This window comes from Marinobacterium ramblicola (assembly GCF_019084545.1).
GTDB lineage: Bacteria > Pseudomonadota > Gammaproteobacteria > Pseudomonadales > Balneatricaceae > Marinobacterium_D > Marinobacterium_D ramblicola.
Window position 1 is genome coordinate 55,755 of the sequence record NZ_JAHREP010000020.1, and the last position, 44,604, is coordinate 100,358.

Here is a 44,604-nt window from a genome sequence, read left to right on the forward strand (position 1 = left end):
CCGGCAGTACCAACGGGTAACCGAGCTCTACCCCAACTACGCCCCGGCGCTGAACAACCTGGCTCAGACACTGATCGATGCCGGCCAGGCCACCGAGGCAGTGCGTTATGCCAAGCGCGCAGTAGAACAGGCGGGTGAGCAGGAAGCGGCGATCTATCGAGAAACGTTGGAGCAGGCAGAGAAAGCGAGGGAATGAGCTTTCCCCGGACGTCTGAGTTCCATTGAGGAGAGGGCTTCGCTGAACCTATTCAGGGTGCAACTTACTCCAGATTCAGCGCTTCCAGCAGTTCAATTTCAAATATCAGATTCGAATCTGGCGGAATCTTGTCACCAAAGCCCCGCTCGCCATACCCCAGATCCGACGGCACCAGCAGCTTCCGTTTGCCACCCACCTTCATGCCAATCAGGCCATCGACCCAGGCGGCGATCACTTTCTTGCGGCTGAGTACCGTCTGAAACGGCTCACCTCTGTCGTAGGATGAATCAAACTCGGTTCCATCTTCCAGATAGCCACGATAGTGGGTCGTGACCAGGGCACCACCCTTTTTCACCTCAATACCCGTGCCTTCAATCAGATCTTCAACGACCAGCTGTACAGATTCAGTCATGACTTTTCCTTTGCTTTTCAATAGCTTTTACATCAGGGTATTCAATAACGCCAGGCTAGCGATATCAATGAACAATTGTTCCGCCTCCCCGATTTATCGCCAGTATTAGGTTATTCTGATATACATAAAGTAACAGCCCAGTTCTGATTACAGGATCGAAAAATGACGAAACAACTGATCGCCCTGATAACCCTGCTGCCCGCCCTGTTGCTGAGTCTGGTGGCCCAGGCAGGACCTCGTGAGGATACCGGCTGGGAAAAGATTGCCAACGGCGCCCTGCTGGTGGATGTGCGTACCGAGCAGGAATATGCCGGCGGCCATCTCGATGGTGCTCTACTGATCCCCTACCAGCAGATCGTCGAGCAGTTTGCAGCCCGTGATATCCCCAAAGACCAGCCGGTGGTGCTCTACTGCCGTAGTGGTAACCGCGCCGGTATTGCAGAACGCGCATTGCGTGAGTCTGGGTATACCCAGCTGTTCAACGCCGGGGGGTTCACGGCTATGGCGGAAAGCAAACCGGCCAACCTGACCATCAGCGACAAAACCGCCTGTACACCGAAAACCGGTGAGTCCGACTGCTGAGCGCAGTGCAGGCATTCAGATCTGCCGCAGGGCATTTCGCTATCCGTTAGTGATTCACTGATCACATGACAACCAATAAGAAAAGCACACTCGCGATATTTAAGGTCACAAAAAAGGCGACGCCGCTTTCACGGTATCGCCAAGAGCACTCGACAAATTACCGAGTAACGAGATAGGTTCAGTGCATCATCAATGCCGGTATCCTGGCGTGGCCCACGACGTAGCTCGTCACCCCGCCAAATACTTGCTCATGTACCCGACGGTGGGTGTAGGCTCCCATCACCAGCAGGTCATACCCCTCGTCATGCAGCGTATCGACTATCGCTTCGCCCGCTGATTTATGGTGGCTATCGAACGTCTTATGTACCGCGTCGACATCATGTCGCTCCAGATATACCAGCAGATCCTGAACATCCGGCTTGAACGGTCGGGCATCACGCTCAGTCAAAACATGAACTTCCTGGGCCCGTTTTAAAATCGGCAGTGCCGCGCTAACCGCGCGCGAAACCTCTGTACTGCCATTCCACGCAATCGCAACCCGCTCAGCACGGAAATATGTCTGTTCGCGGGGCATCAGCATGACCGGTTTGCCGCTACGCATCAGCGCCGACTCAAAGGTGGAGCTCGGCACGCCCGAACGTGGCTGAGGAATCACCAGCATATCGCTGACCTTACCTCGCTCTGCAACCATCTCGCTGCGCAGACCGGTCACATCAAGCCAGGTTGCGGAGGGGCCGTCAACACGACCGCCGCTGACCAACTCGACAGATGCCGACTGGCATAGTTCTGCAAACATCGACCTCATGGCAACCGACTCATGCTCGGTGGACTTGGTGGCCAGCGTCTCCAACTGCTGCAGCAGCTCAGCCGGGACCGCCAGTGAGATGCGGTCATCCGGAAAGAAGCGGCGAGGACTCACCTGCGCATGCATGACATCCAAATGGGCTTCGAAATACTGTGCAATCGCGAGCGCACCCTGCAATCGCTCCTTTACCTGGCCACTGCTCGAGAGCGGCATCAGTAGCGTTTTGGGATTCATCATTTAAGCTCTCCTGTGCCTCAACCCAACGGCCAAGGCATGTTGACCGCGTCCTGAAGCAACCCGCGCGGCAACTCCAATACCATCACATGCGCCAGCGCCAGCATGAACACCAGGGCGCTGGCCGTCAGCACTCCGGTTTTTACAATGGAGGTACGGGCCTTCACCAGCAGGAACAGCATGAAAAAAAGAGCCGTGGAGATCACATAACCAAACAGGTAGCACGCCACGACCAGACCCAGCAGCCAGTACACATAGTGCAGCATACTCACGACACTGCGATCGAACGCGTAGCCTTCGCTTACATCACCATCAAAGTTGACCGCATCATGGATATCCCCCTTCACCAGTTTGAAGATGACCACGCTGGTCAGCACCAACATAAGCGCGCAGACACCGGCCGTGAAAACACCGCCCAGCAGGGTCCTTTGCATGGCATCGTATAATCCGTAGGCGAAGGTCAGCCAAATAGCCCCTGCAAACAGAATCTGCGGCATGCGATTCTGTGGTACCGACGCGGTATCCACTTCAGATTTTGATTCCGTCTCCTGCTGGTTTTTGGCGATATGACGCACGGCGAAGAAGATAGACAACGCAATCAGTGCACCGATGATCAAAACACCAGGTTTGGTGAGGAACCCGATGCCATCGAACTGGAGCGCCTGATAGAGGTAGGTTTCCATACCACTGGCAAGCACGAATCCGATCAGGAATGCGGGACGTGGCCAACCGAACCTTTTCATCAGCACACCGAGCACACCGATCCCAATCAGCGAGACCAAATCGTTCAGGTCGCGGGTTGCCTGAAACGCCGCAAAACAGATCACCGTGATCATGAACGGCGCCATCAGCGCATAGGGAATAGTGGTGAGCTTGGCTACCCACTTTGACAGCAGCAGACAGGCACCCGCACCCAGTACGTTAGCCAATGCCAGCGACCAAACGATGGTATAGGTAATATCCAGGTTATTACCGACCATCGACGGCCCCGGCTCAAGACCGATCAAGACCATACCGCCAAGGAAAACCGCCATACTGCCGGAACCGGGGATACCGAACAGCAGCGTCGGAATCAAGCCGCCACCCTCTTTGGCATTATTGGATGATTCCGGTGCCAATACCCCGCGGATATCACCAGAGCCGAAGTTCTCTCTATCCTTGGAGGTTTGAACCGCGTGACCGTAGGCGATCCAGTCGACCACACTGCCCCCCAGACCGGGAAGAGCACCGACGATGCAGCCGATAACCGCGCAGCGGAACGCAAGCCACTTATGGCGCACAAGATCTTTCACGCCGTCGAGCCAGCCGCGACCGAGTTCAGACGCCTCGGAGATGGCACGGTTCTGCCGCAGCAAGTCGATAATTTCAGGCAGTGCAAAGATACCCAGACCAACGACAACCAGAGGAATGCCATCCATCAGATAAAAGTTACCGAACGTCATACGGAACTCGCCGGTTGCCGGTGCGCCACCGACACTGCCGAGGAGCAGGCCAAGGCCACAGGCGCTCAGCCCCTTGACCAGGCTGTTACCGGCCAACACACCGACCATACTCAGGCCGAGCAGCGTCAACATGAACAGCTCGGCGGAGCCGAAGGCCAGGATCACCGGCCGCGCAATCAGCACGAATGCGGTCAACACCGCGGCACCGAACAGACCACCGAACAGCGACGCTGCAAAGGCTGCACCGAGCGCACGCGCGGCTTCACCCTTTTTCGCCAGCGGAAAGCCGTCGAGCACCGTCGCCTGCGAGCCGCTGGATCCCGGAATGCCCATCAGTACCGAGGTAAAGGTGTCGGAGGTCGGGATGACCGCGACCAAGCCGATCAACATCGCCAGCGCAGAGGTCGGCTCCATTCCGTACAGGAAGGGCAGAAGAAGTGAGAGACCGGCAATCCCGCCAAGCCCAGGAAATATACCAATTGCGAGACCGAGGGTGACACCACCTGCCAGATAGAGCAGGTGTACGCCAGAGAACACTGTCACCAGGGCTGTCAGGAATGCATCAATCATTTTTCCAAACCCTTGATTTGTTGTTATCGCGAGAGGGGGCCGAGCAGCCCCCTTCGGCTAATCGTTAGAACTGGGTGCCGTACTTTTCGGTCAGCCAGTTTCTGATCCACTCCTTATCCCCGTCGGTGATATCCAGCGCTATCGCAAAAGCCTTCTGCGCCTGTTTACCTACCGCCTGGGGATAGCTTCCCAGCATCTCTTCGCTACGCGCCTTGAACCCCTCGGATGCTACGGCCTTCTTGACCGCTTCTGTCCAGGCATCTACAACCTCGTCAGGCGTCTCTTTTGGCAGGAACAGCCCTTTCTGCGCAGCAAATCCAGCGGCAAAGAAGGTTTTCCAGACTTTGAACTCGATGCCAGAGGGCTTCTTGCCATGCATCATTTCATAGGCTTCGGCAAAATGAGGCAGATCGGGGAAGGTCGGGTCACGCTGCAGGTTGCCGTCCTCATCCAGCACCCCCCAGCTCATGATCGGAACCGCCTTACCCTCTTCCACCAACGGCAGGACCTTGGTCAGGTAAGCTGAGGAGGTCTGGTAATCGACGTTCACTTCACCACGTTCAAACGCCAGACGCCCGGCCCCGCGCCCCTTCATACCGAAGATCGCGTTGACATCCAGGCCCATGATGTCCATCGCCAACAGCGGGATCAGATCGAGTGAGGTCGCGCCCTGGCTGGCATACTTGACCTCTACGCCTTTGAGTTTGCGCAGATCCGCCGCCGATTTGATGCCAAGGTCAGCGCTCACGTAGAACACACCGCCGGTCGGTGAAGCCAGCACGGCTTTCCAGTCCTTGTACTCATAGTTGACGCGCGGATCGCCAAGCAAATAGGGAAACTGAGTGGAGCCGGAGGTACCGAGAACGGTCAGCCCGTCAGTACCGGCACGCTGCTGGAAGATGTTGGCGCCTTTGGTCGAGCCACCACCGGGTATGTTCTTGACCACGATAGCAGGTTGCCCCGGGAGCTGTTCGGAGATAAGCGGGGAGAAGAAGCGAGCCCAGGTGTCGGAACCGCCACCCTCTTTGAACGGCATGATGAACTCGACGCGCTCGCCTGAGAAATCAACTGCCTGCGCCATGGCCGACAGGCTCAGCCCGATGCCGCACGCCATGCCCAAAGCCGCGCCCTTGATCAGTTTCGAATAGGGGGATGTTTTGCTTTTCATTACATTACCTCGGAGTTTGTTATTATCTTTTTGCCGCGCGAAGCCCCATGTCGCGGGGCGGCGGCTTCACACACAATCGAATCTACCCAGCCAAGCTGTCAGTAACCTGTCACCCAAAAGCCGACATCAAACCTCAACGGGTTGCGTAGCATCAGGTGCCCATACACTGGCAGGGATATGGATTTGACCTGAAAACAGAAGACGCGCGGTGCGTACGAGCCCGGCCCGCTTCAACTGCAGGTTGTCGGCGTTTTGACCTTCTACTTCGAGAATCACATCGATCTTGCCGCTGGGGTGTTCGATGCGAACCGGCTTCTGCTCTCCCTCGGGGCAGATCGCCACATCCGCCGCCACGGACCCCGGTACCGCGATACAAGCGGCGACGCAGATCGCACCGGTCACCGCGTGGGAGGCATGGCAGTTGTGGGGTACGAAGTACCGGGAGGTGATGGTGCCGCCGTGCCGAGGCTCCGAGAGCAGCGCGACCTTGGGGATCACTTTTCCGGTTGCATCACCAAGACCCATCCTCAGTGAGGCTTCGCGGCGGATCTTCTCGATCCTGGCGAGGAGCTCACTATCCGCATCGAGCTCTGCCTTGGTTTCAGCTCCGGTCTTGCCAAGCGATCTGGCCGGAATCAGCACCATCGGTACCCCCGCATCGACGCAACTGACCTCGATGCCATCGAACTCATCACGCACATTTCCGGTCGGCAGCAGCTTGCCGGTTTTGGTCCCGGCCACATCCAGGAAATTGAGAATGACCGGCGCTCCGGCCCCAGGCACCCCATCGATCACGGTGTCCCCTTCATACTCGATGATCCCGCCTGGGGTCTTCACGACAACATGGATAAGCGAGTCGGTATTGACGTTACGGACTCGTACCACCGTCTCGCCATCCTGCGCGGCAACCAGTCCCTTCTCGATCGCAAAGGGGCCGACACCGGAGAGGATGTTTCCGCACGAGGGGCCGACATCGACGCTGAACTCCTCCACCGACACCTGAGCAAACAGATAGTCCACATCGGCTTCAGGATGCCGGGACGGACCGACGATCGCCACCTTGCTGGTCAGCGTGTGCCCCCCCCCGATGCCATTGATCTGCATCGCATTTCCAGAGCCCAACGCGGCGGTCAGAATGCGGTCCTGGATCTCCCGTTCCTGAGGAAGGTCACTCGATAGAAAATAGGGGCCCCGCGATGTACCACCACGGAAAATGGTGCACGGAATTGCGGTCTGATTCGGCATGACAGCCACCTCGCTCTATTGTCTTTTTAGTTATCAAGTGAGCATCAGTGCTGGTGCATGAAGCGCTATGAGCCGGCTTCATGACAGGATCTATGCTCTATTGCGAGCAGAAATTAGCGGGCAAAGCTGTCACCGGCCTGTCAGGAGCCGAAAATCAATATCGGACGGTGGTTGACCGTCATCAGATACAGGCCTGCCGGTAACGAACGGGATATAGAATTAGTTGGCGGGATATACGTGCTTCAGATCAGATCGGTCATCATGCGGATACGGGCCTTTTGCGCGGCGCGGATGTGCCGCCGGGCTACCTCTTCGGCCAGCCCCGCGTCTCCTGCCTCGATAGCGCTCAGAACCTGTTCATGCTCCTCCAGTGCGCTATCGCTGCGTCCCTCAATGGCATAGGTTGTCTTACCCAGCAGAGTCAGAGCATCACGAAACCCGGATAACGCCTTGAGCAGGTAGCGGTTGTGTGCCGCGCGGTACAGTGCCTGATGGAAGGCCTCATTGAGCCTTGCTCTCGCCTCGGGATCGTTTGCCAGGCTGCGCTCCTGGTTCAGGATCTCCCTGAGCGTATAGATTTCGGCTTCCGACGCATGTTTGGCCGCCAAGGACGCAGCGCTGGCCTCGAGTACTTCGCGCATCTGGTACAGCTCTATTACCGCCTGGTAATCCAGCGCCGCGATTGTCATGCCTTGATGCGGCGTGGAACAGATAAGGCCTTCAGACTCCAGACGTCGAAGCGCTTCTCGAACCGGCGTCCGACTGATACCCAGCCAATTGGCCAGATCGGTTTCGACAACCCGACCGCCCGGTTCAAGCGCCCCGCTGCGGATCGCTTCAATTATGCGCTCATACGCAACAGCGGCGAGAGGAGGCTTACGCGCTGATGTTGTCATACCGCTATTATTCCCCAATAAAGGCCCGGGCCTTTCGGCCCGGTACACGTATGTAAATGCAACTCGTGTTGCTTAAGCCTTGCACTGCTCATCTCTAATCAGTGCCGCCAGACGGAAGAAGCCGTGCACCATCTTTGAGAATGGCATCAACAGGAAGAGCGCAAGTACAGCCCCCAGATGCAACGACAGCAGCTCATTCAACAGGCGGGTTTCACGCAGGAAGTACAGCGCCAGTCCGCTGGTGCTGACAACGAACAGTAGCAGTACAAAAGCCATCTCCCCGCCCCAAACACGGGCATCGGCCAATTCCCGGTCCGCTTTCAGCTTAAGGCTCGCCAACCCCAGGGTGCCAATGCTTAGCAGCACACCGCCAGGGATACCAAGCAACTTGGGCAGGGAAAAGATCCCGTAAGGTGCCGACATCTCCAGCCCGTAGTGCATCAACGTCGCGACCGAGGTCGCGGCAAAACAGAGCAGGAAGCCATACATGGTCGCCTGATGGTACCGGCGGCGACTGTTCGAGAACGCATCTTCGGCCTCGAAATTACACCCGTCACCATGCCCCCCGGAGAGGTTTTTCATCTTCGCGATGCTGCCAAACGCACCGACGACGTGACGCCACCTGACCGGCTCTCCGCCGATCGTTTGCCAATACCCCCTCAGCGACAGCAGGATGAGCAGAATCGGCAGGGTAAACGCCGGCACAAACAGCAGGACCATGGCGTTGTGCGACATAAGCGAGTAGAACCCTTCGCCGGAGGACTTGGGTGCTACCTGAATCAGCCATACCAGCAACGCGGCCGCCAGAACGACGAACAGCGACAGGGCGGTACCGCTGCGATGAAATATCTTGGCGATGGCACCCGGCCGAGCGTGACTCTCCCAGCTCTCTTGGCGAACTTCGGCCAGGGCTTTGGGCAGATTCAAGCCAAACTCATGCGGCGCGGTGTACTGACAGGCGTAATAGCAACCCCGGCAGTTGTGGCAGAGATTCGATAGCTGCTGAATGTCGCCATCGCTGAACGCGCGTTTGCTGTGTACAGCCGGAAATACCGCGCAGTAACTCTCGCAGTAGCGACAGGCATTGCATATCTCAATCTGGCGACGAGCCTCGGCAATGGCATCCAAATTTACTAACTCAATTGTTTGCATAGCGAGCAGCCTCCCGACCTGCGATGCGGCCGAATACAGTGCCAATAGTCATACCGAAACCGGCAAGATATCCCTGGCCGAGAATGGAGCCGGCCATGATCTCCCCCGCCGCCCAGAGGTTCTTCATCGGGCCGGTGCGGCCCTGCACCTGAGCCGACTCATCCACTTTCAGTCCGAGATAGGTAAAGGTGACACCGGTACGCAGGGTATAGCCGTAATACGGAGGGGTATCGATCGGACGGGCCCAGTTGCTTTTCGGCGGCATCAGCCCCTGAGTGGCCAGGCCATCCAACTCGGTCGGATGGAAGCGGCCTTCGGTGCAGGCATTGTTAAATTCGTTGATCGTCTGTTGCAGCCGTGTAGCCGGCAGACCGAGTTTCCCGGCCAGTTCTTCCAGGGTGTCGGCCTTGATCGGCGGGAAGACCGACGGCATGAACAGCTCAAGCGATTTCGAGTCGATGATCACATAACCGACCTGGTCCGGCTGGGCCGCAACTAACCGCCCCCAGATCGCATAACGTTTCGGCCAGACATCCTCTCCCTCGTCGTAGAAGCGCAGCCCCTCCTTGTTCACCACCACCGAGAACGGGACACAATCCAGCCGCGTTACGATGCCGCCGTCAAACTTCGGCGCGCGTCCATCAATCGCCACCGCGTGGCACTGCGTAGGATCGCCCACCGACTCCAGCTCCTGCCCGATCAGATCCTTGAGTACGACGCCACGGTTGTAGGGCGTCCCTCTGATCAGAAAATTCTTCGCAGCCGGTCCCCAGGCATCAGCCAACCAGTCGACATCCGCCTGAAATCCTCCCGATGCAACGACAACAGCCTTCGACACCAAGCAGTGCTGCTGCCCCTGATGCTCGACGTCGATACTGACGATTCTGTCCCCTTCCCTTTCGAGATGAGTCACATGCGCCTCGTAAAGAACGTCAACCCCCAGGTTCTGGGCTGTTCGATAGTAGGCATTGACCAGCGCCTTGCCCCCGCCCATGAAAAACGCATTTGTGCGCGAGAGTGACAGCGTACCCGACAGCGAGGGCTGGAAGCGCACACCATGTTCCACCATCCAGGCATAGCACTCCTGGGAGCTGCGGATCGCAAGCTTGGCAAGCTTTTCATCCGTATTGCCCTGCGTCACCTTCATCAGATCCTCGAAGTACTCCTGCTCGCCGTAACTGTCGGTTAAGACAGCCATCGGCTCTCCATGCATACAGCGAAAATTTCGAGTATGACGTGAGTTACCACCGCGGTACGCCTTGGGAGCCCCCTCCAGTATCAGGGTGCGTGCCCCTGCTTCGGCAGCCGAGATCGCGGCACAGAGTGCGGCATTGCCGCCACCTACCACGATCACATCGTAATTGGCTCTTGGATCCACCATTTATTTATCAGCCTCCTGATTGTATACAGCCGAATACATCTGCACTCATCCTCTATGAGTTAGCTGTCATACACCTGTCACGGAGGCACATTGGCAAATTCCAGTACCACTTCTGGAGAACCGCTTACGCTAATTTTCAGGATGCGTTTAGAATGAGTGGAGGCAGCAGGACCTGATCGAGATCGACATATTACTGAAGAGACACAATGAGAATTCTGATAGTCGAAGATGATGAAACTCTGGGCGATGCGCTTTCAAGGCGCGCAGCACGGCAAGGCCATGGTACGGATTTGGTGGTGACGGGCAGCCAGGCAGACGAGATTCTGAAACGACAGGATTACGACCTGATCATACTCGATTTGAACCTACCGGGCCTCGACGGTAAACGGGTCCTGGAAAACCTGAGAAAAAGAAAAAAAGATACTCCTGTGCTGATTTTAACCGCCCGCGAACAGGTAGAGGACAGGATTACTCTGCTCGACTGCGGCGCAGACGACTACCTGACCAAGCCGTTTGACTTCGGTGAACTGGAGGCACGCTGCAGGGCACTGCTCAGACGAAAGTCGGGACATTCGCGGGATCAGGTCACTTATGGCAATCTGGTGCTCGACCGAAATGCCTGTACTGTTTCTATTGACAACGAACTCGTCGATCTAAAACAACGGGAGTTTCGGCTGCTTGAGATATTCCTGACCCATACCGGCAGGGTCTTAAGCAAGGATGAGCTTCTGAATCACATATACAGCTTCGATGAATCACCAAGTCCCAATGCGATTGAACTGTACGTTGCTCGGCTTAGAAAAAAGCTGTCGTCCAGCTCCGTCGATATAAAAACGCTCAGAGGCTTGGGTTATCTACTCAATGATTTAGATGAAGCAAAATAGATTTTCAATAAAACAGCAGCTCACCAAACTAACCATTAGCCTTCTGGTCATTCTGGTGATGATAAGCTACTTGGCAGCCGATCTTTATGGACGTCGTGCAGCACGCTTGTCCTATGACCGGCTTCTAGCCGGTGCCACTCTCCAAATCGCAGAAAATATCAGCCTGATCAACGGCGTCGTCGTGGTCGATCTGCCAAGATCGGCATTCAAGACGCTGTCACTGGCACCCGACGATCGAGTTTTCTACGCAATCACCGATGAAGACGGCACTCTTGTTACCGGATATGACGATATTCCCATGCAGGTAGAAAATAGCGATCTACGTCGGGATGATAGGAGTATAGGCCCCTTCAACTACAGGTTTTACACGCAAAAATATCGAGGCGAAAACATACGATTTATCACCATGGATCAGGTGTTAAATGATGTTGCGATCAAAAAAAGAATACGGGTAACGCTGGGTCAATCCCTTCGGGCCAGAGAGGGACTGGCGTCAGAGATTCGCTGGAAGGCGTTACAGTTTGTATCGCTGTTTTTCGTCGTTGCGCTCCTGGTGGTCACTCTGGCGATCAGAATGATGCTGCTTCCGCTTAAAACGCTGAACCAAGAGCTAGGCTCCCGCTCTCCAGTCGATTTAACGCCGCTCGATCTCTCGGTACCGGATGAGGTAACGCCGTTACTGAAAACCATCAACCACTTCATGAACCAGCTGAACGGTACCCTGGATAAACTGAAGCAGTTCACTGCCATCGCCGCACACCAGATAAGAACACCTTTGGCCGGTCTTAAATCTCAGGCACAAAATGCGCTGGAGGAGCAGGACAGCGAGATCAGGCGCCAGCAGCTACGGCGTGTGGTCGAGTGTAGCGATCTGCTGAGCGAAACCGTCAGCCAGTTGCTGATGCAGGCCGAGCTGGAACACCGCTTTCGGCGCGAGGTTTTTGAAGATATACAACTGGATGCACTGGTTAAAGAGGTATGCCGTGAGGTCGCCGTGCCCGCCTTGCAAAGCGGCGTAGAAGTCTCCTATCTGGGAGAAGGCGAGTTTCATTTGACCGGCGATCAGTTCGCCCTGAAGCAGATGATCCGCAACATACTCGAAAACGCGATCAAATACAGTGATGACAACGGCTTGGTCGAAACCAATATCCTAAAACTTGAAGACGGAACAATCGTACTTTCGGTCAGCGATAATGGACCTGGAATACCTGAGGCCGACCGACCCAAGGTGTTTGAGCAGTTTTTCCGCGGAACAGTTAGCAACAAGCCAGGAAGCGGCCTGGGCCTGTCAATCGCCAAGGAGATTGCCAATCATCATGGCGCTGAACTCCATCTGCTCGAGAACACGCCCCACGGACTCGTGGTCGAAATCCATTTTGCGAGGTCGGAAAATGCTTAAGTTGCTGTTACCGCTACTACTACTGGCCACGAATCTACATGCCACCAACCTTTTTAGCATTCCGGCCAGCTCCACACCCTCCACCAAACTGATCATTTATGGTGCGGCGGACTATCCCGCGATAAGCCCCCTGTTACACGCATTTCACCTCAAACATCCTCGCATTGACATAGAGTATGTGGAGGGGAATACCCTGACGCTGTACCAGAAATTTCTTGCGGATCAGCCCAATGGCCCGGATGTGATGCTCAGTTCCGCCATGGACCTTCAGTTCAAGCTGGTTAACGATGGCTACGCTCGACCGTACCTCTCGTCTGAAACCGAACGCTTGCCGCACTGGGCGAACTGGAGAAATGAAATTTTCGGATTCACCTATGAACCCGCCGTCATTGTCGTCAACAAGACGTTGCTCGACAGCGCCGATATTCCCAGAAGTCGCTCCGAACTGTTGACCCTGCTACGCCGCCAAAGCGAAATTCTAAAAGGCCGGGTCGGAACATTCGATATTGAACGAGTGGGCATAGGCTATCTCACCTGGGCCAACGACCGTCAACAGACAACCAGTTATGGACGCCTGCTGGAAGCGTTCGGCAACAGCCTGGCTCGCCAGTATCCCAGCAGCGCCACGATGTTACAGTCGTTACAGGACAAAGAGTTGACCATTGCCTACAACGTGCTCGGCTCCTACGCGAACAGTTGGGCCAAGGTGTACCCGGATCTGCAGGTGATTCTACCGGAGGACTTCACGACACTGGTCATGCGCAGTGCCTTTATATCCCGTAGCGCCCGAAATCTGGAGAGCGCTCGCCTGTTCATCGACTTTCTGTTGTCCAAAGAGGGCCAGAGAATACTCGCCGACGCATCCAGTCTTTATCCGATACGCGACGATATTCCTGGTTACGAAACGGCCACGACACTCATCAAGGTCGATGACAGTCGCTTCAAGCCGATCTACCTCGATCTATCACTGTTGGCGATTAGCGATAAATCGAAGAAACAGATTATTCTGGATGAATGGGATTCTGCGATGCGATCTTACCCTTGAGCGGTCATCGTTATGGCAAAACACCACTACGATCTATGAAACGTCGGCGTGATTCAGGTCTTGAACAAAGCTCAAAGCTTGATGCCGACTGGTCATCCTGAGTTTCTTCCTCGTACGGGTTATGGTCGCTTTTACAGTACACTCCTTTATACCAAGTTCAGTCGAGATGTCTGAATTCGTATAGCCTGCACATATTTTTCTTAGCACATCCCTCTCTTTCTCCGTTAGATCACGCACATCAGCTCTAAACAGTGAGAGATACTCTCTCGACATTAATAGTTCTTTATTCTTAGTGTTTTTTCCATTCCGGAAAAGAGAGGATATAAGCTTGTTAACAAAATCAAGCTCTGCATTCATAGGTATAAAAAAGTCAATTTTAGAGGATTTTATTAACTTTTTATCCTGTTTACCTAAAACCTCTGAGAAAGCCAAAAACATAGTTTCACCGGAGCCGTAAATTGATCGACAAATATTGACACACTCTGTCTCCAACACGGAACCGTATACGATAAAAAATACTGGATTTCTCTGAACCTTAACGACTGATCGAACATTGTCAAATTCGTAGAATTCTGTTTCTTTACCCATAGCAGTGGATATTATTCTTTTCAAACTACTATTGAACAAAGGAGAATTACCGACAATAACCGTTCCGTACATTCGAGACCTATCTCTTGTAATGTGATAAACCAAGGCCAGGGGGCAAGGTAACAGAGCAACCTGTCATGAAGCTGTCGGATTCTGGCCTCTGAATCGTAGCTAGATTTCTAGACAGCTCAGTGCCTCAAATGAATATCGGCTTGTTCCTCCTCATCGTATGTGCCGTCATCCCCTACATCCAGACCAACGCTTGTAACCCATCGATCAACTATTCTGGATAGAGCAAGCATCTGCTTCCGCGCTGAGCATGACGACGGTGGGAAAAAGACAATGATGAGCTGTGACCAGCATGACTATATCGAAATAGCCTGTACATTCAGGTACCCGGTCAGGTTGACTCTGAACTCAGGTGTAATTGTCGAGGGGAAGGCGCTGGATACCCAGCGTAACGAGGCGCGGCAGGAGTGTCTCAAGCTTAGCGTGGCGGGCATGGACAGCCTGATCGTGCTGGAGGATATCCGCCGTATGGAAGCCTGTACCGAAAACCCGCACTTCCAGGTGGTCTCCTTTGCCTAGGTGGTGACCTTTTCCCGGTAAAGCGCGATAAACCATAGAAAAGCCCGCCAGGTTTTACCCCGCGGGCTTAGCGCTGCTTTTGATCACGCGATTAGGTTGTTACCTCTGCTCAATCATAAAAACATCAAAAAACTTCGTAAGCTCCTCGTGTGCCGTGACGGGCAGGATAGTGGCAATATGCTGGTCGGGTCGCACAATCACAACGCAACCCGCAGTGCGGTCGATTCCGCGCAGGTCATAGATGTCATTACCCTCTTCCGTGTGGAATACCTTTTCATAGTCACGCAGCCCGTACTTTCCTTTTGCAGGCCACAGGTAGTCATGCAGATCGTGCATCGACAGATCCTGTTGCTGAAATACCGCATAGGTATCAAAGACTGAGTCGATGTCAGCGCCCTTCGGTGTGTATTTCCGGACCGGAGAGGACGGGTCGTTGGCCAGGAAGTCGACGAACTGGTAGGCCGCTGACGAGGGATCGGTCGGGTTTTGCGTGTCACCGAACAGGAAGATACGCCAGCGACCGTCGGCTTTTACCAGATGCCCCAGATGCTGGACTCTGCCGTCGGCTACGCGAGTGGCTTCAGCCGAGTGGAAACGCTGACCAATGTTAAAGCCCGTGGCCAGATGCTGGTTTTCATGACCCGTGCAGATAAATGACGGGTAGTACTCGATGGATGTCCCGGCGACAAAACCGCTTTGCCGCTTCATAAAGGCTTCGATCTTGGCGGTGTCGACTTTAGCCTGCTCGGAGTCATCGCCTGCGGTAGGTCGTGTGGCGACCAGCCTGGACAACTCTCGGTCGGCGTCGATCAAATGCTGCGCCACTTTGCGTCGTTCTGTGCAGTAGGTGCTCAGCAATCTAGGGTCGCTTCTGCCCTGGATTACCGCGGCCAACTTCCAGCCCAGATTAAAGGTGTCAGGCAACGAGGTATTTAAGCCCCAGCCCCCTTTGGGACTGTGAGTATGGCAGGCATCACCGGCGACAAATGCACGGGGGATGACCTCCTCTGAACTGCCCACGGGGCGATTATCAAAGCGCTCGGCGATGCGTTGGCCGACCTCATAGATTGACCACCAGGCCACCTCTTTCACATCCAGGGTGTAAGGGTGAAAAATCTTCTGGGCCTTGGCGATGATATCTTTCTCGTTCAATTTTACATCCGCTGCACGCTTGTCCTTGCCGAGCAGATCCAGCTCTACATAGAACCGACACAGGTAGCCGCCCTCGCGCGGAATGGTCATGACCGCGCCATGATTCTTGGACTGGATAAAGCTTTTGACGCGTATATCCGGGAAATCCGTGTTCAACAGAATATCCATGACGCCCCACGCCTTGTTGGCGGAATCGCCTTGCAGAGGGATACCCATGCTTTTGCGAACCTTGCTTCTGGCACCGTCACAGCCCACGGCGTAACGTGCTTTAACCGTTTCGGTCTTTCCGGCTCCCGCCTCGTCGGTTCTTTTGAAAGTCGCTGTTATGGGGTGGGCCGCAAGATCCTGGGTCAGGCTGTCGTCGATGCTCATCTCAACCAGTTCACGGCTGTAATGGGGAGTAAGGTGGGTGACGGACCTTTCCATACCATCAGTCAGCAGCTCATGCAGGCGCGCCTGGTTTACAATGCCGTGGGTAAATTCAGAAAGCCCAATTCGGGCATCAGCGATCTTGTGTGTGAGCTTGATGTTCTCGGGATTGTTCTCGTCCGGCTCCCAGAAGGTGTTTTGTTTCAGCTGGTAGGTTTCCTTCACCACCATTTCACTGCTGTTAAACGCCTCCATGATCTCGATGGTGCGGCAGGAGATGCCGTCCGCCCGCCCAAACAGCAAGGGGCCGTGTGCCATATCAACAATGCATGTTTTAATGTCGGCGAACTCGGCCATCTGCCGCGCCATGGTCAAACCCGCAGGACCGGTGCCGATAATCAGGACATCCACTTGTTCGGGCAGGTCGACAATCGGTGGGTCGGGGTAAGGCTCTCTAACTGCATCGGGAACCTCGTAATTGCCGGGTTTGAACCCATTAAGATGATATTGCATTACTCGATATCCTCGCTTTTGACCCTGCTGTTGATGTGCCAGCCACTAGTTAACATATTAACAATATTTCAGAGAATGCGATCCATTTCAATAGTAGGTATAGACGATAGGAGCTGCCCCCGAAATCTAATCCAACCGGATACCGAGACTCAGATACGAGCCTTGTGAACCCGCCCTCTCGAAGACTGTATCTATACTTGAATTTACCGACGCCCTATTCGTTCGGCGGCTGGGAGATACCGGCGGGAAAACCTAAAGACTATAACCAGAGGTTAAACAGATGAACCGGGGGTTAAACCTATGAGCACCGGCCTTACCGATGTACTGCGTATACTGGTCCAATGGCGGTGCACACCAAATCAGGCGCTCGCTATCCTGAAACTGGATCCTGACCGCCCATTTCCCGAAGTTCTCAATGAAGAGCAGTGTCAGCGCCTGACGTTCGTGCTCAATATCCACTCAGACCTCAGCACCGTCTTCGACGACCCTGAGGAGGTGTACGGTTACATGTCGAGCCCTCACGACGATCCCTATTACGAAGGGAAATCCCCCCTGGAGCTGATCAGTACAGGGGATATAACCGTGTTCGAACGGATCTGCTGGCACATAGATGCGATGAGAGTGCTCTGACACCGTCCAGGTTAACGAGCATAAGATCCCTGTGATCTCCTCGATCAGGACCGCGTCTGCACCTTAAGCTACCGGGCCGGTTAGCCGAAAGGCGCTACCCCTATCAGCCATTTATGCAGCACAACGGCAAAGGCAGCGTAGAGTGCCAGGCCGATAACCACAGCGATCAGGTCGCGTTGCACACTGATCGCTTTGTAAGTCACCCCTTCCGCCCGATCACGGCGACGGGCAATAGCGTAATAGAGTATGGCCCAGGCCAGAAAGCTACCGAACAGCAGGATATCAGCCAGCGTACCGTTGCTGAGCAGGTGGGCGAATGCCCAGACCTTCACGCCTAACGCCATCGGGTGGCCCAACCGGGCTTTCATATGGGTGCCTGGCACGTAGGTCCCCGCGACCAGGATAAACGCCGGGATCAATAACAGAGCGGTAATGTGCCGGGTCCAGTCCGGCGACAGCCAAACCCAGGTCGGAGTGTAGCGCGCCTCCCCGTAGCCCCAGATGATCAGCACGAAACCGACGAGTGAGATAAGGCTGTAAAGGCCTTTCCAGCGCATGAGGCCCATGGACCGAACGGCGCCGTCCCGTAAACCAGGCGCCAGAATGCGTGTGGAATGCACACCGAGAAATAGAACAAGACCGAGAATCAGGATAGCCATGACGACTCCTTGTTATCATGAAGGTCGAGTTTGCCAGCTTAGAGCACTGATTGGACGCTGTATATGACCATCACTGATCCGGTGCCGGGCCTACCCGGGCCGCGGCGCAAACATGATAATCGCCATCCCCAGCAGTGCTACCGCCGAGCCCAGCAGATCCCAAACGGTCGGTCGGATTCCGTCGACCGCCCACAGCCAGAGGATGGCGACCGAGATATAGACCCCGCCATAGGCCGCGTACACGCGACCGGCTGCTGTGGGATGAAGCGAAAGCAGCCAGGCAAACAGGGCCAGGCTGGCCGCGGCCGGGATCAGGAGCCAGATCGTTTTTCCTTCGCGCAGCCAGAGATAGGGCAGATAGCAACCCAGAATTTCGGCAACCGCCGTCAAGATAAACAGCCCGATTGTCTTCAGCTCGAACATTGCCATCCCCACTCTGGATTTAATGAATTGAGAACTTCGCCACCGCTACTACCAGTGTGCAGTGCGGCCGGATCGCTCAGAGGATATCCGCACCGCGCTCGGCGAGTACTGCGCGCAGAACGGAACGATGGCAGCGGGACTCATCCTCGCAGTAGCAGCCAATGGCGAAGTTGCTCTGCTTCGAGAACGCGACCAGCAGCTCCAGCGATCGGCTCGCCTCGGGATCGGTCAGCTCCTTGCGGAACCGCTTCTCGAACGCCGCCCACTCCTTATCGGTCGTCGCGGTCTGTGCCTGTTTAACCAGTTCCGGCGAGGGGGACAGGATCGGCATCCAGACGTCATACCAGTTGCCGGAGGCGTACTCCTCTTTTCTGACACCGCGTGGGGGGCGGCGGACGGTACCCAGGCGTATCCCCTCGTCCTTCGCCCGCTCGGTTCCCAAACGTACTACACGAATAGCCATGCTCTACTCCACTGTTTACCGCCGAGTTCAGCTTAGCCGCTACTGGCCCAACTCCCCAACCGCCAGCCACCAGAGATAGTCCAGCGGCATCAGCACCAGCAGCGTCAGCAGTGTCAGCGGTACCGTCACCCGCAGCAGATGGCCCAACGGCTCCTTGGCCAGCTGCATACTGACCAGCAGCGGTCCGGACTGGTAGGGAAACAGGATGGTGGAGAAGCCCAGCACCTGCGTCATCAGCACCGTTTCCACACTCCAGCCGGTCTGGGCTGCCAGATCCGCAGCCATCGGCGTCAGCACGGCGGGCACGCCCGGCAGCGTCACGCCAAGTGCGGCAACGACAGACATCAAGCTCAGCGACACGAAGTTGATGAAGTCGGCGCCCTGCTCCAGCGGCAGCCAGTGTTCCATCTGCATCGCCAGCACACTGCCGAGCCCCGAGCTGGCCACCAGCCGACCAAGCCCCAGCACCCCAGCGATAAATAGCAGCAACGTCATATCCATGCCGGCGGAGAAGCGTTTGCTGTCCACCAGGCCGATTCCCGGCAGTAGCAGGAAGCAGGTCGCCGCCAACCCAACCCAGGCCGGGCTGATGCCGTGCAGGCTATCGGTGATCCAGAAGCCCAGCGTTACCAGCAGCACAATGCCCAGTTTCTTTTGCCCGCGCAGCTGGTCGGCATCGCAGCGATCGCCGGTCAGGCCGTTCGTTTTCACCTTCGGCTGGTCAGGAAACAGGCGCATGATCAACCAGGCGATCAGCACCGCCTTGAGCGCCCCCAGCACGGGGAAGTGGAGCAGCAGATAGTGGGTGTAGCTGAAGTGCAGATCGTAGATGGTTTCGGCGGCACCGATCAGCACCACGTTGGGGATGTTCGCCGGCAGGATGGCGAAGGTGGGCATGTGGCAGCCAAAGGCGACCGCGAGGGTGATACCGGTGCGCCCCCGGGAGCCGGGTTCGAAGCCGCAACGTTCGGCCAGCGCCAGGCCGATCGGGATCATCATCACCGCACGCCCCATGGAGGATGGCATCAGGAAGCCGAGTAGCGTGCAGGTCAGCATCAGGCCGCCGATCAGCCAGGCGTAGCTGTGCTCCAGATGCTTACCCAGCAGTGCGGCCACGCGATCACCCAGCCCGGTGGATTTGATCGCCATGCCGATCACCATACCGGCGATGATCAGCCAGAAGGCGGCGGAGTAGAAGCCGGAGAAGATCTCCGCTGGTGTGCCGACCTCCAGCAGGATCGCGGCGAGGAAGAACAGCAGCGCGGTCATATACCCCGGCAACACGTTGGTGACCAGCAGTCCCAGGGTCAGGATCACGATCGCCAGCACCTGCCCCTGTTGGGCACTGAGTATGCTGGGGGTATCGATCAGCATCCAGGCTGACAGCGGCAGCAGCGCGAGCATGAACAGACGGGCGGGTTGGCGGAGCAGTTGCTGAGCAAGGTTCCCTTTGCTGTGTACCATATCTACTTCGACTCGGCAGTGAAAAAATCGCGCAGCGCGTTGATCACCGTCTGCGGTGTTTCCTCCGGCAGGAAGTGACCGGACTCCAGCGCGAAGCCGCGCACATCCTCGGCATAGTCGCGCCAGACGGCCAGCAGATCATAGGTGCGGTGTACGAAACCTTGATTGCCCCAGAGCACCAGCAGCGGACAGGCCAGCTTGCGCAAACGGTCGGCGCGATCGTGCTCCAGGTCGATCCCTGCCGCGGCCCGGTAATCCTCGCAGGAAGCGTGAATCGCCGCCGGATCGCCAAAGCAGCGGCTGTACTCCGCCACCGCACGGGGTGAGAAGGTGGCCCCGGGTGCGGACCAGCGCTTGAGTTTCTCACCCAGATAGTAGTCCGGGTCGAGCCCGATCATATGTTCGGGTAGTCCGTCGGGCTGAATCAGGAAGAACCAGTGGTAGTAACCGGTGGCAAACGCCTGATCGGTATGGTCGAACATATGCAGAGTCGGCGCGATATCCATGACACAGGCGGCCCGGACACGCTCGGGATAATCCAGCGCCAGGCGATGCGTGACACGTGCCCCACGGTCATGACCGGCCACCGCGAAGCGTTCATAGCCGAAGTGGATCATCAGTTCGGCCATATCCTGCGCCATGGCGCGCTTGGAATAGTTGGCATGATCCGCTTCGCCCGCCGGTTTGCTGCTATCGCCGTATCCACGCAGGTCGGGACAGATGACGTGAAACGCCTCGGCCAGCACCGGCGCCACCTCATGCCAGATCATATGGGTCTGTGGATAGCCGTGCAGCAGCAGGAGCGGCGGTCCCTTGCCGCCATGTACGCAGTGGATGATGGCACCGCCGGTGTCGACATCGATTGCTTCAAAGGCGCCGTTGAACATGGTGCCGGATCCCCCTCAGATGCTGGGTAGTTAGTCCGCTGGCCAGGAAATATAGATTAGCATACAACAGTTTAGATCTAAGCTATCTCTACCGTTCCATCCTCGTTGACCTGCCAGAAGTCGGCCCAGGCCACCTCCCACAGATAGCCGTCGGGATCGGAGAAGTAGCCGCTGTAGCCACCCCAGAAGGTAGCCTCCGCCGGTTTGACGATCTCGCCACCGGCCAGCTCCGCCCGGTGCAGGAGCAGATCCACCAGGGCCTTGTCACAGGTGTTGTAGCTCAGTGTTGCGCCGGGGAATTCGCTGTGCTTGCCTACCAGCCGCGGTGCCGCATCCTCGGAAAGACAGCTCTGAGGATAGAGCGCGAGACGTGAGTCGCTGCTGCGGAACAACAGCATATCCTCCCCCGCAAAGTGTGTCGGGAAGCCAAGACCGTCGTGGTAAAAACGGTAGGAGCGCTCAAGATCTTTCACCCCGAGCGCGATCAGACTGATGCGAGGTTCCATAAGGCCCTCCTGCTGGACGGCCTGCCGCTCCCTGCCGATCAGGCCGTTTGACTCAAGCGCTCCAGTACGAAGTTGAGCACGCCACCGGCCTGGTAGTATTTCACCTCGACCTGCGTATCCAGGCGTGAGAGCAACTCGATCTGGCGCTGTTTACCATCAGCATAGTGGATGATCGCCTTAAACGTCTGTTTAGGTGTGAGGCCAGCCTCCAGGCCGAGAATATCGACCTGTTCATCGCCGGTCAGCCCCAGCGTCTTACGGTCATCGCCCCCGGTGAACTGCAGCGGCAGCACACCCATGCCGACCAGGTTGGAGCGGTGGATACGCTCGAAGCTCTCGACGATCACCGCCCTGACCCCGAGCAGCAGGGTACCCTTGGCCGCCCAGTCCCGGCTCGATCCGGTGCCATACTCCTTGCCTGCGATCACCACGCTGGGGATCTGCTCACCGAGGTACTCCATCGCCACGTCGTAGATGAAGCGGGGCTCGCTCTCGCCCCGCTTGCGGGTGTAGCCGCCCTCGATCTGCGGTGTCATCTCGTTGCGGATACGGATATTGCCGAAGGTGCCACGCATCATCACCTCATGGTTGCCGCGCCGCGAGCCGTAGGAGTTGAAATCCCGCTCCTCGACACCGCGCGAGCGCAGGTAGTGCGCAGCTGGGCTGTCCTTGGGGATCGCCCCCGCCGGAGAGATATGGTCGGTGGTGACGGAGTCGCTGAGCAGCGCCAGGATCGCCGCGCCCTTGATATCCTCGACCCTGCCGCCATACTCCGGATCGAAAAACGGGGGTTCCTGAATATAGGTGGATTCGGCGGGGAAGTCATAGGTGGCGCCACTACCGCTGTCGATCTGGCGCCAGCGCTCGTCACCGTCGAAGACCGAGCCATATTCGCGGCGGAACATCTCGTTGTCGATCTGCCGCACCAACTCGATGATCTCGGCGTTGCTGGGCCAGATATCCTTCAGATACACAGGCTTACCGTCACTGCCGCTGCCCAACGGGTCGCTTGTCAGGTCGATGCGCGTGGTACCGGCCAGACCGTAGGCCACCACCAACGGCGGCGATGCCAGCCAGTTGGCGCGCACCAGCGGGTGGATACGTCCCTCGAAGTTGCGGTTGCCGGAGAGCACCGAGGAGACGATCAGGTCATGCTGTTTGATCGTGTTCTCCACCGGATCCGCCAACGGCCCCGAATTGCCGATACAGGTAGTACAGCCGTAACCGACCAGGTTGAAACCGAGTGCATCCAGATCCTGCTGTACCCCGGATTTATTCAGATACTCGGTCACCACCCGCGAGCCTGGCGCCAGCGAGGTCTTGACCCAGGGTTTCACTTTCAGCCCTTTTGCCCGCGCCTTGCGCGCCAGCAGCCCGGCACCGAGCATCACCGCCGGGTTGGAGGTGTTGGTGCAGGAGGTGATCGCCGCGATCACCACATCGCCGTGGTGCATCCCCTCGTCCGAGCCCTCCAGCGGGTACTCGGTATCCAGTTGATCGGTCTTGCCCGCCAGCTCAACGAAAGCATCGATCGATGACTTCAGATCCTTCACCGCCACCCGGTCCTGAGGACGCTTGGGGCCGGCCAGGCTGGGCTCGACACTGGTCAGGTCGAGCTTGAGAGTGATGGCAAAATCCGGTGTCTGGTACTGCTCGTCGCGCCACATCCCCTGCGCCCTGCAGTAGGCTTCCACCAGCGCCAGGGTCTGCTCGTCGCGTCCACTCAGGCGCAGGTAGTGGATGGTCTGGGCATCGATCGGGAAGAAGCCGCAGGTGGCACCATACTCGGGTGCCATGTTGGCGATGGTGGCGCGGTCGGCGATCGGCAACTGGTCCAAACCGTCACCGTAAAACTCGACAAACTTGCCTACCACGCCGTGCTCACGCAGCATCTGCACCACACGCAGCACCAGGTCGGTGGCGGTGATCCCCTCCTGCAGGCTGCCGCTCAGCTCGAAACCGACCACGTCCGGAATCAGCATCGACACCGGCTGGCCCAGCATCGCCGCTTCCGCCTCGATGCCGCCGACGCCCCAGCCGAGCACACCGAGGGCGTTGATCATCGTGGTGTGGCTGTCGGTGCCGACCAGGGTGTCGGGATAGGCCAGGCGCTGATCATCGCGCTGCTCGGTCCACACCGATTTTGCCAGGTACTCCAGGTTGACCTGATGGCAGATGCCGGTGCCGGGCGGCACCACGCGGAAGTTGTCGAACGCGCCCTGCCCCCACTTCAGGAACTGGTATCGCTCCAGGTTGCGCTGCATTTCGATATCGACATTGTCGCGGAACGCCGTCGGCGTACCGAAACGGTCAATGGTCACCGAGTGGTCGATCACCAGATCCACCGGCGACAACGGATTGATCCGCTGCGGGTCGGCGCCGCGCGCCACCAGGGCATTGCGCATCGCCGCCAGATCCACCACGGCGGGCACACCGGTGAAGTCCTGCATCAACACCCGTGCCGGGTGGTATGAAATTTCGTGTTCGGCCGCCCGTCCGCCACTTTCAACCAGGGCCAATATGTCGTCCCGGCTGCAGCTTTCGCCATCCTCATGGCGCAACAGGTTCTCCAGCAACACCTTGATCGAGACGGGCAGGCGCGCGATCTCTGGCATCTGCGCCAACTTCCCCTCTTTGAGGGAGTAGTAACCGTAGGTGATATCGCCCACCTTCAGTTGACTGGCAGTTTTGAAGGAATCGATTGAATTGAGCACTCTCGGCCTCCCTGTTTGCCGTTTGCAAAAGGTCCTGTTCGGCCTTTGATGCCGTGTTAACAAGGTAGTTCAGGAATCATCGACTCGGGGGAGTATGCGTATAACTCATGAACGGCAGAGCGCTGCGGTGCCGACTATCGCTTTTATAAATTAGATTGCTCTAATATACTTGCCGAGGTGGCACGGTGCATTTTCTCGCTGTGTCCGCCAGGTAGATACCTGCCAAAATCAGGTAAGGTGACTGAAAGCGACTGAACAGGTGGACGACCATGCATGTAGAACCCTTTTTCGATCCAGCGACCTTTACCTACAGCTATGTCGTGGTCGACGAGGAGGCCCGCGCCTGCGCAATTATCGACTCGGTGCTGGATTACGACGCAGCCGCAGCCAGCACCTCCTATACCGGCGCCGACCGTCTGGTTGACTATATCCGCAGCCAGGGGCTGAACCTGGAGTGGATACTGGAGACCCATGTCCATGCGGACCACCTGAGCGCTGCCCCCTACCTGAAGCAACATCTGGGTGGCCGGATCGTTATCGGCAGCCATGTCGACATCATTCAGGATACCTTCGGCAAGGTGTTCCATTGCGGCCCCGAGTTCGCCCGTAACGGCAGTCAGTTCGACCACCTGTTGCAGGATGGCGAACAGTTCAAAATCGGCTCGCTGGACGCCCTGGCGATCCATACGCCGGGCCACACCCCGGCCTGCATGAGTTACCGCATCGGCGATGCGCTGTTTGTCGGTGATACGCTGTTCATGCCCGATTACGGCACTGCCCGCTGTGACTTCCCCGGCGGCGATGCGCGGGCACTGTACCGCTCCATTCACAAGCTGTATGAGTTCCCGGACGAGACCCGGGTATTCCTCTGCCACGATTACAAGGCCGAAGGACGCGATAACTACCAGTGCGAAACCAGCATCGGCGAACAGAAACGGCACAATATCCATATCCATGAGCAGGTGAGCGAAGAGCAGTTCGTGCAGATGCGCACCGAGCGGGATGCCCAGCTGAGCATGCCCGCCCTGATCCTGCCCTCGGTGCAGGTCAATATGCGCGCCGGCCAACTCCCCGAGCCTGAGGAGAACGGCATACGCTATCTGAAGATCCCGCTGGATCTGTTCTGAACAGGCGCGTGTCATGTAGAGAGTAGAGTCGATCGGACCGGAAGCATGAATAAAGAGCGCTTGGCGCGATACCTGCCCTTTCTGAACGGGGCACGCGGGTATGACAGGGACAGTGCGAGCCGGGACGGGCTCGCCGCGATCATTCTTACGCTGCTGCTGATCCCGCAGAGCCTGGCCTATGCGATGCTGGCGGGGTTGCCGCCGGTGGTCGGGCTCTACGCCAGCATCATGCCGCCGCTCGCCTACGCCCTGCTCGGTACCAGCCGCACCTTGGCGGTCGGTCCGGTCGCGGTGGTAGCGCTGCTGACCGCATCGGCACTTACCCCTCTGTTTACGCCGGGTACAGCCGAGTATGCGCAGGCGGCGCTGCTGCTGGCCCTGCTCTCCGGCGGCGTGATGCTGCTGATGTCGCTGCTGCGACTGGGATTTTTGATCAGTTTTCTGAGCCATCCGGTGATCTCCGGATTCATCAGTGCCTCGGCCATACTGATCACCCTGAGTCAGCTGCGCCATATCCTCGGCATCCAGACCCGAGGGGATACGGCGCTGGAGCTGCTGCATTCGACCTTAACCGCCCTGCCCGATACCAGCCTGCCCACGCTCAGCATCGGCGGTCTGAGCCTCCTGTTTCTCCACCTTTGCCGCCGCCGGGGCAAACTCTGGCTATCGGTGGTTGGGTTCACCCCGAGCCTGGCATCCGCGCTGCCCAAAGCCGCTCCCCTGCTGGCATTGTTGGTCAGTGCACTGCTGGTCACACTGCTCGGTCTTGAGCAACAGGGTGTGGCGGTCGTCGGCGAGGTGCCGCGCGAGTTGCCCAGTCTGTCCCTGCCGCCGCTGGAGCTTGAGCTGATCGTCAAGCTGCTGCCGCTGGCGGTACTTATCAGCCTGGTCGGCTTTATCGGCTCCGTTTCCGTCGCGCAGACCTTTGCCGCCCGTCGACGCGAGCGTATCGCCCCCAATCAGGAGCTGATCGCGCTGGGCGGCGCCAACATCCTCACCGCGCTGAGCAGCGGCATGCCGGTCTCCGGCGGCTTTTCACGCTCGGTGGTCAGCTACGAGGCGGGGGCGCAGACCCCGATGGCGGGTGCGCTGTCGGCGCTGGGCATGGCGCTGACCGTGCTGCTGTTCGCCCCCCTGTTCGAGAGTCTGCCCCGCGCGGTACTGGCCGCCATCATCATCGTGGCGGTGCTCAGCCTGGTCGATCTGGGGGCGCTCAAGCGTACCTGGCAGTATGCCTGGCAGGACGGCGCGGCGATGCTGGCAACGATGCTCGGGGTGCTGTTTATCAATATCGAAACCGGGTTGCTGATGGGGCTTGGCCTGTCACTGCTGCTGTTTCTCTGGCGCACCAGTCACCCGCATATCGCTGTCGTCGGTCAGTTGCCTGGCAGTCAGCACTTTCGCAACGTGGATCGTTTCCATGTCATCGAAAGTCCCAGCGTACTGTCGGTCCGGGTGGATGAAAGCCTCTACTTCCCCAACGCCCGCTACCTGGAGGATCGTATCGCCCAGCTGGTCGCCGACCACCCCGGCATACGCCATCTGGTGTTGATGTGTTCCAGCGTCAATCTGATCGACGCCAGCGCGCTGGAGAGTCTGGGGGCGATCAGCGAGCGACTGCACAGTGCCGGGATACAACTGCATCTGTCCGAGGTAAAGGGGCCGGTGATGGACCGGCTGCGCCGCGCGCGCTTCCTCGACCAGTTCGGTGGCCGGGTATTTATCAGCCACTACGAAGCGCTGCTGATGCTGGACCCGAACACAACTCGGGGCACATTGAACTCGTTGGCAGCCCACTGCCCGATTCAGTCTGACCTAAAACCCGCAAAGGAGAAATCGGAATGAAAACTGCGCACGATCTGGTCGCCGAGGCCAAACAACAGATCGCGGAGGTTGGCCTCGATGAAGCGGAACTGGCGGTTCAACAGGCCGACGCCGTGATCGATGTGCGTGAGCCCGATGAGTATCAGTCGGGCCATCTGCCCGGTGCAATCAACATCCCGCGCGGCATGCTCGAGTTTCGGCTCAGCAACGACGACGCGCTCTCGGCGCGGGACCTGAACCTGGTGCTGTACTGCAAGACCAGCGGTCGCGCTGCACTCTCGGCGTTGAGTTTGAAAGCGATGGGCTACCTGCACGTGCGGTCGATCGCGGGTGGCTTCGACGCCTGGGTCGCTGCCGACAAACCGGTGGCGCGCCCCGCCCTGCCGGATTTTGAGTGAACGGCAGCAAAAGAGCCCCGATCAACGGGGCTCTCAGTTACTGCACCGTGGATGCTCTTTCTGCATCCGCTATGAAGACCGATGTGGCGGCCGCATCAGCGAATGCGACGCAGCCAGCCGCAGGTTTATAGGCCAGTCAGGGTGTTCAGCTTATCCGCAACCAGATCCACATCGACCTTTACCGGAATATCCGTTCTGCGCCGCCCGTAGGGGGATATGGGTATCAGCTCGCTCGACTGTACGATCCGCCTGCGCTTTTCGGCGTTGGTCCGTCGATCCAGAATCGACTGCCGCCGCTCCTCGCCGTCGTAACGGGAGAACATATAGGCCTTCCACCACTCCTCGGCCTGACTCAGTGACGCAAGATAGGTGCTCAGCTGCTTACCGGTGTCGGCGGTCCAGTACAGAACGATCCTGCTGTCTACGAGGTCTTTGACGAGGCGCATAGCTCACCCCTCTTTTTGTTGCCTGTTAGTTATATCTAACAGTAGATTGCACGCACCCATATTGATCTATGGCACATTTTGCGGATTTCGCAACATTTGGATCGCGATATGCCACTGCAATATGAATCTAATGCACCGTGCAAACCATGCAGGGATCGAAACTCCTGACGATATGCTGCACCGCCACCGGATCGGTTTCCCCCTGGCGTATCGGGGCTCCGACCAGCGCCTGCTCCAGCGCACCGGGCTGGCCAGAGGCATCCCGCGGCGAGAAGTTCCAGGTGGTCGGCGCGATGATCTGGTAGTGGCTGATCTTACCCCGCTGCACCGAGATCCAGTGCCCCAGGCTGCCGCGGGCGGCCTCCATCAGGCCGACACCTTCGCCGTCCTGCAGCCGTTGCGGATGGTGGCAGAACGGCTCGCCCGGCTCGATCTGCAGCGCCCACTGCTGCAATTTAGGCAACGTTCGCGCCAGCTCCAGCAGACGTGCCAGCATCCTGGTATGCACACTGCCGCCCTGCTCGATCACCAGTCTGGTCAACAGTGGATCTCCTGCCACCAGCGCCCGCGCCAGGGCGCCGGTCTCCACCACCTGGCCATCGAGCCGCGGCGCCTTGCACCAGCTGTAGGCACCCTCCTTGTCGGCGACCGGTTCGGTCTCGCCACGGGCCGGATGCAGCGGCGGTGCCTGCTCCATCCAGGCGTGGCTGACATCTTCGACTATTCGGCCGGGATCCAGCGCCTGCAGACCCGAATCCGGCGTCCAGAGGCCCCGTGGCACCGCCTGTTCACCCTGTAGCGCGTAGTTACCGAAACTGATAAACCGGTCGGTGGCACGGCCGAGCGTTCCTAGATCCAACTGCTGCGACAGGTACAGAAAGGTACGCAGATCACCGCTGTGCCAGGGTTTCTCCCGCTGCCAGCAACGCAGCTGCTCCGGGGTGTGGATCGCCGCGATCCGCTCCAGGTCATCGCCGAAGGTCACCCGCTCGAGAAAACGGCGGAACGCACCGAGAATGGCGACCAACCGCAATCGCTCCTGACGCTGTACCGGACGGGTGGTGCCTCCCGGCTGGATGCTCAGCGTATGTGGCCACTTGCCCGCCAGCAGCCCCATCAGGTGCAGAAACTCGGCCCGCGCCGGCAACACCTCGCGCGTCGCCTCGCCGCTGACCGCCTTGAAGCGGCTCACGACGGCGTCGAACCAGGGCTCCCGGACATAGATATCGCGGGCAAAGTCCGGCATGAAAAAAAGGTAGAAGTGAGTCAGCAGGTCGGTCAGCGACTCGTTGGCCAGGATCAGGTTGCGGCACAGTTCGCCGTTGCGGGTGGGCTGCAGGCCCTGACTGTCGGCCAGCGCCAGCGCCGCGGCCACCGACTGGCTCACCGAGCAGATACCGCAGATGCGTGGCGTGTAGACCAGCGCATCCAACGCCGGTTTACCAACCAATATCCGCTCAAAGCCCCTGTAAAGAGTGGCGTTCACCCTGGCCCCGGTTACCTGTCCATCCATGCTGTCCAGGGTGATATCCAGGTCGCCCTCGACCCGGTTGAACGGCCCCACCACGATTCGGCTCATCAGTTTTTTCTCTTATGCAGGGTCGGCGGATAGATCAGTTGTTCGGAGCGGGCATTCTCCTTCAGGCGCTCCGGCGTGGCGGCTTTGGACAGTGAGGCCAGCGCCACGAACCAGGCCTTGGGCATATCGGTGGGCAGGCCCACCGGGATGCCGGCGATCTTCGGAGTTTCCATAAAGGCGTGGCGCGGCTCCTCGAACTCCGGTGCGGTGCAGTTGATGCAGGCGTAGCCGCCGCGGGTGCAGGAGCCCTCACCGTTCCAGGGCCGGGTATTGCAGTCGCCATGGGCCTGGGTACCAAGACAGCCCAGATGCTCCATCATGCAGCCCTGCTGTCCCAGCTGTTCGGCGCTGGCCTTGTATTCGTAATATTCGTTGCGGGTACAGCCGTGATGGACCAGCTGATCGGCATAGAGGCGCGGTCGACCCAAGGTATCCAAACGCTCGACTGCGCCTTCGCCCAGCGCCAGTTCGATCAGGGTTTCAGTGACCCAGTTGGGGTGCACCGGACAGCCGGAGACGTTGACCACCGGCAGTGCGCCCATCGAACGGTACTCACTGCCGAGCAGACCGCCACGCAACTCACCCTCGAACTGCAATCCGGTGGCGTCGGCGTGGTTATCCCCGGCGCTGGTGATGCCGCCATAGGCCGCGCAGGAACCGATCGCCAAGGTGTAACGCGCCTTCTCTGCCAGTTTGCTCACCCAGTCGATCATCGGGATACCGGTGCCGCCGAACAGATGAAAACGCCCGGTGCCGCCGGGGCCGCGCATCAGTGAACCCTCGATGCAGAGCAGATCCAGTTCCAGCTCACCGTCGATGATCTGCTGCAGCAGTTGCCTGACCTCGATACCGGTCTGCTCGCTCAGCGACGGGTGCCAGAGCAGCTCGATACCGGCGGCCTCCAGGGTGCTGATCAGGTCCGGTCCTTCGGCGCCCAGCAGCGACATGGAGCAGCCGCCGCAGCCGCCGGATTGCAGCCAGAGCAGGTTAGCCATCGATCTCGCCTCCAGACAGCGCTTCAGCTCGATTCAGTTGGGGCAGCGTCAGCCGGGCGCGGGCACCGCCCTGCGGCCCGTTATCGATACTGAGCGTGCCGCCATGCTCGTTGACGATACCGTAGCTGATCGACAGCCCCAGCCCGGTGCCCTGCCCGGTCGGCTTGGTGGTGAAAAAGGGATCGAACAGGTGTGGCAGGTTGTCCGGTTCGATGCCCGGTCCGTTATCGGCAACCTCGAACCAGACCAGCTGATCGCTCTGCCCGGCACTCAGGCTCAGCGCCGGTTCGGGCTGGTCGGCCACGGCATCCGCCGCGTTCTGGATCAGGTTCACCACCACCTGATGGATCTGACCGGAGTGCCCCAGCACCTGCAGGCGCTCCGGCAGCTGTTCGCTGACCGCGATGTCGGCCTTGCTCTCCTTGATAATCCAGTGCAGCGCCGAGCGCACCACGTGAATCAGATCGAAGGGGGCTTTTTCACTGCTTTGGGTGGAGGAGAACTGGCGCAGGTCATTGACGATCTCGCGCACCCGGTCGGCACCCTCCATGGTGCCCTCGACCAGCGAGTCCAGATCCGCTATCACTCGGTCCAGCCGCAACCGCTCGCGCAGCTCACGCAGCTGTTCGCGACTGGCGCCGGACTGCACCAGATCGAAATATTCGACCAGACGGCGGGTATAGCGCTGCAGCGCATGCATATTGCCGTAGACGAAGCTGATCGGGTTGTTCAGTTCATGGGCGACACCGGCCACCAGACGGCCCAGCGAAGCCATCTTTTCCGCCTGGATCAACCGTTCCTGCGCCAGCTTCAGTTCGGCATGAGCCTGATTAAGCTCGTTGAAGGCGCGCTGCAACTCGCCCAACGGACGACCGGCAACGACGACGCCGACCAGACGCCCGCGCTGATTGAAACGGGGGGAGCAGTTCAGTGCCAGCGGTACCGGACCCTCGGCGCCCTCGATACGGATCTGCTCATCACGCACCGGTTCACGTCTAACTCGCTGCAGGCAGTCGATCAGCCGCGCACGGCTGTCGCCGCTGCACAGGCTCTCCATCGGCTGATCGAGCAGGGAATCCTGAGTGCGGCCGGTCAGCTCCTCGAACGCCCGGTTGACCTGCTGGATCCGCCCCTCGTGGTCGCAGGCGATCAGCACATCGCTCATCGCCGACTGCACGCTGTCGAAGAAGCTGTGCGCCTCCTCCAGTGCGGCGTTCTGTTCTTCCACCTGGACCTGATAGCGCACCAGATCGGCATAGGCCTCATCCATCTTGCGGATGACGCTGACCCAGGCTTCATCGGTCGCCGCGCTGTCGCGCTGGCCATTGTGCGGTTGCTGTGCCATCTGTGTACTGCCAGTTGAGGAGGCTACAGACTAACGCCAGCGCGTGTTGCCGCCAACCTCCCTATTACTTTCCACCTAAGCGACTAAACGGTAAGCAGGTATCCGGCTGTGTCGTAAAAGTGGGCCTTTGCATCAGAGCAGGCATTGACCGTGCCGTTCCATGCAACCAATACTCATCAGGGGTTTGTGACCACGACCGGCAACTGGCACCCGCTTTGCTAACACTTGCGACAACCCAAGTGTTGAATGCAGCGAGCACCGAGCCGCCCAAATCCGGATAGAACAACAGAACAGGAAGCCAACATGAAACGACACGCCCAGACCCTCACCGCACTGACAGTCTTGAGCTTGAGCCCGAGCCTTGTCTTTGCTCACTCCGCCACCGGTACCGGCCTCGGCGCAGGCCTGCTGCATCCGCTGATGGGTGCAGACCACCTGCTGGCGATGCTGGCAATCGGGATCTGGGCGGCGTTGCAGCAAGGTAGTCTGCGCCTCGCCATTCCGGGCGCATTCATGCTCGCGCTACTGGCCGGTTTTGGCCTGGCACTGAGTGGTTTCGCGCTGCCGATGGTGGAAGCAGGGATCGCGCTGTCGGTGCTGCTACTCGGTATCGTGATCACCGCGACCGTACGCCTGCCCGCCTCGGCGGCACTGGCGCTGAGCACTTGTTTTGCCCTGTTTCACGGCTTCGCCCATGGCCATGAAGCCAGCGGTTCTCTCGCCACCTTCGCATTCGGCTTTATGGCCAGCAGCGCCGCACTGCACCTGAGCGGTGCCGTGATTGCACAGAAACTGCGCTCGCTTCCGGCGCTGACCCGCAGCCTGGGTGCGGCCATTGCGGCCAGCGGTCTCTGGCTGCTCGGCTGACGAAAAAAGGGCCGCTAAAAATAGCGGCCCTGTAAAAAACAGCTCCGAGAACGCTAACTCCCACCCGGTGCACAGGTTGGAGGGGAGGACCCGGGGCTGTTACTCACCAGACTTTTCTGCGGGATCAGCCCGCCTCTTGCAGCGCGACGCGATTGAACGGTTGCGGATTGAGCAGCAGCCGCTCGCCTTCGAGGCGGGTCTGCCAGGTGTCCAGCACCAGCGATTCGTTATCCAGGCATTCACCCGTTTCCAGGCAGTAGCGCTCCTTGTACAGTGGCGAGGCAACGAACAGGCAATCCTCATTGGAGCCCACCAAGCCACGCGACAGGACATTGGCCTGTCCGATCGGATCGAAGTTATCGATGGCAAAAACCTGGCCCTTTTCGGGGATGTAGAACAGGGCCACCTGACGCTCCCCGACCAGGGCACATATGCCGGAGTCGGCGACCAGATCATCGAGGTTGCAGATATGGATCCACTCTTGTGCTGCAGTCATGATTCTCTCCTCTTAGCCGACCATTACAATGGGTTCTGCCTTCTCTTCCGCACGCGCCGGACGGATCTGGCCGCGCTCCTGTACGAACACCACGTTGGAGTCGGGCTTGTCGCTGTTGACGAACTGACGGAACCGCTTCAGCGCTTCCTCGTCGTTGACAGTTGTCTTCCACTCGCACTCGTAGGTTTCCACCACGTGCGCCATCTGCGCCTCCAGCTCAGCGCCTAGGCCCAGGCTGTCGTTGATCACCACCTCCTGCAGGTATTTCAGGCCGCCCTCCAGGTTCTCCATCCACACTGAGGTACGCTGCAGACGATCGGCTGTCTTGATGTAGAACATCAGCACCCGGTCGATGTACTTGATCAGCGTCTCCTTATCCAGGTCGGTGGCAAACAGGTCGGCGTGGCGCGGCTTCATACCGCCGTTACCGCAGACGTAGAGGTTCCAGCCGTTTTCGGTGGCGATGACGCCGATATCCTTGCCTTGGGCCTCGGCACACTCGCGGGTGCATCCTGACACGGCAAACTTGATCTTGTGCGGTGAGCGCAGTCCCTTGTAGCGATTCTCGAGTTCAATGGCGAGGCCGACACTGTCGTCTACACCGTAACGGCACCAGGTGCTACCGACACAGGATTTCACTGTACGCAGAGATTTGCCGTAGGCATGGCCGGTCTCAAAGCCGGCGTCGATCAGCTTGCGCCAGATATCCGGCAGCTGCTCCAGGCGAGCGCCAAACAGATCGACGCGCTGACCGCCGGTGATCTTGGTGTAGAGGTTGTACTCCTTGGCCACCTGACCGAGCACGATCAGCTTGTCCGGGGTGATCTCGCCGCCGCCGATACGCGGCACAATGGAGTAGGTACCGTCCTTCTGCATGTTGGCGAGGAAGGTATCGTTGGTGTCCTGCAGCTTCACCTCTTTCGGGTTCAGCACGTAGTTGTTCCAGCACGATGCCAGAATCGAGCCCACCGCCGGCTTGCAGATATGGCAGCCCTTTCCGCCCTTGCCGTGCTTCTGCATCAGCTCGTCAAAACTTTTGATCTCTTCGACGCGTACCAGGTTGTACAGATCCTGACGGGTGTAGGGGAAGTGTTCGCAGATATCATGGCTGACCTCGACGCCCAGCTCCTCCAGCTCATGGTTGACCAGGCTGGTCAGCAGCGGTACGCAGCCGCCACAGCCGGTACCGGCCTTGGTGGCGCCCTTCACATCGCCGACCGAGCAGCAACCACCGGAAACAGCCTGGCGAATATCACCCTTGGACACGTCATGGCAGGAGCAGATCTGAGCCGTTTCCGGCAGTGCGGCCACGCCAAGACCGGTCTGGGCATCGTCGTTGCGGCTGGGCAGGATCAGCGCCTCCGGAAACTCCGGCAGTTGGATCTCGTTGAGCATGTACTGCAACAGGGTGCCGTAGGCCTCGGCATCGCCGACCAGAATGGCGCCGAGCAGGATCTTGTTGTCGGGGCTGACCACCAATTTCTTGTAGGTGCCGTCGCCTTCGTTGAGCCAGGTGTAGTTCTTCGCCCCCGGGGTACGGCCCTGAGCATCGCCGATGGAGCAGACATCCACCCCCATCAGTTTCAACTTGGTGCTCATGTCGGCACCGGCAAACTCGGCATCACCGCCGGTGAGCTGAGCCACTGTCACCTTCGCCATGGTGTAACCCGGCGCAACCAGACCGAAGATACGACCATCCCAGAGCGCGCACTCGCCGATGGCGTAGATATCCGCGTCGGAGGTCTGGCACTGGTTGTTGATAACGATACCGCCGCGCTCGCCCACTGCCAGGCCGCTCTCGCGGGCCAGCTGGTCACGCGGGCGGATACCGGCGGAGAACAGGATCAGGTCGGTCTCCAGCACCTCGCCATCGGCGAACTCCATGCGGTGCACACAGTTCTCGCCATCGACGATCTGCTGAGTGTTCTTACTGGTGTGGACCTTGACGCCGAGCGCTTCGATCTTGGAGCGCAGCAGCGCGCCGCCCATATCGTCCAGCTGCACCGCCATCAGCCGCGGGGCGAACTCGACCACATGGGTCTCCAGGCCCAGGTCACACAGCGCCTTGGCCGCTTCCAGGCCGAGCAGACCGCCGCCGACGACGACACCGACCTTGCCCTGCGCCGCGCTGGACTTGATCGCTTCCAGATCCTCGATGGTGCGGTAGACCAGGCAGTGCTCGCGGTCATGCCCCGGTACCGGCGGTACGAAGGGGTAGGAACCGGTGGCCATCACCAGCTTGTCGTAGCTCAGTGTGGTGCCCTTGTCGGAGACCACCAGATGGTCGTCCTTGTTGATCTCGACCACCTTCTCATTGATCAGGACGTTGAGGCCCCACTCGCGATACTGCTCGATCTTGCCCATGGCCAGATCTTCAGCGGTGCTACCGCTGAAGTATGAGCTGAGATACACGCGGTCATACGCCAGACGAGGTTCTTCACAAAATACAGTGACCTCGAACTCACCCAGTTGACCGCTGTCGGCCAGACTCTGCAGAAACTGGTGGCCGACCATACCATTGCCGACTACAACCAAACGTGTTTTGTTCATCATGTTGCTCCTGTGCACCTGTTTCGGGCTCGCCTTGACAGACTTCTCTACGTTTTTTGCAACGCTTTATTACGAAGCTTTTTTGCGGGCCCAGGAAACGAAAAAAGGCGCTCACCCATCAGCACCCTGAAGTTCAGGAAACTGATCGATGAACGCCTTTGTTCATTCTGTTCTGTTCCGGGCTAGACCCGGTTATGCAGTATCATTAAGCACGACATGTGCCAACATTGCTTCTTATGGATTTACAAGGAGTTAGAGGCACATCATCCATTCCGCGCACCAAAAAGACCGCACCATATTGGTGATCCGGCATCATTATGGTGCTTATCAATTCCATGTGTCGGTTATTGGGAGACGTGTGCGGGGCACACGATGGGAGGGCGCCTTCCGGGATACCATCCCGCTCTGTGCCAGTATCAGCGATTGACCACCCACTGATACAGATTCAGCAGCAGCAGGCCCAGACAGATCAGCTTCCACAGCAGCAGTGGGTTGCGTTCAACCAACGGTCGATGACGGATGCGCGCTTCCAGCTGGGTATTGGGTACGGTGAAATCGTGCAGGAACTCCGACAGTGCCTCATAGCGATAGCGCGGGTTGGGCTGCAGCGCCTTGCGCAGACAGCCCTCGATCCACAACGGCAGGTCGCGGCGGTGCTGCAGTGCCGGGATGTAGTCGAGCACAGCATAGTTCTTCAGTTGCACCTGCTTCACCGAGGGCTCCTTGTAGGGCAGCGCGCCGGTGAGCATCTCGTAGGCGATCACCGCCAGCGAGAACAGATCGGAGCGAAAGCTTCCCGGCTCGCCGACCAGGTACTCCGGCGCCACGTAATTCACGCTGCCCTGGGGGATCGACTTGTCCAGCGGCGAGATCAGCTCATCGGTACCGGCGATCAGCACGGTGCCGAAATCGAGGATCTTCACCCTGCCCTCCCGGTCCAGCATGATGTTTTCCGGTTTCAGGTCCTGGTGCACCATATCGGCGCGCTGGAATGCGCGTAGCCCCTGCACCGCCTGCTGCACGATGCGACGCACCTCGTCCACCGGCGGACGGGGATGGTCATGCATCCACTCGCGCAGGTTGATCCCCTCGATATATTCGCCCAGATAGTAGAGAAAGCGTTTCTCGCGCCGGGGCTCATAGGTCTTCATCACGTTGGGGTGGTCGATACAGCGTCCGACCCACTCCTCGCGCACGAAGCCATCCAGATAGAGCGCATCCTCGGAGAAGTTCTGCGACGGCGCCTTCAGCGTGAACTGTTCGCCGCTCTCCTCGTCCCGCACCCGGTACATGTGGCTGCGGGTGCCGCTGAAGATCACCTCCAGCACCTCGTAGCCGTCGATGCGGTTGCCGACCGACATCACCGGGGGGATCGGCAACGCGGTCAGGCGACGGTGGGTCTCATCCAGGGTTTCCTGCGGCAACCCGTCGATCGCCACCAGCAGAACGGTGAGGTTGTCGTCGCTTCCGGCCTCCAGCGCCTCGGCTACAATTCGCCGGGCTGCTGCTTCCAGATCCGTTGTCGCATCCGTTAGCAACTCGCGCAGTCGAGCGGCGGACAGTACGCCGTGCACGCCATCGGTGCTCAGCATCAGCAGGTCGCCCACGGCCAGATCCTGGGTGGAGTAGTCCACCTCAAGGTGTCTGTCGGCACCCAGCGCGCGAGCCAGGTAGCCCTGGCCGGCGGCTATACTCAGGTGGTCCTGGGTCAGTTGCTCCAGCGTTCCGTCGCGCCAGTGGTAGACCCGTGAATCGCCGGCATGAAAGCAGTGCAGGGTATGGGATTTGATCACCACCGAGGAGAAGGTGGTCAGCATACTGTCGCCGTAGTTCTGGAGATGGCTCTGACGGTTGGCGTTCTGCTGATAGATCCAGCCGTTGAGGCTGGTCAGTACACGGGAGACGGACTTGCGTACGCTCCAACTCTGCGGCGTGCTGAAGTAGTCTTCGAGGAAGGAGGTAACTGCGGTCTGGCTGGCGATATGGGAGTCGGCGCAGCTGCTGACGCCATCGGCAATAGCCGCTGCTGCCCCCTTAAACTCGGCCCCATTGCCGGTGGCCAGATGGGCGGCGAAAGCGTCCTGATTGACCGACTTACGACCGGCTTCGGAACAGCCACCAAAGCGTACCTGCAACCTTTTGCTCATCGGCCCTCCTCGGCCAGTGGTGTCATATAAGCGCCTGCCTGGAATTGTCCGATCTTCGGGTACCGTGCCGGGCAGTGAGGGGTGTTGGAGAACTCGGTGCGAGATTCCTCGCAGGTTCTTAACCGAAGCGGGTTGGCATCGCGCTATCCAAGGCCGATAGGGCCGCTGCCGGCTGACCGTCTGCCGCCATGGATGGCGGCAGACGAGCCCCCAGGGAAGGGTTCACGGCGTGTCAGACGGTAGCGGCCCTATCGGCCAGAACCTCAGGCTCAGCTTACTTTGATCAGCTCGACGCTGCCATCCTCATTCACCTCGGCCATATGGCCCTGCGGCTCCTCCATGAACAGCAGCACGATAAAGCCAAGCACGGCAGTAGCGGCAATCACGCTGAAGAAGATCTGGTAGCTGACGAAGGAGAGCACGGTCAGATAGACCACCGCACCCACGTTGCCATAGGCACCGGTCATGCCGGCAATCTGTCCGGTGAGACGACGCTTGATCAGCGGTACCACGGCAAATACCGCGCCCTCACCGGCCTGCACGAAGAAGGAGCAGGCCATCGCGGTGATCACCGCCAGGGCAACCGGCCAGCTGGAGTTGGTCATCGCCATCAGCGCATAACCGCCTGCCAGACCCGCGGTCAGGATCAACAGCGTGCGCTTGCGTCCATAGCGGTCGCTGATCCAGCCGCCACCGGGACGGGACATCAGGTTCATAAAGGCGTAACCGGAGGCCAGCAGACCCGCATAGACGGGATCCAGCTCGAAGGTTTCGGCAAAGAACAGCGGCAGCATGGAGACCACGGCCAGCTCGGAACCGAAGGTGGCAAAGTAGAGCACATTCAGCACCGCCACCTGCTTGAACTTGTAACGGTGCATCTCCGGCACCGGCTTGACGAAGATCTCGTGGTTGACCTTCCAGGCGCTGTAGCAGTCATAGACGAAGATCACCAACAGCGAGATATAGATCAGGTTTACTGCTGTGTCCGACAGCATCTTCACACCCGCCGGAGAGAGTTTCCAGGCCAGCAGCGCCAGGGTGGCATACATCGGCACCTTCATTGCCAACATGAAGACGAAGTCCCCCTTGCTGGTTACCTCCATACCGCCGTTTTTCTTCGGCCGGAAGTAGGTGGAACCCTTCGGCGTGTCGGTTACATTCTTGTACCAGACGAAGCTGAACGCCAGACTCATCAGGCCGGTCAGGCCGATCGCGTAGCGCCAGCCATCCTCGCCACCGAACAGCAGCGCCAGTGTCGGCAGCGTCATCGCACCGGCGGCGGAGCCGAAGTTGCCCCAACCGCCGTAGATCCCCTCGGCAGTGCCCAGTTCATTTGCCGGGAACCATTCGCTGACCATGCGGATACCGATGACGAATCCGGCACCGATGAAGCCGAGCAGGAAGCGAGCAATGGCGGCCTGGGCAAAGTCATCGGCCAGGGCGAACAAGAAACAGGGGATGCTGCACAGGAACAGCAGCGCGGCGTAGATCAGCCGCGGGCCATACTTGTCGGTCAGCATACCGATCAGCACACGGGCCGGGATAGTCAGCGCCACGTTCAGGATCAGCAGGGTTTTCACCTGGGCGCTTTCCAGACCCAAAGAACTGCCAATTGCGGCCAGCAGTGGCGCGTGGTTGAACCACACCACAAAGGTGATGAAAAACGCGATCCAGCTCAGATGCAGGATCTTGGTCTTTCCGGTAAAGGAAAGCAGGTTGAGTTTGCTTTGCTCGCTCATCGTCGAGGGGCCTCTGTTGTCTTCAAAAACAAAAGTCGTCGCCGCTCCAGCGCATCCATGCGCCCGCGGCATACCGTACGTCCTGGACATAAACAAAAGGCGCCCACAAGCGACCTTCCGTTTTCGACTGGGGGTCACTCGTGAGCGCCTTTGCTCAAAATTTGTGCTTTATCTTGCGACGCGCCTGGGTTTCCCTCGCCCTAACTGAGTGCAACCCTGGTGTTACCCGATACCTTGAGCTACGCCTTTGCAGCCCGGGTATCGCTCTCCTACGCGTTGAATTTCAACACTTTACTTGCCACCCATCTGGAGCACGCCCCGTTTGGCAGCACTATCGCAAGATGCGAATGCACATAATCAAGCAATCGCCATGCCATTACCGTGCATTTATGACGATAGTACGCGCATAACTGGTGCAATCCCGCAAAAACGGCACTTCCGTCGATACCGACTCAAACTTATTATTAATAGTTTTCAATACATATAAAATTTATATCAATTTCGCTCATGTTAATTCCTGCCCATAATGCACCCGAATAAATCAACGCACCAAAAGAGGACACCATGGCAGGACTGCATATACCCGGCTTCCCCCGCATCGGCGCCCATCGCGAGCTCAAGTTCGCATTGGAAGGCTACTGGCGCAGCGAGATCGACGCAGGTGAACTGGAAAAGATCGCCGCTGAACTGCGCCACCGCCACTGGCAACTGCAACAGGACGCAGGGCTCGACTATGTTAGCGTCAACGATTTCTCGCTCTACGATCAGGTGCTCGACCACGCCTGCATGTTCGGCATGGTGCCGGAGCGCTTTACCCGGGGGCGGTCCGACAGCGATCTGGACAACTACTTCCGCATGGCGCGAGGCCGCGCGCCGACCGGCGAGCCGGTGCGGGCGCTGGAGATGACCAAGTGGTTCGATACCAACTACCACTATCTGGCACCGGAGCTGGATAACAACAGTACATTCACCCTGCATCCGGACAAGCTGTTCGACGAGATCGTCGAAGCGCGCAGTCTCGGCTTTACTCCGAAGCCGGTGCTGATCGGGCCGGTGACGCTGCTCTGGATCGCCCGTGGCGACAGCAGGCTGGCATTGCTGCCCCAACTACTCACGCAGTACGTTGAGCTGCTGCAGCAGTTGAAAAACCTGCAGGTCGAATGGGTGCAGATCGATGAACCTATCCTGACGCTGGATCTGGAGGCATCCTGGTGTCAGGCATTACGCACCGCCTACGCCACGCTCGGCGCTGTCGGCAGCCGGCTGCTGCTGACCACCTATTTCGGCGATCTGCGCGACAATCTCGATCTCTGCCTCAGCCTGCCGGTGGATGGCTTCCATCTCGACAGCGTTCGCGGCGGTCTGGAGTACGTGCAGGCAGCCAAACGGATCAGCGACGATCAGGTGCTCTCGGTCGGCATCATCGATGGCCGTAACATCTGGAAAACCGACCTCAACGCCGCGCTGGAGCATCTGCGCCCGGTCAAGCGCGTACTGGGCGAACGCCTCTGGCTCTCCACCTCCTGCTCGCTGCTGCACGTACCGGTGGATCTGGATCGGGAGAAAAAACTGGATGCGCAGCAGCGTAGCTGGTTCGCCTTCGCCACCCAGAAACTGAACGAGCTGAAGGTACTGGCACTGGGCCTTGAGGGTCAGGGTCAGGAGGCACTCGCCTTCAACGCGGAAGCGATCGCGTCGCGACGTCAGTCCAAACGTATCCACAAACCGGAGGTCGCCCAGCGCCTCGCGGGCATTACCGGCGCCGACAGCCAGCGACAATCGCCCTACCCCGCGCGCGCACCGCATCAGAGGCGTCGGCTGCAACTGCCGCTGCTGCCGACCACCACGATCGGCTCCTTCCCGCAGACAGCGGAGATCCGGGCGGCACGGGCGGATCTGCGCCGAGGCAACCTGTCGCAGGCCGAATATGAGCAGCAGATGCTGGGCGAGATCCAACACTGCGTCAAGCAGCAGGAGCAGCTCGGCCTGGATCTGCTGGTTCACGGCGAAGCGGAACGCAACGATATGGTCGAGTACTTCGGCGAGCAGCTGGAGGGCTATCTGACCACCCAGAACGGCTGGGTACAGTCATACGGTTCGCGTTGCGTCAAGCCGCCGGTAATCTTCGGTGACGTGCAGCGGCCGCATCCGATGACGGTGCGCTGGTCTGAATATGCGCAGTCGCTAACCGACAAACCGATGAAGGGGATGCTAACCGGTCCGGTAACCATGCTGCAGTGGGCCTTCGTCCGCGACGATCAACCCCGGTCGGCAACCTGCCGCCAGATCGCCCTGGCACTGCGCGATGAGGTATGCGATCTGGAGCGTGCCGGTATTCCGGCGATTCAGATCGACGAACCGGCTCTGCGCGAAGGCCTGCCACTGCGTCGGGGCGACTGGCAGGCATATCTGGACTGGGCGACCGAGGCGTTTCGTCTCTGCTCCTCCGGTGTTGCCGACGATTGCCAGATCCACACCCATATGTGCTACTCGGAGTTCAACGACATTATCGCGGCGGTGGCGGCACTGGATGCCGACGTGATCACCATCGAAACCAGCCGTTCCAACATGCAGCTGCTGGAGGCGTTCGAGGCGTTCGATTACCCCAACGAGATCGGCCCCGGTGTCTATGACATTCATAGCCCCAACACGCCAGGAGTCAAACAGATGGTGGCGCTGATCGAGAGGGCGGCGCGGCGGATTCCAGTCGACCGGCTATGGGTCAATCCGGACTGTGGCCTGAAAACCCGCCAGTGGCAGGAGGTGACACCGGCGCTGGAGCGCCTGGTCGAAGCCACCCGTATTCTGCGTAAGCGCCTGGGCTGAGCAGCCTCAGAACACCGTCCAGTCAAGCTCACCCCGGCCACAGGCGATAAACCAGGGGTTGAGCAGTTGGTCGGTATCCGCATAGCTTAACGGTTCGCCATCGAACCGGATTACCGCGCCGCCCGCCTCGATCAACACGGCGTGGGCGGCCGCGGTATCCCAGAGCGAGGTGGGGCCGAGCCGGGGATAGATATCCGCACTGCCCTCGGCGATGCGGCAGAACTTCAACGAGCTGCCCACCGACTCCAGCTCCACCGGATCATGCTGTTCCAGCTTCTCGATCCACTCCTGCATGCCGGGGCTGGGATGGGAGCGGCTGCGCAACAGTCGCCAGGGTTGCCCCGGCTGGTGCTCACGTACCTGAATCGTCCGCTCACCCTCACCGTCGATCCGCTGCGCCCCCAAACCACGTGCCCCCTGCCAGAGGATGTTGGCGACCGGCGCGTAGACCACGCCGAGTACAGGCACACCCCGCTCGATCAGCGCGATATTGACACTGAAGTCGCCGTTGCGCTTGATGAACTCCTTGGTACCGTCCAGCGGATCGACCAGCCAGTAACGCCCCTGGCCGTCGGCGCCGGGAAAGCCCTCCACATCCTCTTCGGAGAGGATCGGCAACCTTGGTTCCAGCAACGCCAGACGAGCCACGATAATACGATGCGCGGCGCGGTCTGCTTCGGTCAACGGAGAGTCATCCACCTTGTAGCTGACAGCGAACTCACGCGCATAAACCTGCATGATCGCCTCCCCCGCTTCGCGGGCGATAGCGGCCACCTGTTGCAGCAGCTGCGTATTGATCCCTCTACCCATTGTTCTGTGTCCGATTTCGCGCCGCCCACAATTAATTCGTGAGTCGGTATATTGTGCGGCTATACACGCCCAGGGCGTAATCGCGTGCAGGTCAAACGCTTAAGTCAAACGATAGTCCCGACAGCTTGGCGCCGCCGGCAGATGCTGCTCGCCCAGCGCCTGGCGGCACTCTCGCTCCAGCGTCAGTGTCATCGCATCCAGCGGCAAGCCGTTGTCGCCTGCGCTGAAAGGCTGTTCCAGCTGCTGACTCAGCTCATCCAGTCCGAAAAACGCATAGGCGACGATGGCGGTCAGAAGTGGGGTGATCATGCCGCTGCCGGCGACCAGGCCGAAGGGCAGCAGCAGGCAGTAGATATAGCTGGTGCGATGTACCAGCAGCATATAGGCAAAGGGCAGCGGAGTATTGGCCAGCCGCTCGCAACCGGCCACCACATCGCTCAGGGCGGTCAGGCACTGCTCGAAATTGCGTGCGGTGACCGAATCGAAACCGCCGGTTTTCACCTCTACCGCCACCTGCTCACCGATCATCTGCAGTATGCGCTCAGGACGATTGACGGCACTTTCCAGCTGCCAGCATTCGGCATCGCCGAGCCACTCCTGCAACCCAGGCATCGGATCGACATCACGCAGCTGGTCACGCAGGCAACCGGCAAAGGCCACCAGACGCCGCGTCATCCGCTTGTGCCGTTCGCTCTCCTCGCCACGGTAGGCCAGGCTCATCCGCAACAGGCTGCGCGTCTGAACCAACAGTTGCCCCCATAGGCGCCGCCCCTCCCACCAGCGCTCGTAACAGGCGTTGTTGCGAAAACCCAGATAGAGCGACAGCGCGATACCGATAAAAGCAAAGGAGGAGGTGCTCAGCTCCGGAAACAGCTGGGGATAGTGATCATGCACCCACACCAGCAGTGCCGACAGCAGTGCGACAAGCAGTATCTGCGGCAGGACCCGCGGAGCGATCGATCCCTGATAAACAAAGAACAGCGCCAGAAACCCCGGCTTTTCACGCACGATCACGGCAATAATCCATCCGGAAAACGCCTGAGCATAGCCCCTTCCCGTCAGCACCTGCAACGCCTGACGCGGAAACT

General features: G+C 58.8%; 39 protein-coding genes (1 of these 39 cut by a window edge). 12 read left to right on the forward strand and 27 right to left on the reverse strand.

Going from position 1 to position 44,604, the window contains the following annotated elements:
• Positions 1-196, forward strand: the 3' portion of a protein-coding gene (locus KQ940_RS15595) for a PA2778 family cysteine peptidase (RefSeq protein WP_217414665.1). The gene continues 767 nt to the left of window position 1, outside the view; only the last 196 of its 963 coding nucleotides appear in the window; the start codon falls outside the window, past its left edge; it ends in the stop codon at positions 194-196.
• 64 nt (positions 197-260) lie between these two features.
• Here the strand turns inward: KQ940_RS15595 and KQ940_RS15600 are convergent, their stop codons facing one another.
• Entirely contained in the window at positions 261-608 is a 348-nt protein-coding gene (locus tag KQ940_RS15600; RefSeq protein WP_217414667.1) for an FKBP-type peptidyl-prolyl cis-trans isomerase, read from the reverse strand.
• Between the two features lie 162 nt (positions 609-770).
• Here KQ940_RS15600 and KQ940_RS15605 point away from each other — a divergent pair, with 162 nt between their 5' ends.
• Positions 771-1,190, forward strand: a complete 420-nt coding sequence (locus KQ940_RS15605) for a rhodanese-like domain-containing protein (protein WP_217414668.1) — start codon at positions 771-773, stop codon at positions 1,188-1,190.
• A gap of 178 nt (positions 1,191-1,368) precedes the next feature.
• On the opposite strand, the gene KQ940_RS15610 is transcribed toward KQ940_RS15605, so the two are convergent.
• From KQ940_RS15610 to tcuA, 7 genes are all read right to left on the reverse strand, one after another.
• Positions 1,369-2,232: a universal stress protein gene (locus tag KQ940_RS15610; protein ID WP_217414669.1), complete on the reverse strand. Its 864-nt coding sequence runs from the start codon at positions 2,230-2,232 to the stop codon at positions 1,369-1,371.
• A 17-nt stretch (positions 2,233-2,249) separates the two neighbouring features.
• Complete coding sequence (locus KQ940_RS15615) at positions 2,250-4,241, reverse strand: tripartite tricarboxylate transporter permease (protein ID WP_217414670.1); 1,992 nt, start codon at positions 4,239-4,241, stop codon at positions 2,250-2,252.
• Between the two features lie 64 nt (positions 4,242-4,305).
• Positions 4,306-5,409 carry a Bug family tripartite tricarboxylate transporter substrate binding protein gene (locus KQ940_RS15620; protein ID WP_217414671.1) on the reverse strand — a complete coding sequence of 368 codons (1,104 nt, stop codon included), beginning with the start codon at positions 5,407-5,409 and terminating at the stop codon, positions 4,306-4,308.
• A 126-nt stretch (positions 5,410-5,535) separates the two neighbouring features.
• On the reverse strand, positions 5,536-6,654 hold the full coding sequence (locus tag KQ940_RS15625; protein WP_217414672.1) for a 4-oxalomesaconate tautomerase: 1,119 nt from the start codon (positions 6,652-6,654) through the stop codon (positions 5,536-5,538).
• Positions 6,655-6,896: 242 nt separating this feature from the next.
• Positions 6,897-7,550 carry a GntR family transcriptional regulator gene (locus tag KQ940_RS15630; protein WP_217414673.1) on the reverse strand — a complete coding sequence of 218 codons (654 nt, stop codon included), beginning with the start codon at positions 7,548-7,550 and terminating at the stop codon, positions 6,897-6,899.
• A gap of 72 nt (positions 7,551-7,622) precedes the next feature.
• Positions 7,623-8,702: a tricarballylate utilization 4Fe-4S protein TcuB gene (tcuB, locus tag KQ940_RS15635; RefSeq protein WP_217414674.1), complete on the reverse strand. Its 1,080-nt coding sequence runs from the start codon at positions 8,700-8,702 to the stop codon at positions 7,623-7,625.
• The gene (tcuA, locus tag KQ940_RS15640) at positions 8,689-10,083 is read right to left on the reverse strand and encodes an FAD-dependent tricarballylate dehydrogenase TcuA (RefSeq protein WP_217414675.1); all 1,395 of its coding nucleotides are present in this window, start codon (positions 10,081-10,083) and stop codon (positions 8,689-8,691) included. Before tcuA ends, tcuB begins: the two co-directional genes overlap by 14 nt.
• Positions 10,084-10,289: 206 nt before the next feature.
• On the opposite strand from tcuA, the gene KQ940_RS15645 reads away from it, so the two are divergent.
• From KQ940_RS15645 to KQ940_RS15655, 3 genes are read left to right on the forward strand one after another with little or no spacing between them, the layout of a single operon-like run.
• Positions 10,290-10,967, forward strand: coding sequence for a response regulator transcription factor (locus tag KQ940_RS15645; protein ID WP_217414677.1), 678 nt, complete (start codon positions 10,290-10,292; stop codon positions 10,965-10,967).
• On the forward strand, positions 10,954-12,366 hold the full coding sequence (locus KQ940_RS15650; RefSeq protein ID WP_217414678.1) for a sensor histidine kinase: 1,413 nt from the start codon (positions 10,954-10,956) through the stop codon (positions 12,364-12,366). The genes KQ940_RS15645 and KQ940_RS15650 overlap by 14 nt, the downstream gene beginning before the upstream one ends.
• Positions 12,359-13,411 carry an ABC transporter substrate-binding protein gene (locus tag KQ940_RS15655; protein ID WP_246590119.1) on the forward strand — a complete coding sequence of 351 codons (1,053 nt, stop codon included), beginning with the start codon at positions 12,359-12,361 and terminating at the stop codon, positions 13,409-13,411. The genes KQ940_RS15650 and KQ940_RS15655 overlap by 8 nt, the downstream gene beginning before the upstream one ends.
• A gap of 33 nt (positions 13,412-13,444) precedes the next feature.
• On the opposite strand, the gene KQ940_RS15660 is transcribed toward KQ940_RS15655, so the two are convergent.
• A complete protein-coding gene (locus tag KQ940_RS15660; protein ID WP_217414679.1) occupies positions 13,445-14,071 on the reverse strand; it encodes a helix-turn-helix transcriptional regulator in 627 nt (208 codons plus the stop codon).
• 273 nt (positions 14,072-14,344) lie between these two features.
• On the opposite strand from KQ940_RS15660, the gene KQ940_RS15665 reads away from it, so the two are divergent.
• On the forward strand, positions 14,345-14,587 hold the full coding sequence (locus KQ940_RS15665) for a Rho-binding antiterminator (RefSeq protein ID WP_246590124.1): 243 nt from the start codon (positions 14,345-14,347) through the stop codon (positions 14,585-14,587).
• A 99-nt stretch (positions 14,588-14,686) separates the two neighbouring features.
• Here KQ940_RS15665 and KQ940_RS15670 read toward each other — a convergent pair whose 3' ends face one another.
• The gene (locus tag KQ940_RS15670; protein ID WP_217414681.1) at positions 14,687-16,621 is read right to left on the reverse strand and encodes an FAD-dependent monooxygenase; all 1,935 of its coding nucleotides are present in this window, start codon (positions 16,619-16,621) and stop codon (positions 14,687-14,689) included.
• Positions 16,622-16,921: 300 nt separating this feature from the next.
• Between KQ940_RS15670 and KQ940_RS15675 the strand changes: the two genes are divergently transcribed.
• Entirely contained in the window at positions 16,922-17,251 is a 330-nt protein-coding gene (locus KQ940_RS15675; RefSeq protein WP_217414682.1) for an MbcA/ParS/Xre antitoxin family protein, read from the forward strand.
• 80 nt (positions 17,252-17,331) lie between these two features.
• Here the strand turns inward: KQ940_RS15675 and KQ940_RS15680 are convergent, their stop codons facing one another.
• The 7 genes from KQ940_RS15680 to acnA form a co-directional block, all read right to left on the reverse strand.
• A complete protein-coding gene (locus tag KQ940_RS15680; RefSeq protein WP_217414683.1) occupies positions 17,332-17,910 on the reverse strand; it encodes an NnrU family protein in 579 nt (192 codons plus the stop codon).
• A 90-nt stretch (positions 17,911-18,000) separates the two neighbouring features.
• On the reverse strand, positions 18,001-18,333 hold the full coding sequence (locus tag KQ940_RS15685) for a YnfA family protein (RefSeq protein ID WP_217414714.1): 333 nt from the start codon (positions 18,331-18,333) through the stop codon (positions 18,001-18,003).
• Positions 18,334-18,409: 76 nt separating this feature from the next.
• Positions 18,410-18,796, reverse strand: coding sequence for a DUF488 domain-containing protein (locus KQ940_RS15690; protein ID WP_217414685.1), 387 nt, complete (start codon positions 18,794-18,796; stop codon positions 18,410-18,412).
• A gap of 39 nt (positions 18,797-18,835) precedes the next feature.
• Entirely contained in the window at positions 18,836-20,260 is a 1,425-nt protein-coding gene (locus tag KQ940_RS15695; RefSeq protein WP_217414686.1) for an SLC13 family permease, read from the reverse strand.
• Positions 20,261-20,262: 2 nt separating this feature from the next.
• Positions 20,263-21,147, reverse strand: a complete 885-nt coding sequence (locus KQ940_RS15700) for an alpha/beta fold hydrolase (RefSeq protein ID WP_217414687.1) — start codon at positions 21,145-21,147, stop codon at positions 20,263-20,265.
• 77 nt (positions 21,148-21,224) lie between these two features.
• Positions 21,225-21,653 (reverse strand): VOC family protein, encoded by a 429-nt coding sequence (locus tag KQ940_RS15705; RefSeq protein ID WP_217414688.1) that lies wholly within the window; start codon positions 21,651-21,653, stop codon positions 21,225-21,227.
• A gap of 38 nt (positions 21,654-21,691) precedes the next feature.
• The gene (acnA, locus tag KQ940_RS15710; RefSeq protein ID WP_217414689.1) at positions 21,692-24,367 is read right to left on the reverse strand and encodes an aconitate hydratase AcnA; all 2,676 of its coding nucleotides are present in this window, start codon (positions 24,365-24,367) and stop codon (positions 21,692-21,694) included.
• 269 nt (positions 24,368-24,636) lie between these two features.
• Here acnA and KQ940_RS15715 point away from each other — a divergent pair, with 269 nt between their 5' ends.
• From KQ940_RS15715 to KQ940_RS15725, 3 genes are read left to right on the forward strand one after another with little or no spacing between them, the layout of a single operon-like run.
• Complete coding sequence (locus KQ940_RS15715; RefSeq protein WP_217414690.1) at positions 24,637-25,494, forward strand: MBL fold metallo-hydrolase; 858 nt, start codon at positions 24,637-24,639, stop codon at positions 25,492-25,494.
• 45 nt (positions 25,495-25,539) lie between these two features.
• Entirely contained in the window at positions 25,540-27,339 is a 1,800-nt protein-coding gene (locus KQ940_RS15720; RefSeq protein ID WP_217414691.1) for a SulP family inorganic anion transporter, read from the forward strand.
• Positions 27,336-27,716: a rhodanese-like domain-containing protein gene (locus KQ940_RS15725; RefSeq protein WP_217414693.1), complete on the forward strand. Its 381-nt coding sequence runs from the start codon at positions 27,336-27,338 to the stop codon at positions 27,714-27,716. The genes KQ940_RS15720 and KQ940_RS15725 overlap by 4 nt, the downstream gene beginning before the upstream one ends.
• 125 nt (positions 27,717-27,841) lie before the next feature.
• Here KQ940_RS15725 and KQ940_RS15730 read toward each other — a convergent pair whose 3' ends face one another.
• The 4 genes from KQ940_RS15730 to KQ940_RS15745 form a co-directional block, all read right to left on the reverse strand.
• The gene (locus KQ940_RS15730) at positions 27,842-28,162 is read right to left on the reverse strand and encodes a hypothetical protein (protein WP_217414694.1); all 321 of its coding nucleotides are present in this window, start codon (positions 28,160-28,162) and stop codon (positions 27,842-27,844) included.
• Positions 28,163-28,289: 127 nt separating this feature from the next.
• On the reverse strand, positions 28,290-29,741 hold the full coding sequence (locus tag KQ940_RS15735; protein ID WP_217414695.1) for a nickel-dependent hydrogenase large subunit: 1,452 nt from the start codon (positions 29,739-29,741) through the stop codon (positions 28,290-28,292).
• Complete coding sequence (locus KQ940_RS15740) at positions 29,741-30,736, reverse strand: NADH-quinone oxidoreductase subunit B family protein (protein ID WP_217414696.1); 996 nt, start codon at positions 30,734-30,736, stop codon at positions 29,741-29,743. Before KQ940_RS15740 ends, KQ940_RS15735 begins: the two co-directional genes overlap by 1 nt.
• Complete coding sequence (locus KQ940_RS15745) at positions 30,729-32,081, reverse strand: sensor histidine kinase (RefSeq protein ID WP_217414697.1); 1,353 nt, start codon at positions 32,079-32,081, stop codon at positions 30,729-30,731. Before KQ940_RS15745 ends, KQ940_RS15740 begins: the two co-directional genes overlap by 8 nt.
• 303 nt (positions 32,082-32,384) lie before the next feature.
• Here KQ940_RS15745 and KQ940_RS15750 point away from each other — a divergent pair, with 303 nt between their 5' ends.
• Positions 32,385-32,948 (forward strand): HupE/UreJ family protein, encoded by a 564-nt coding sequence (locus tag KQ940_RS15750; RefSeq protein WP_217414698.1) that lies wholly within the window; start codon positions 32,385-32,387, stop codon positions 32,946-32,948.
• A gap of 124 nt (positions 32,949-33,072) precedes the next feature.
• Here KQ940_RS15750 and nirD read toward each other — a convergent pair whose 3' ends face one another.
• From nirD to KQ940_RS15770, 4 genes are all read right to left on the reverse strand, one after another.
• Positions 33,073-33,444 carry a nitrite reductase small subunit NirD gene (gene nirD / locus KQ940_RS15755; protein ID WP_217414699.1) on the reverse strand — a complete coding sequence of 124 codons (372 nt, stop codon included), beginning with the start codon at positions 33,442-33,444 and terminating at the stop codon, positions 33,073-33,075.
• A 12-nt stretch (positions 33,445-33,456) separates the two neighbouring features.
• Positions 33,457-35,994: a nitrite reductase large subunit NirB gene (nirB, locus tag KQ940_RS15760; RefSeq protein WP_217414701.1), complete on the reverse strand. Its 2,538-nt coding sequence runs from the start codon at positions 35,992-35,994 to the stop codon at positions 33,457-33,459.
• 416 nt (positions 35,995-36,410) lie between these two features.
• Positions 36,411-38,141 (reverse strand): bifunctional protein-serine/threonine kinase/phosphatase, encoded by a 1,731-nt coding sequence (locus KQ940_RS15765; protein WP_217414702.1) that lies wholly within the window; start codon positions 38,139-38,141, stop codon positions 36,411-36,413.
• A gap of 269 nt (positions 38,142-38,410) precedes the next feature.
• Positions 38,411-39,880: a NarK family nitrate/nitrite MFS transporter gene (locus tag KQ940_RS15770; protein ID WP_217414703.1), complete on the reverse strand. Its 1,470-nt coding sequence runs from the start codon at positions 39,878-39,880 to the stop codon at positions 38,411-38,413.
• A gap of 564 nt (positions 39,881-40,444) precedes the next feature.
• Here KQ940_RS15770 and metE point away from each other — a divergent pair.
• Positions 40,445-42,706: a 5-methyltetrahydropteroyltriglutamate--homocysteine S-methyltransferase gene (gene metE / locus KQ940_RS15775; protein ID WP_217414704.1), complete on the forward strand. Its 2,262-nt coding sequence runs from the start codon at positions 40,445-40,447 to the stop codon at positions 42,704-42,706.
• A 6-nt stretch (positions 42,707-42,712) separates the two neighbouring features.
• On the opposite strand, the gene cysQ is transcribed toward metE, so the two are convergent.
• Together cysQ and KQ940_RS15785 are read right to left on the reverse strand one after the other, a co-directional pair.
• Positions 42,713-43,516, reverse strand: coding sequence for a 3'(2'),5'-bisphosphate nucleotidase CysQ (gene cysQ, locus KQ940_RS15780; protein ID WP_217414705.1), 804 nt, complete (start codon positions 43,514-43,516; stop codon positions 42,713-42,715).
• Positions 43,517-43,615: 99 nt separating this feature from the next.
• Positions 43,616-44,604, reverse strand: a 989-nt coding sequence (locus tag KQ940_RS15785; RefSeq protein ID WP_217414706.1) for a bestrophin family protein, incomplete at its 5' end; no start/stop codon positions are given.

Bases quoted from the DNA above. Each gene is read 5' to 3' on its own strand.
- KQ940_RS15730 (WP_217414694.1), bottom strand. From the start codon at position 28,162: ATGCGCCTCGTCAAAGACCTCGTAGACAGCAGGATCGTTCTGTACTGG.
- KQ940_RS15750 (WP_217414698.1), top strand. From the start codon at position 32,385: ATGAAACGACACGCCCAGACCCTCACCGCACTGACAGTCTTGAGCTTG.
- metE (WP_217414704.1), top strand. From the start codon at position 40,445: ATGGCAGGACTGCATATACCCGGCTTCCCCCGCATCGGCGCCCATCGC.
- KQ940_RS15715 (WP_217414690.1), top strand. From the start codon at position 24,637: ATGCATGTAGAACCCTTTTTCGATCCAGCGACCTTTACCTACAGCTAT.
- nirD (WP_217414699.1), bottom strand. From the start codon at position 33,444: ATGACTGCAGCACAAGAGTGGATCCATATCTGCAACCTCGATGATCTG.
- KQ940_RS15745 (WP_217414697.1), bottom strand. From the start codon at position 32,081: ATGGCACAGCAACCGCACAATGGCCAGCGCGACAGCGCGGCGACCGAT.
- KQ940_RS15615 (WP_217414670.1), bottom strand. From the start codon at position 4,241: ATGATTGATGCATTCCTGACAGCCCTGGTGACAGTGTTCTCTGGCGTA.
- KQ940_RS15625 (WP_217414672.1), bottom strand. From the start codon at position 6,654: ATGCCGAATCAGACCGCAATTCCGTGCACCATTTTCCGTGGTGGTACA.
- KQ940_RS15660 (WP_217414679.1), bottom strand. From the start codon at position 14,071: ATGTACGGAACGGTTATTGTCGGTAATTCTCCTTTGTTCAATAGTAGT.
- KQ940_RS15605 (WP_217414668.1), top strand. From the start codon at position 771: ATGACGAAACAACTGATCGCCCTGATAACCCTGCTGCCCGCCCTGTTG.
- KQ940_RS15720 (WP_217414691.1), top strand. From the start codon at position 25,540: ATGAATAAAGAGCGCTTGGCGCGATACCTGCCCTTTCTGAACGGGGCA.
- nirB (WP_217414701.1), bottom strand. From the start codon at position 35,994: ATGAACAAAACACGTTTGGTTGTAGTCGGCAATGGTATGGTCGGCCAC.
- cysQ (WP_217414705.1), bottom strand. From the start codon at position 43,516: ATGGGTAGAGGGATCAATACGCAGCTGCTGCAACAGGTGGCCGCTATC.
- KQ940_RS15765 (WP_217414702.1), bottom strand. From the start codon at position 38,141: ATGAGCAAAAGGTTGCAGGTACGCTTTGGTGGCTGTTCCGAAGCCGGT.
- KQ940_RS15740 (WP_217414696.1), bottom strand. From the start codon at position 30,736: ATGGCTAACCTGCTCTGGCTGCAATCCGGCGGCTGCGGCGGCTGCTCC.
- KQ940_RS15770 (WP_217414703.1), bottom strand. From the start codon at position 39,880: ATGAGCGAGCAAAGCAAACTCAACCTGCTTTCCTTTACCGGAAAGACC.
- tcuA (WP_217414675.1), bottom strand. From the start codon at position 10,083: ATGGTGGATCCAAGAGCCAATTACGATGTGATCGTGGTAGGTGGCGGC.
- KQ940_RS15610 (WP_217414669.1), bottom strand. From the start codon at position 2,232: ATGATGAATCCCAAAACGCTACTGATGCCGCTCTCGAGCAGTGGCCAG.
- KQ940_RS15695 (WP_217414686.1), bottom strand. From the start codon at position 20,260: ATGGTACACAGCAAAGGGAACCTTGCTCAGCAACTGCTCCGCCAACCC.
- KQ940_RS15645 (WP_217414677.1), top strand. From the start codon at position 10,290: ATGAGAATTCTGATAGTCGAAGATGATGAAACTCTGGGCGATGCGCTT.
- KQ940_RS15735 (WP_217414695.1), bottom strand. From the start codon at position 29,741: ATGAGCCGAATCGTGGTGGGGCCGTTCAACCGGGTCGAGGGCGACCTG.
- KQ940_RS15705 (WP_217414688.1), bottom strand. From the start codon at position 21,653: ATGGAACCTCGCATCAGTCTGATCGCGCTCGGGGTGAAAGATCTTGAG.
- KQ940_RS15655 (WP_246590119.1), top strand. From the start codon at position 12,359: ATGCTTAAGTTGCTGTTACCGCTACTACTACTGGCCACGAATCTACAT.
- KQ940_RS15675 (WP_217414682.1), top strand. From the start codon at position 16,922: ATGAGCACCGGCCTTACCGATGTACTGCGTATACTGGTCCAATGGCGG.
- KQ940_RS15690 (WP_217414685.1), bottom strand. From the start codon at position 18,796: ATGGCTATTCGTGTAGTACGTTTGGGAACCGAGCGGGCGAAGGACGAG.
- KQ940_RS15725 (WP_217414693.1), top strand. From the start codon at position 27,336: ATGAAAACTGCGCACGATCTGGTCGCCGAGGCCAAACAACAGATCGCG.
- KQ940_RS15630 (WP_217414673.1), bottom strand. From the start codon at position 7,550: ATGACAACATCAGCGCGTAAGCCTCCTCTCGCCGCTGTTGCGTATGAG.
- KQ940_RS15600 (WP_217414667.1), bottom strand. From the start codon at position 608: ATGACTGAATCTGTACAGCTGGTCGTTGAAGATCTGATTGAAGGCACG.
- tcuB (WP_217414674.1), bottom strand. From the start codon at position 8,702: ATGCAAACAATTGAGTTAGTAAATTTGGATGCCATTGCCGAGGCTCGT.
- KQ940_RS15700 (WP_217414687.1), bottom strand. From the start codon at position 21,147: ATGTTCAACGGCGCCTTTGAAGCAATCGATGTCGACACCGGCGGTGCC.
- KQ940_RS15665 (WP_246590124.1), top strand. From the start codon at position 14,345: ATGAGCTGTGACCAGCATGACTATATCGAAATAGCCTGTACATTCAGG.
- KQ940_RS15620 (WP_217414671.1), bottom strand. From the start codon at position 5,409: ATGAAAAGCAAAACATCCCCCTATTCGAAACTGATCAAGGGCGCGGCT.
- KQ940_RS15685 (WP_217414714.1), bottom strand. From the start codon at position 18,333: ATGTTCGAGCTGAAGACAATCGGGCTGTTTATCTTGACGGCGGTTGCC.
- KQ940_RS15670 (WP_217414681.1), bottom strand. From the start codon at position 16,621: ATGCAATATCATCTTAATGGGTTCAAACCCGGCAATTACGAGGTTCCC.
- KQ940_RS15680 (WP_217414683.1), bottom strand. From the start codon at position 17,910: ATGGCTATCCTGATTCTCGGTCTTGTTCTATTTCTCGGTGTGCATTCC.
- KQ940_RS15650 (WP_217414678.1), top strand. From the start codon at position 10,954: ATGAAGCAAAATAGATTTTCAATAAAACAGCAGCTCACCAAACTAACC.